The sequence below is a fragment of the Bradyrhizobium sp. GW821-FHT13H05 genome (assembly GCF_058804065.1).
In genome coordinates this window covers 227,969-282,595 of sequence record NZ_JBXAPO010000005.1, presented here as the reverse complement: position 1 = coordinate 282,595, position 54,627 = coordinate 227,969, and the positions used below count along the sequence as shown (strand labels likewise).

General features: G+C 64.3%; 54 protein-coding genes and 1 tRNA gene (1 of these 55 running past the window's edge). 27 read left to right on the top strand and 28 right to left on the bottom strand.

The annotated features are described in order from the left end of the window. Positions 1–785: 785 nt before the first annotated feature. On the bottom strand, positions 786–1,052 hold the full coding sequence (rpsT, locus tag AC1RR3_RS18045; protein ID WP_008136028.1) for a 30S ribosomal protein S20: 267 nt from the start codon (positions 1,050–1,052) through the stop codon (positions 786–788). 380 nt (positions 1,053–1,432) lie between these two features. Between rpsT and AC1RR3_RS18040 the strand changes: the two genes are divergently transcribed. From AC1RR3_RS18040 to AC1RR3_RS18030, 3 genes are all read left to right on the top strand, one after another. Then, positions 1,433–1,750 (top strand): hypothetical protein, encoded by a 318-nt coding sequence (locus tag AC1RR3_RS18040; RefSeq protein ID WP_492824459.1) that lies wholly within the window; start codon positions 1,433–1,435, stop codon positions 1,748–1,750. 153 nt (positions 1,751–1,903) lie between these two features. After that, a complete protein-coding gene (gene msrA / locus AC1RR3_RS18035; RefSeq protein ID WP_492824458.1) occupies positions 1,904–2,560 on the top strand; it encodes a peptide-methionine (S)-S-oxide reductase MsrA in 657 nt (218 codons plus the stop codon). A gap of 258 nt (positions 2,561–2,818) precedes the next feature. Continuing rightward, entirely contained in the window at positions 2,819–3,568 is a 750-nt protein-coding gene (locus AC1RR3_RS18030) for a polysaccharide biosynthesis/export family protein (protein WP_492824457.1), read from the top strand. Position 3,569: 1 nt separating this feature from the next. Here AC1RR3_RS18030 and AC1RR3_RS18025 read toward each other — a convergent pair whose 3' ends face one another. From AC1RR3_RS18025 to AC1RR3_RS18010, 4 genes are all read right to left on the bottom strand, one after another. Beyond that, on the bottom strand, positions 3,570–4,049 hold the full coding sequence (locus AC1RR3_RS18025; protein ID WP_492824456.1) for a hypothetical protein: 480 nt from the start codon (positions 4,047–4,049) through the stop codon (positions 3,570–3,572). 84 nt (positions 4,050–4,133) lie between these two features. Beyond that, complete coding sequence (locus AC1RR3_RS18020) at positions 4,134–4,805, bottom strand: dienelactone hydrolase family protein (protein ID WP_492824455.1); 672 nt, start codon at positions 4,803–4,805, stop codon at positions 4,134–4,136. A gap of 203 nt (positions 4,806–5,008) precedes the next feature. Then, entirely contained in the window at positions 5,009–5,350 is a 342-nt protein-coding gene (locus tag AC1RR3_RS18015; protein WP_492824454.1) for a hypothetical protein, read from the bottom strand. Between the two features lie 24 nt (positions 5,351–5,374). Further along, the gene (locus tag AC1RR3_RS18010) at positions 5,375–6,139 is read right to left on the bottom strand and encodes an alpha/beta fold hydrolase (RefSeq protein ID WP_492824453.1); all 765 of its coding nucleotides are present in this window, start codon (positions 6,137–6,139) and stop codon (positions 5,375–5,377) included. A gap of 312 nt (positions 6,140–6,451) precedes the next feature. Between AC1RR3_RS18010 and AC1RR3_RS18005 the strand changes: the two genes are divergently transcribed. The 3 genes from AC1RR3_RS18005 (at position 6,452) to AC1RR3_RS17995 (ending at position 10,736) form a co-directional block, all read left to right on the top strand. Beyond that, a complete protein-coding gene (locus AC1RR3_RS18005) occupies positions 6,452–6,943 on the top strand; it encodes a (2Fe-2S)-binding protein (protein ID WP_492824452.1) in 492 nt (163 codons plus the stop codon). Next, positions 6,940–9,231 carry a xanthine dehydrogenase family protein molybdopterin-binding subunit gene (locus tag AC1RR3_RS18000; RefSeq protein ID WP_492824451.1) on the top strand — a complete coding sequence of 764 codons (2,292 nt, stop codon included), beginning with the start codon at positions 6,940–6,942 and terminating at the stop codon, positions 9,229–9,231. The genes AC1RR3_RS18005 and AC1RR3_RS18000 overlap by 4 nt, the downstream gene beginning before the upstream one ends. 410 nt (positions 9,232–9,641) lie before the next feature. Beyond that, complete coding sequence (locus AC1RR3_RS17995) at positions 9,642–10,736, top strand: HD-GYP domain-containing protein (protein ID WP_492824450.1); 1,095 nt, start codon at positions 9,642–9,644, stop codon at positions 10,734–10,736. Between the two features lie 53 nt (positions 10,737–10,789). Here the strand turns inward: AC1RR3_RS17995 and AC1RR3_RS17990 are convergent, their stop codons facing one another. Together AC1RR3_RS17990 and AC1RR3_RS17985 are read right to left on the bottom strand one after the other, a co-directional pair. Further along, entirely contained in the window at positions 10,790–12,370 is a 1,581-nt protein-coding gene (locus AC1RR3_RS17990) for an ATP-dependent acyl-CoA ligase (protein WP_492824449.1), read from the bottom strand. Positions 12,371–12,590: 220 nt separating this feature from the next. Further along, complete coding sequence (locus tag AC1RR3_RS17985; protein WP_492824448.1) at positions 12,591–13,010, bottom strand: VOC family protein; 420 nt, start codon at positions 13,008–13,010, stop codon at positions 12,591–12,593. Between the two features lie 125 nt (positions 13,011–13,135). On the opposite strand from AC1RR3_RS17985, the gene AC1RR3_RS17980 reads away from it, so the two are divergent. The 5 genes from AC1RR3_RS17980 (at position 13,136) to AC1RR3_RS17960 (ending at position 16,218) form a co-directional block, all read left to right on the top strand. Beyond that, positions 13,136–14,110 (top strand): Bug family tripartite tricarboxylate transporter substrate binding protein, encoded by a 975-nt coding sequence (locus tag AC1RR3_RS17980; protein ID WP_492824447.1) that lies wholly within the window; start codon positions 13,136–13,138, stop codon positions 14,108–14,110. A gap of 150 nt (positions 14,111–14,260) precedes the next feature. Next, positions 14,261–14,539, top strand: coding sequence for a DUF3551 domain-containing protein (locus AC1RR3_RS17975; RefSeq protein ID WP_492824446.1), 279 nt, complete (start codon positions 14,261–14,263; stop codon positions 14,537–14,539). Positions 14,540–14,655: 116 nt separating this feature from the next. Continuing rightward, positions 14,656–15,120 (top strand): ArsR/SmtB family transcription factor, encoded by a 465-nt coding sequence (locus AC1RR3_RS17970; protein WP_492824445.1) that lies wholly within the window; start codon positions 14,656–14,658, stop codon positions 15,118–15,120. Beyond that, positions 15,120–15,464, top strand: coding sequence for an SRPBCC family protein (locus AC1RR3_RS17965; RefSeq protein WP_492824444.1), 345 nt, complete (start codon positions 15,120–15,122; stop codon positions 15,462–15,464). Before AC1RR3_RS17970 ends, AC1RR3_RS17965 begins: the two co-directional genes overlap by 1 nt. Positions 15,465–15,480: 16 nt before the next feature. Beyond that, positions 15,481–16,218, top strand: coding sequence for a DUF899 domain-containing protein (locus AC1RR3_RS17960; RefSeq protein ID WP_492824443.1), 738 nt, complete (start codon positions 15,481–15,483; stop codon positions 16,216–16,218). Between the two features lie 160 nt (positions 16,219–16,378). On the opposite strand, the gene AC1RR3_RS17955 is transcribed toward AC1RR3_RS17960, so the two are convergent. Then, the gene (locus AC1RR3_RS17955; RefSeq protein ID WP_492824442.1) at positions 16,379–17,623 is read right to left on the bottom strand and encodes a S1C family serine protease; all 1,245 of its coding nucleotides are present in this window, start codon (positions 17,621–17,623) and stop codon (positions 16,379–16,381) included. A 201-nt stretch (positions 17,624–17,824) separates the two neighbouring features. On the opposite strand from AC1RR3_RS17955, the gene AC1RR3_RS17950 reads away from it, so the two are divergent. From AC1RR3_RS17950 to AC1RR3_RS17930, 5 genes are all read left to right on the top strand, one after another. After that, complete coding sequence (locus AC1RR3_RS17950) at positions 17,825–18,442, top strand: hypothetical protein (RefSeq protein ID WP_492824441.1); 618 nt, start codon at positions 17,825–17,827, stop codon at positions 18,440–18,442. Beyond that, positions 18,429–18,803 carry a transcriptional regulator gene (locus AC1RR3_RS17945; protein ID WP_492824440.1) on the top strand — a complete coding sequence of 125 codons (375 nt, stop codon included), beginning with the start codon at positions 18,429–18,431 and terminating at the stop codon, positions 18,801–18,803. Before AC1RR3_RS17950 ends, AC1RR3_RS17945 begins: the two co-directional genes overlap by 14 nt. A gap of 29 nt (positions 18,804–18,832) precedes the next feature. After that, positions 18,833–19,573 (top strand): di-trans,poly-cis-decaprenylcistransferase, encoded by a 741-nt coding sequence (locus tag AC1RR3_RS17940; protein WP_492824439.1) that lies wholly within the window; start codon positions 18,833–18,835, stop codon positions 19,571–19,573. Positions 19,574–19,694: 121 nt separating this feature from the next. Further along, entirely contained in the window at positions 19,695–20,231 is a 537-nt protein-coding gene (locus tag AC1RR3_RS17935) for a GNAT family N-acetyltransferase (RefSeq protein ID WP_492824438.1), read from the top strand. 82 nt (positions 20,232–20,313) lie between these two features. Continuing rightward, a complete protein-coding gene (locus tag AC1RR3_RS17930; protein ID WP_492824437.1) occupies positions 20,314–20,799 on the top strand; it encodes a Crp/Fnr family transcriptional regulator in 486 nt (161 codons plus the stop codon). Here the strand turns inward: AC1RR3_RS17930 and AC1RR3_RS17925 are convergent. Then, a complete protein-coding gene (locus AC1RR3_RS17925) occupies positions 20,738–21,565 on the bottom strand; it encodes a metallophosphoesterase family protein (RefSeq protein WP_492824436.1) in 828 nt (275 codons plus the stop codon). The genes AC1RR3_RS17930 and AC1RR3_RS17925 overlap by 62 nt on opposite strands. A 210-nt stretch (positions 21,566–21,775) precedes the next feature. Here AC1RR3_RS17925 and AC1RR3_RS17920 point away from each other — a divergent pair, with 210 nt between their 5' ends. The 3 genes from AC1RR3_RS17920 to AC1RR3_RS17910 all read left to right on the top strand — a co-directional run bounded on the left by AC1RR3_RS17920 (position 21,776) and on the right by AC1RR3_RS17910 (position 23,276). Then, on the top strand, positions 21,776–22,465 hold the full coding sequence (locus tag AC1RR3_RS17920) for a DNA-3-methyladenine glycosylase I (protein ID WP_492824737.1): 690 nt from the start codon (positions 21,776–21,778) through the stop codon (positions 22,463–22,465). A gap of 25 nt (positions 22,466–22,490) precedes the next feature. Then, positions 22,491–22,784 carry a DUF1330 domain-containing protein gene (locus AC1RR3_RS17915; protein WP_492824435.1) on the top strand — a complete coding sequence of 98 codons (294 nt, stop codon included), beginning with the start codon at positions 22,491–22,493 and terminating at the stop codon, positions 22,782–22,784. Between the two features lie 198 nt (positions 22,785–22,982). After that, positions 22,983–23,276, top strand: a complete 294-nt coding sequence (locus tag AC1RR3_RS17910; protein WP_492824434.1) for a hypothetical protein — start codon at positions 22,983–22,985, stop codon at positions 23,274–23,276. A gap of 65 nt (positions 23,277–23,341) precedes the next feature. Here AC1RR3_RS17910 and dinB read toward each other — a convergent pair whose 3' ends face one another. Next, the gene (gene dinB, locus AC1RR3_RS17905) at positions 23,342–24,442 is read right to left on the bottom strand and encodes a DNA polymerase IV (RefSeq protein ID WP_492824433.1); all 1,101 of its coding nucleotides are present in this window, start codon (positions 24,440–24,442) and stop codon (positions 23,342–23,344) included. A 43-nt stretch (positions 24,443–24,485) separates the two neighbouring features. Here dinB and AC1RR3_RS17900 point away from each other — a divergent pair, with 43 nt between their 5' ends. Continuing rightward, the gene (locus AC1RR3_RS17900) at positions 24,486–24,929 is read left to right on the top strand and encodes a TspO/MBR family protein (protein WP_492824432.1); all 444 of its coding nucleotides are present in this window, start codon (positions 24,486–24,488) and stop codon (positions 24,927–24,929) included. A gap of 94 nt (positions 24,930–25,023) precedes the next feature. Continuing rightward, complete coding sequence (locus tag AC1RR3_RS17895) at positions 25,024–25,233, top strand: hypothetical protein (protein WP_492824431.1); 210 nt, start codon at positions 25,024–25,026, stop codon at positions 25,231–25,233. An 87-nt stretch (positions 25,234–25,320) separates the two neighbouring features. On the opposite strand, the gene AC1RR3_RS17890 is transcribed toward AC1RR3_RS17895, so the two are convergent. The 11 genes from AC1RR3_RS17890 to AC1RR3_RS17840 form a co-directional block, all read right to left on the bottom strand. Further along, a complete protein-coding gene (locus tag AC1RR3_RS17890; protein WP_492824430.1) occupies positions 25,321–27,207 on the bottom strand; it encodes a M48 family metallopeptidase in 1,887 nt (628 codons plus the stop codon). 11 nt (positions 27,208–27,218) lie between these two features. Continuing rightward, positions 27,219–27,295 (bottom strand) — tRNA-Arg (locus AC1RR3_RS17885). Positions 27,296–27,353: 58 nt separating this feature from the next. Beyond that, a complete protein-coding gene (locus tag AC1RR3_RS17880) occupies positions 27,354–28,409 on the bottom strand; it encodes a sensor domain-containing diguanylate cyclase (RefSeq protein WP_492824429.1) in 1,056 nt (351 codons plus the stop codon). Position 28,410: 1 nt separating this feature from the next. Continuing rightward, positions 28,411–31,488 carry a bifunctional diguanylate cyclase/phosphodiesterase gene (locus AC1RR3_RS17875; RefSeq protein WP_492824428.1) on the bottom strand — a complete coding sequence of 1,026 codons (3,078 nt, stop codon included), beginning with the start codon at positions 31,486–31,488 and terminating at the stop codon, positions 28,411–28,413. A gap of 207 nt (positions 31,489–31,695) precedes the next feature. Then, entirely contained in the window at positions 31,696–32,781 is a 1,086-nt protein-coding gene (locus AC1RR3_RS17870) for a branched-chain amino acid ABC transporter permease (protein ID WP_492824427.1), read from the bottom strand. After that, positions 32,778–33,788, bottom strand: coding sequence for a branched-chain amino acid ABC transporter permease (locus AC1RR3_RS17865; protein ID WP_492824426.1), 1,011 nt, complete (start codon positions 33,786–33,788; stop codon positions 32,778–32,780). The genes AC1RR3_RS17870 and AC1RR3_RS17865 overlap by 4 nt, the downstream gene beginning before the upstream one ends. Beyond that, complete coding sequence (locus AC1RR3_RS17860) at positions 33,785–34,507, bottom strand: branched-chain amino acid ABC transporter ATP-binding protein (protein WP_492824425.1); 723 nt, start codon at positions 34,505–34,507, stop codon at positions 33,785–33,787. The genes AC1RR3_RS17865 and AC1RR3_RS17860 overlap by 4 nt, the downstream gene beginning before the upstream one ends. Continuing rightward, a complete protein-coding gene (locus AC1RR3_RS17855; protein ID WP_492824424.1) occupies positions 34,504–35,280 on the bottom strand; it encodes an ABC transporter ATP-binding protein in 777 nt (258 codons plus the stop codon). Before AC1RR3_RS17855 ends, AC1RR3_RS17860 begins: the two co-directional genes overlap by 4 nt. Before the next feature lie 162 nt (positions 35,281–35,442). Further along, positions 35,443–36,627: a substrate-binding domain-containing protein gene (locus AC1RR3_RS17850; RefSeq protein ID WP_492824423.1), complete on the bottom strand. Its 1,185-nt coding sequence runs from the start codon at positions 36,625–36,627 to the stop codon at positions 35,443–35,445. Positions 36,628–36,872: 245 nt separating this feature from the next. Beyond that, the gene (locus AC1RR3_RS17845; RefSeq protein ID WP_492824422.1) at positions 36,873–38,609 is read right to left on the bottom strand and encodes a putative bifunctional diguanylate cyclase/phosphodiesterase; all 1,737 of its coding nucleotides are present in this window, start codon (positions 38,607–38,609) and stop codon (positions 36,873–36,875) included. Positions 38,610–38,817: 208 nt separating this feature from the next. Further along, positions 38,818–39,783, bottom strand: coding sequence for a sensor histidine kinase (locus AC1RR3_RS17840; protein ID WP_492824736.1), 966 nt, complete (start codon positions 39,781–39,783; stop codon positions 38,818–38,820). 179 nt (positions 39,784–39,962) lie between these two features. On the opposite strand from AC1RR3_RS17840, the gene AC1RR3_RS17835 reads away from it, so the two are divergent. Continuing rightward, positions 39,963–40,802, top strand: coding sequence for an SDR family NAD(P)-dependent oxidoreductase (locus AC1RR3_RS17835; protein WP_492824421.1), 840 nt, complete (start codon positions 39,963–39,965; stop codon positions 40,800–40,802). 156 nt (positions 40,803–40,958) lie between these two features. Here the strand turns inward: AC1RR3_RS17835 and AC1RR3_RS17830 are convergent, their stop codons facing one another. The 3 genes from AC1RR3_RS17830 to sthA form a co-directional block, all read right to left on the bottom strand. Next, positions 40,959–42,335 (bottom strand): cytochrome P450, encoded by a 1,377-nt coding sequence (locus AC1RR3_RS17830; protein ID WP_492824420.1) that lies wholly within the window; start codon positions 42,333–42,335, stop codon positions 40,959–40,961. A gap of 138 nt (positions 42,336–42,473) precedes the next feature. Further along, positions 42,474–43,709: an LLM class flavin-dependent oxidoreductase gene (locus AC1RR3_RS17825; RefSeq protein WP_492824419.1), complete on the bottom strand. Its 1,236-nt coding sequence runs from the start codon at positions 43,707–43,709 to the stop codon at positions 42,474–42,476. Between the two features lie 242 nt (positions 43,710–43,951). Then, complete coding sequence (sthA, locus tag AC1RR3_RS17820; protein WP_492824418.1) at positions 43,952–45,343, bottom strand: Si-specific NAD(P)(+) transhydrogenase; 1,392 nt, start codon at positions 45,341–45,343, stop codon at positions 43,952–43,954. A 160-nt stretch (positions 45,344–45,503) separates the two neighbouring features. Here sthA and AC1RR3_RS17815 point away from each other — a divergent pair, with 160 nt between their 5' ends. Then, the gene (locus tag AC1RR3_RS17815) at positions 45,504–46,916 is read left to right on the top strand and encodes an MFS transporter (RefSeq protein ID WP_492824417.1); all 1,413 of its coding nucleotides are present in this window, start codon (positions 45,504–45,506) and stop codon (positions 46,914–46,916) included. Between the two features lie 140 nt (positions 46,917–47,056). Beyond that, positions 47,057–48,226 (top strand): extracellular catalytic domain type 1 short-chain-length polyhydroxyalkanoate depolymerase, encoded by a 1,170-nt coding sequence (locus AC1RR3_RS17810; protein WP_492824416.1) that lies wholly within the window; start codon positions 47,057–47,059, stop codon positions 48,224–48,226. 3 nt (positions 48,227–48,229) lie between these two features. Here AC1RR3_RS17810 and AC1RR3_RS17805 read toward each other — a convergent pair whose 3' ends face one another. Further along, a complete protein-coding gene (locus tag AC1RR3_RS17805) occupies positions 48,230–48,532 on the bottom strand; it encodes a hypothetical protein (protein WP_492824415.1) in 303 nt (100 codons plus the stop codon). Positions 48,533–48,670: 138 nt separating this feature from the next. On the opposite strand from AC1RR3_RS17805, the gene AC1RR3_RS17800 reads away from it, so the two are divergent. Continuing rightward, positions 48,671–49,045: a winged helix-turn-helix transcriptional regulator gene (locus tag AC1RR3_RS17800; RefSeq protein ID WP_492824414.1), complete on the top strand. Its 375-nt coding sequence runs from the start codon at positions 48,671–48,673 to the stop codon at positions 49,043–49,045. Here the strand turns inward: AC1RR3_RS17800 and AC1RR3_RS17795 are convergent, their stop codons facing one another. Next, a complete protein-coding gene (locus AC1RR3_RS17795; RefSeq protein WP_492824413.1) occupies positions 49,046–49,714 on the bottom strand; it encodes an MBL fold metallo-hydrolase in 669 nt (222 codons plus the stop codon). A gap of 172 nt (positions 49,715–49,886) precedes the next feature. Here AC1RR3_RS17795 and AC1RR3_RS17790 point away from each other — a divergent pair, with 172 nt between their 5' ends. Further along, complete coding sequence (locus tag AC1RR3_RS17790) at positions 49,887–51,488, top strand: alpha-amylase family glycosyl hydrolase (RefSeq protein WP_492824412.1); 1,602 nt, start codon at positions 49,887–49,889, stop codon at positions 51,486–51,488. Between the two features lie 163 nt (positions 51,489–51,651). Here AC1RR3_RS17790 and AC1RR3_RS17785 read toward each other — a convergent pair whose 3' ends face one another. Then, positions 51,652–53,349 (bottom strand): alpha-amylase family protein, encoded by a 1,698-nt coding sequence (locus AC1RR3_RS17785; protein WP_492824411.1) that lies wholly within the window; start codon positions 53,347–53,349, stop codon positions 51,652–51,654. Between the two features lie 163 nt (positions 53,350–53,512). On the opposite strand from AC1RR3_RS17785, the gene AC1RR3_RS17780 reads away from it, so the two are divergent. Next, positions 53,513–54,001: an MmcB family DNA repair protein gene (locus AC1RR3_RS17780; RefSeq protein ID WP_492824410.1), complete on the top strand. Its 489-nt coding sequence runs from the start codon at positions 53,513–53,515 to the stop codon at positions 53,999–54,001. A 162-nt stretch (positions 54,002–54,163) separates the two neighbouring features. On the opposite strand, the gene AC1RR3_RS17775 is transcribed toward AC1RR3_RS17780, so the two are convergent. Continuing rightward, on the bottom strand, positions 54,164–54,627 hold the 3' portion of the coding sequence (locus tag AC1RR3_RS17775) for an ActR/PrrA/RegA family redox response regulator transcription factor (RefSeq protein WP_164934823.1). The gene runs 91 nt beyond the window's last position; 464 of the gene's 555 nt are visible here — the last part of the coding sequence; its start codon lies off the right edge, out of view — the gene reads right to left on this strand; the stop codon is at positions 54,164–54,166.

The window sequence follows — 54,627 nt, the reverse complement described above, 5'->3', positions numbered from 1 at the left end:
TCAGACAAAAAGCTACCGTTCCCACATTGCTGTGGGTTTTGAACCGACAATCGCTTGTTGAAGCGTCGCCAACGTGCACACCGCCGCCGATTTGCACGCTCGCCCCGTTTCTAAAACCGCGCTGGTCTCAAGATCGTGGGCGCTGCGGACGACCTAAGGAATACACCAAGCGGAAAGACTCGCAACGAAATTGATTCAGAGTTGAGGCGTTTAAAAACTTGACCAGCGTTAACGCCGCGCGCGAGTTGTTCACAGGCTTGCGACCAAGTTTTTGGATTCGTGCACAGATTCGAAAATGCGGCGCGTCGTGTGACAATTCTCCGCCGCTGCCAAAAATTTTTTACAAAAGCGTCACGCGCGCGACGCGCGATCGAATTTTCCAAATGCTTGTCGATGCTATGTCGATAAGTTGTTCGCGAGACATCGTTTTTTGAGTCTCGTTTCACAGGGTAACTCCACCTCGCGAGCGTTCCGGTGAAACTACGGTGTGCAGAACTCGCGCGCGCACAAATTCAACTTGCGCCCGCGCCGCAGGGGTTTTTCGCAGCGCAGTGAAAGTTTCCGCTGTTGCAAAATCGCGCGCAAGTAAAACTACGGAACGCATCATAGTGCGGACGACGCAAATCTTCCAATCGAAGATTGCGAGCTGCATGACCGCTTGCGTGAATATGACAGGCAACAAAAAGCCCGGCGCGAGGCCGGGCTGATTGACGAGCGCGATGTCGATCGGATCGACCGTTCAGATGATCTCAACCAAATCGCTTGGCGAACTCTGCGCCGCGGACTTACTTGGCGAGCTTGGCGATCTGCGCGGTGAGCCGCGAGACTTTGCGGCTGGCGTTGTTTTTGTGAATGATGTTGCGCTGGGCGGCGCGCATCAAGGCGGGCTCGGCGTTCGCCAGCGCCTGGACGGCGGCGGCGCGGTCGCCGGTCTTGATGGCTTCCTCGACGTTGCGCACGGCGCCGCGCATCTGGGTGCGGCGCGACTTGTTGACGGCGGTGCGGCGGGCGATCTTGCGCGTCGCTTTCTTGGCGGAAGTGGTATTGGCCATGGTCTCAATATCCTTTGCGGGTACCGGTCGCGTCTGGGTCGGGTAGCGCCGGCTTGCTTGACCGCGGAATCGACGCTCGGATTTAGGGTGTTCGGTTGCTAGGCTGTTCCCGGAACATGAGGCCTCGAAGGGCCCAAAAGCCCAAAGGAGCCTGCAACTGCTCAAAGAACAGCGGCGGCAGGATTGCGCCCACCGCCAGTTGGCGCCCTTATAGAGAGGGTCTGTGGCACCGTCAACGCTTTCCGGGCTGGAAAACCGGCCCCAGGCGGGCTGGATCGGTGCCGTAACGCCCTGAAGAGGTTGAATTTCTGCCGCCTTGCGGCTATTGGCTGGCGGCGTTTTCTGACGTCGTCCGATCGGACGAGCGTATAAGGTGGGGCATGATCCGCGGCTTTTTTCGACTGATTGGGCTGTTGCTGCTCGCCGGCGGGTTCATCTTCATGGTCTATGACGGTGCCCGCTGGGTGGCCGACCAGACCCTGAAGTTCACCCGGTTCGGCCAGTTCTGGAACGACATCAATCAGACCAGCCAGACGGCATTCCGAACCTGGGTCGAGGCCAAGGCGCCCTGGCTCTGGACCTCGGTGATCCGCCTGGTGCTGGACCAGCCGGTTTTTGCCGTGCTCGGCCTTCTCGGCATCCTGCTGATGATCCTGTTCCGCCCGCGCCGGCCGCTGATCGGCTATTCCCGGGATTGATCTTCAGTTCCCGCCGGGACCGAGCTTTCGCGCATGCGGCGCCGTAACAAGGCTGCCCCTTCGCGCGTAAAGACCTATATTCCCACCTGATCGCGAGCACGCCGCCTGAGCACTTGGCCCAGGCGACGCACAGCTCGTTGCGGAGATCCGATCATGCTGTTCATGCGCAAGACCACCGCATTGCCGAGCGCAGCTGAAGCGCTGCCCGGCCGTGCGCAAGCCATCCCGACCGCGACCATCCATTTCGTCAACGGCAGCAAGCTGCAAAAGCCTTATCCCGCCGGCCTCGAGCAGGCCGTGTTCGGGCTCGGCTGCTTCTGGGGCGCCGAGCGAAAGTTCTGGGAGCTCGGCGACGGCATTTACACCACCGCGGTCGGCTACGCCGGCGGCCACACGCCGAACCCGACCTATGAAGAGACCTGCTCGGGACGCACGGGCCACACCGAAGTGGTGCTGGTCGTGTTCGATCCGAAGAAGATCTCTTACGAGAAGCTCCTGAAGACGTTCTGGGAGAGCCACAACCCGACGCAGGGCATGCGTCAGGGCAACGACGTCGGCACGCAGTACCGAAGCGCGATCTACACGACCTCGGATGCGCAGAAGAATGCGGCTGATGAGTCGAAGGCGCTCTATCAGAAGGCGCTCGCGGCCAAAGGCCTCGGTGCCATCACCACCGAGATTGCGCCTGCCGGCGAATTCTATTTTGCCGAGGACTACCATCAGCAATATCTGGCGAAGAACCCCGCCGGCTATTGCGGCCTCGGCGGCACCGGCGTGTCTTGTCCCATCGGCGTGGGTGTGAGTGCGTAAGCCAACCACGAAGGTGGTGCACCTCTCCCGCTTGCGGGAGAGGTCGGCGCGCTCGAAGAGCGCGGCGGGTGAGGGTTCTTTCCTCTGGGGGATTGTCCCGTCGTGGAGATACCCTCTCCCCAACCCTCTCCCGCAGGCGGGAGAGGGGGCGCACCGCGCTCGTAAAGCGCGGCGTCGTTCCACAGCCGCCCCCCTCAACGCTTTATTAACCATAACCAGTGCATCACTGAAGCTGTCTCGTTTCGAGGGATAGGTCCGGTGCCAGTTGCACGCGCGTTTCGATCGTCGATCTCGGCAGTGGTCCTGGCAGCGTCCGCCGCGCTGAGCCTTGGCGGCTGCATGCAGACCGCCGGCCCCGTCGCCTATGTGCAGCCGCGCCCCGATCTCGACGGCATGGCCTATGGCCAGCCCTATAGCGCTCCGCAACCGGTCGTCGTTGCCAACAGCGGCGGCGGCGCCATCGCCGCGCTCAGCAATTCCTTTGCCTCTTCACCTGCGCCCATGCCGGTCGGTTATGCCGCGCCGATGGCGGCGCCCATGCGCTACGACGCCTCCTATCATCTCGACGCCGGCGACAAGCTGCGCGTCGTGGTCTATGGCCAGGAAGGTCTCACCAACAGCTACGCCATCGACGCCGGCGGCTCCATCACCATGCCGCTGATCGGCGCAGTTCCCGCGCGCGGCCGCACCACCGCGGGCCTTGCCGGCGAAATCGCCGCGCGCCTGCGCAACGGCTATATCCGCGAGCCCTCGGTCGCCGTCGAGATCGACACCTACCGCCCGTTCTTCATTCTCGGCGAAGTCTCAGCGCCGGGCCAATATCCTTACGTGCCGAACATGACCGTCGAAAGCGCGGTCGCGATCGCCGGCGGCTTCTCGCCCCGCGCCAAGCGCGACGTGGTCACCATCACGCACACCGAGAACGGCGGCTCGATGCGCGCCATCGTACCGCTCGGCACGCCGCTTGCGCCTGGTGACACCGTGTTCGTCGGCGAGCGCTGGTTCTAGCTCACCTTCTGAAATCCAGCCGTCCGTTCGGAAAACATCCATCGATGCGCGCCGCATCGACCACGCAACCGACCCATGGCCGCATGATCGCCGGGTTGGTCAGGTTGATGTATTTCCCGAGCAGGCGCGCGCCCTCGCACGCGGCATCGATCAGTCCGTGCCGGCGGCCATGGTCCCAGTCGAAACGCAGATAGATCCGGTTCCCCACGACGCGAACTTCCGCGCGCCCCTGCTTCCATGTCTCCGGCGTATCACCCGCAATGGTCGGATCGGCGCCGCCATTCCAGCGGCTCGCCCAGATGCCCTCGAGCGGATCGGCGCGCGCAGGGAGGTCCGCCCAATGCTCCGCATTGACGTCGGCGGCATCGCCGGCAAGTGCGGCGGTTGCGGCATAGTCCTTGACGTCGTGATCGTTCGGCTCGGGGACGTCCATCGTGCCGAAGGGATTGCGAATGTCGATGTTCGTATTGGCCTGCTGCATGGCGTTCTCCCGGCGTGAATTGGCTTGGACAGCCAGCTCTATCGCCGTGCGTCGGGAGGCAGCCACCCGATTCCCGCTCTCGCGTTACGTCAAATGCTTCGCGAAAAATTCCAGACTGCGCGGCCAGGCGATCTCCGAGCTCGCCTTGTCGTAGCTCGGCCGCTCGTCGCAATGAAAGCCGTGCTGCGCGCCGGGATAGATGAAGACCTCGACATCCGGCCGCTTTGCCTTGACGGTCCCGACGTCGGTCAGGGGAATGCCGGCGTCCTTCTCGCCGAAATGCAGTTGCGTCGGCACCTTCGGCGTCTCGTCGGCAAAGCGCACGACGGCGCCGCCGTAATAGCCGATCGCGGCCTTCAGGCCGGTCAATCGCGTCGCCGCGACGAAGGCGATGCTGCCGCCCAGACAAAAGCCGATGATGCCGACCGGACCGATCGTCTTCACGGCATCGATCGCGGCCTGCGTGTCGCGTAACATCGCATCCCAATCCGGACTGGCGACGAACTTGCGCGCCTCGGCGATCTCGTCGGGGGTGTAGCCCGACTGGAAGTTGGGAGAGGTACGGTCGAAGATCGACGGCGCGATCGCGACATAGCCTTCCCCGGCCAGCCGATCGCAGACCGAGCGGATGTGATGATTGACCCCGAAAATTTCCTGGATCACCACCACCGCGCCCTTCGGGCTGCCGGCGGGATCAGCGCGATAGGCGCCGAGCTGGAAATTGTCGGAGGCGGTCAATTTGAGGTCTTGTCCCACGCGGGTTGTCCTTTTTGGCTATTGGTCGTTCACTCGTTCCACAAACTCGTCATGCCCGGGCTTGTCCCGGGCATCCACGTCTTTGCTTCCGCCTTAGAAGAACGTGGATGGCCGGGACAAGCCCGGCCATGACGCTGTCGCAACTTCAGCGGACAACGGCGTTGCCGCCATATGCGATTGGCCTGCGTGATGCGCGGCCGCGCTCACTCCCACATCCAGTTCTCGCCAAAATCCTCCTTCCATCCCGCCAGCCGTCCGTGGCGGAATTGCAGGAACAGGCGGTGGCGGTAGGGGATCAGTCCGCTGCCGCCGAGGTTGCGAAGCGCGAGGTAGATCTCGTTGCCGGGTCGTCCCCGCACATATTGCAGAGGCTGCCCCAGCGCGCGCGCCGTTTGCTCGGCGTCCATGCCGAAGGCGAGCGGACTATTGTTCGACAATGTCGTGACGAAGGGCTGGCGCGGCGGCATGGTGCCGAACGGCTCGGCCTGCGCTGAGGCAGACATCGATAGCAACACGGCGCCCGCAGCCAACATCGCTCGCTTCATTGCCGGAAAATCCCTCTGGCCAGCTTATCCCGGCAAGTTCTTCAGGAAAGGCAGCACCGCGTCAACAAAAGCCTGGGGCTGGTCGATGTTGACGGCGTGTCCGGCCGCGGGGATCACGATTTTTTGTGCGCCGGGGATCTTTGCGGCCATGTAGTCGGACGCGGCGAGGAACGGGGTGTCGTCGGCGCCGACCACGATCAGGCTGGGCACCTTGATGTCGGGGAGCAGCTCGATCACGCGCGCGTCGCGCTGGGTCATCATGCCGCGTGCCGCAAGCGCCAGCCCCTTGGCGTTGCGATGGCTGGCGGTGGCGCGCTCGCGCGTTGCGGATTTCAGCATCGCCAATCCCTCCCGGTCGAGCTTGTCGGCGGTGCCGAGCGCGCGTGCGTTCCAGGCTTCGCGCGCATCGTCCTTCTTGAAGCCGGGGCCGGTGTCGATGATCAAAGGTGCGCGGGCGCGATGCGGATACGCGCGATAGAAAGCGAGCGACATGTAGCCGCCGAGCGAGAGGCCGCCGATGATGGCCCGTTCGGCGCCGACAGCATCGAGGATCGCCGCGATGTCGCCGACGGTCAGCGCTTCGCTGTAGGCCGTGGGATCATCGGGATAGTCGGACTGGCCGTGGCCGCGCATGTCCCACAGGATCAGCTTGTGGTCCTTTGCGAGCGCATCGACCTGCCCGTGCCACATCGCCGAGGTCGATGAGTAGCCGTGGGTCAGCAGCAATGGCGGACCGTTGCCGTGAACTTCGTAATAGATCCCGACGCCGTTCCGATTGATCTTCGGCATTCCGCCCACCCTTGTTGTTTGTCTTGTTTCCTCGCGCATCCTAGCCCGCCAAGTTACTTGGAGGAAACCGTCGTGCCGCGATGACATGCATGTCTGACACGCTCTTTGTTTGCGTCCAGTCGCTGCATCAGTTCCGTTCTCGCAACGCACAACATCCAGACGCCGAGTGGTTTCGACCGATTCCAAATTGCATTTGCCTCCGCGGCTGAACGCGATCATTCTTGGCGCCAAGGCCGGCGCCAGCTCGGTGGGCGTCCGCCAACACAAGTTGCCGCCGTAAGCGGCTTCATGCACCGGCAGGGGAAGACGCCTATGCCAACTCTCACCATCAACGGGCGGAGTCTGTCCGTGGATGCGGCGAACGACACGCCGCTCCTCTGGGCGATCCGCGAGCAATTGCAGATGACCGGTACCAAGTTCGGCTGCGGTGCCGGGCTGTGTGGTGCCTGCACCGTGCACGTCAACGGCGAAGCCGTGCGCTCGTGCCAGACCATGGTCGGCGATGTCGCCGGCAAGAAGATCACCACCATCGAAGGCCTCTCCGCCAAGGGCGATCATCCCTTGCAGAAGGCATGGATCGCCGAGCAGGTTCCGCAATGCGGCTACTGCCAGTCCGGACAGATCATGCAGGCGGCGTCGTTGCTCGCGAAGAATTCCAACCCGACCAAGGACGAGGTCGTCGCGCATATGGACGGCAATCTCTGCCGCTGCATGACCTATTCGCGGATCCAGAAGGCGATCATGCGCGCCGCATCCGAGATGCGCACCGCATCCGCCTCCGGCAATGAGCGGAGGCCCACATGAATAAGCACATCAAGAACGTGAGCCCCGAGGCGACCGATCTCAGCCGCCGTTCCTTCCTCGTCGGCACCGCTGCCGCCGGCCTCGTGCTCGGCTATGCCGGCGTGCCCGGCATCGGTGAAGCGCTTGCTGCGCCTTCCAACTTCGAGCCGAGCGTGTGGTATGCGATTTCGCCTGACGGTCTCGTTACCGTGACCTGCGGCAAGGCCGATATGGGCCAGCACATCGCCTCCACCATGGCGCAGATCGTCTGCGAAGAGCTCGGCGCCAAATGGAGCGACATGCGGGTCAACCTTGCCTCCAACGACCCGAGGTTCAACGATCCCGTGCTGGGCGCGCAGATCACCGGCGGAAGCTGGTCGACCATGATGAACTTCGAGGCGATGAGCCGCGCGGGTGCTGCCGGCCGGATCGCGCTGACGGAGGCCGCCGCCGCAGCCATGGGCCTGCCGCCCTATTTCAAGGACCAGCTCGTCGTGCGCGACTCCATGGTCTCGCATCCGAAATCGAAGAAGCAGATGTCGTTTGCCGACATCGTCAAGAGCGGCAAGGCGACCAGGACCTTCACGCCTGATGAGCTCAAGGCGATCAAGCTGAAGACGCCGGATCAATACACCATGATCGGCGTGTCGGTGCCGCAGCTCGACATCCCCTCCAAGACCAACGGCACGGCCAAGTACGGCATCGACGTGATGCTGCCCGGCATGGCCTACGGCAAGGTGGTGACCCCGCCGGTGCGCTTCGGCGCGACGGTGAAATCGGTCGACGACAGCGAAGCCAAAAAGGTACCGGGCTTCATCAAGGCCGTGATCCTCGACGACAAGACCGGAACCACCTCGGGCTGGGTCGTCGCGGTGGCCGGCACCTATGCCAATGCACGCAAGGCGGCGGACGCGCTGAAGATCGCCTATGACGGCGGTCCGAACGCAAAACTGTCGAGCCAGTCGCTGCTCGATGAAGCCAAGCGGCTTCAGAAGCTGGAGGATTCCGGCCAGTTCTTTGTCAAGGACGGCGATCCCGCAGCCGCCTTCGGCTCGGCGGCCAAGGTGGTCGAAGCCGAGTACACCACCAGCATCAACATCCACGCACCGCTCGAGCCGATGAACGCCACCGCGGAGTTCAAGGGCGAGATCCTGCACATCTATTCCGGCAACCAGTTCGCGACGCGCTCCGGCGCGATTGCGGCGGGGGCGGCCGGGATCGATCCGAAGTTCGTGGTCATGCACCAGCATTGGCTCGGCGGCGGCTTCGGCCGGCGGCTCGATGCCGACATGATGGTCCCCGCCGTGCAGGCGGCGAAGGCGGTCGGCAAGCCGGTGAAGGTGATCTACTCGCGCGAGAACGACATGACGATGGATTTCTCGCGTCCGCTCACCTACCAGAAAGTGAAGGCCGGCGTTGACGGCGACGGCAAGCTCACAGCGCTCAGCCACGACGTGGTCTCGGCCTGGCCGACCGCGCGCTGGGGAATCCCCGATTTCCTCACGCCCTCGGTCGACAAGAAGGGTCCGCTTGATTCCTTCACGGTGAACGGTGCCGACTTCTTCTACACCGTGCCCAACCATCATGTGCGCGCGATCAAGAACGAGCTCGCGCACAATGCCACGCCGTCCGGGCAGCTTCGCTCGGTGGCGCCCGGCTGGACCTTCTGGGCGGTCGAAAGCATGATCGACGAGATCGCGGCTGCGACCGGCAAGGACCCTGCGCTGTTCCGCATCGCGCTGCTCGACGGCAAGGGCAAGAACGACGGCGGCGCGCAGCGCTTGCGCAACACGCTGCTCGCCGCGATGGGCTTGTCTGGCTACGGCACCAAGCAACTCCCCAAGGGAGAAGGCATGGGCGTGGCCTGCGTTTCCTCGCAGGAGCGCGCAACCGCGAGCTGGACGGCCTGTGTCGCCCATGTCGCGGTGGCCGCATCGGGCGAGGTGACCGTGAAGAAGCTCACGGTCGCAACCGATGTTGGCACGCAGGTGCATCCCGACAACATCCGCGCCCAGGTCGAGGGCGCGGCGCTGTGGGGCCTGTCGCTGGCGATGTACGAGAAGGCGACGCTGAGGGACGGTGGCATCGAGCAGACCAATTTCGACAGCTACACGCCCTTGCGCATGAGCCAGATGCCCGAGGTCGCAGTCGCCGTGATCGCCAACGGCGAGAAGGCCACCGGCGTCGGCGAGCCCGCGGTGACGGTGGTCGCCCCGGCCATCGGCAACGCCATCTTCAACGCCTCAGGCGCCCGCGTCCGGGCCCTGCCGATCACGGCCGAGGCCGTGAAGGGTGCGATGAAGGCATAGGCCGGCTGCAAGCTGCTTGAGACAATCCGCCGGAGGTGAGCCTCCGGCGGATTTGTTTTGGAGGGCACTTCCACAAGCTCGCTGTCATTCCCCGTGAAGGCGGGGAATCCAGTACGCCGCGGCTTCTCGGTGAATCGCAGACGTCTCGGCGTACTGGGTCGCCCGGTCAAGCCGGGCGACGACAGCTGAGGGCTGGGCGGGAGGGAACCCAAAAAATCCCGTTTATTTTCAACGCTATCTCTACTGTGCATGGGGTTGTTTCACGCATCTACAGTTCCCGCCAAGGAACCCGAAATCCCTAAAATTGCACCCAATCCGTCAGGGTTCGGTTGAGCACGCCTCTTAAGGGCCAGAGAACCTGATCCGGCTTAGGCTGACGCCAAATCCAGTCCCGTGCTTTTGGGGAAGCCATGAACGCGCCAGCCAAATCCGCCGCCAAACGCCGGCTTCTGCTCGCCTCCGACCGGAGCGATGCGAGCACCGAGCTTGCCAGCATCCTGAAGGCGGTCGGCGAGGTCTCGACGGTAACGACGCAGGAGATTCCCGAGCAGCCCTCGCGCGATCTCTCCGGTCTCGTCGTCGACATCAATCTGCGCTCGCCCGAGAGCGTACAGCGCGTGCGCAACAAGCTGCGCGGCGATGCCTACCATTCGATGCCGCGGCTGTTCGTGCTTGCCGATGCCCTGCATCACGGCACCATGCAGGCCTGGGCGCTGGGCGCCACCGACACGATCTCGCGCCCGCTCCAGCCCGACGCCATCCTGCAGCGCATCCGCGCCGCGTTTCCCGACACCGCCACCTATGACGCGACCGATCGCGGCAAGACGCTCAACCGCGGCGTCGAGGCGGCGCATGCGGTGCTGGCAAAGATGTTCGAGAAGCTGCCGCTCGGCGTGCCCCTGACCTTCGACGACGTCATCGCCGCCGAGAGCAAGATCCTGAAGGCGATCAAGCACTCCTCGCTGCGCGAATGGCTCACCACGGTCGGCTGCCACCATGTCGGCAGCTATCGCCACTGTCTGTTCGTCACCGGTTTTGCGGTTGCCTTCGCGCAGCACCTCGGCATGCGCGAGGACGACCAGCGCCGCCTGACCCGCGCCGCACTGCTGCACGACGTCGGCAAGGCCTTCGTTCCCTCCGTGCTGCTCGACAAGCCCGGCAAGCTCAACGACGAGGAGATGGCCGAAGTCCGCCAGCATCCGCGCCGCGGCTATGATGCGCTCGCAGCCCAGGGCGGCTTCCCGCCGGAGATGCTCGACGTCGTGCTGCATCACCACGAATTCCTCGACGGCTCCGGCTATCCCAATGGCCTGTCGTCGAACCAGATCAGCGACATCGTGCGTCTGACGACCATCGTCGACATCTACGCCGCCCTGGTGGAGAAGCGCGCCTATCGCATGCCCTTCACCCATTCACGCGCCTTCACGATGATGGAAGGCATGGGCGGCAAGCTGGATCAGCAGCTGCTGCAGGCGTTCCGCCCGGTGGCGCTAGGATCATTCTAGGCGAGATGCCGTAGGGTGGTGGGTTACGCCTTCGGCTAACCCACCCTGCGAACTCACCCCACCATCTTCCTGAGCTCCGCCTTCGCCACCTTCTCCAGCGTCGAGCGCGGCATGTCGTCGACGAGCCTGATCTCGCGCGGCACCTTGAAGTCGGCAAGGCCCTTGCGGCAGGCGGCCATCACGCTGTCATGCAGGTCGGGCGCAGCGCCCGCGACCCCGCCATGCGGGATGATGAAGACGACAGGCACTTCGTCCAGCATCGGATGCTTCTTGGCCACAACCGCCGCCTCGCGCACGCCGGGCACGAGCGCAATCACCTGCTCGATCTCGGAGGCCGCGACGTTCTCGCCGCCGACTTTCAGCATGTCCTTGGCGCGGTCGCCGAACCTGATGAAGCCGTTTTCCAGACGCTCGACGCGGTCGCCGGTGAGGAAGAAGCCGTGCTCGTCAAAACTCTCGCGCGTGGCTTTCTCGTTGTGCAGATATTCGGCGAACAGCGACAGGCCGGGGATGCCCTTGATCGCGAGATTGCCGGTGTCGCCGATTTCGGTCGGCCGCCCGTCATCGTCGGTGATGCGGATGACATATTCCGGCGCGGCGCGGCCGATCGACATCGGGATGTTGGGCTGGTCGACCTCGCCGACGATGCCATGGGTGATGGTCTCGGTCATGCCCCACCAGCCGATCATCTTGACGCCGAACGCAGCGAAGGCGGGCGGCTCGTTGATCGCGGTGCCCCACAGGCGGAATTTGTGATCCTTCGGAATCTCCTGTTCGAGCAGCGCCTTCATGCAGAACGGGATGGTCGAGGTCCAGGTCGAGCCGTGCTCGCGCGCCACGCCCCAGAACCGGCTCGCGGAGAAGCGCGGCTGGATCACGCAGGTCGCCCCGACCCACAGCGCTGCCAGCATCGAGTAGGCGAGGGCATTGGTGTGGAACAGCGGCAGATAGGTCTGGTGCACATCGCTTGCATGAAGGTCCTCATGCGCGGCATTGATTTTGGCGCCCCACAGCGCGTTGGCATGGGTCCACAGCACCGCCTTCGGCCGCGATGTCGTGCCCGACGTGTACTGCACGCTGCACGGCGCCAGCGGATCGGTCGCGCGTTTGGGACGATCGGCGCTGTCGGCGAACAGCGATTCAAAACTGTCGCCGCGCGCCACGGCTTGCGCAGGTGCCGCACCGGCATCATGCGACGTCACCGCCATCCAGCGGATGTTGCGGCAGTTCTGCGCGACGATCTCCGCATAGGCCGGCTGCGTGATCGCAGCGACCGCGCCGCAATGATCGGCGAAATATTCGATCTCGGCAGGCGCCGAGCGGGTGTTGGTGGTAACAGCGATGGCGCCCAGCTCGACGCAGGCAAACCAGGCCAGCAGTGCCTCGATGCAATTGTCGAGATGAATGAGCACATATTCGCCCGGCTTCACGCCGCGTTTGACCAGCCCCGCCGCCAGCGCGCCGACCCGCGCGTGAAATGCGCCATAGCTCCAGCGCCGCGCCGGCGCGTCGAACGGCGCCCAGATCAGGAACGGATGATCACGGCGCACCTCGGCGCGCATCTTCAACAGCCATGGCACGTCGAGCCCGTCGAATGGGCCCACGATTCCGGCTGCACTCTGTTGAATAGACATGAATCCTCCCCGTGCAGCCTGCATCTTGCGTGCGGCGGCCTTTTGATGATTGCGTCTTCCTGCCATCGGATGACGCGGGGAGCAAATCGGGGAGGGCGGTCTCTCCGCCGTCATTGTGAGGAGCCCTTGCGACGAAGCAATCCAGCGTCCCTCCGCGGAAGCGATTCTGGATTGCTTCGCTTCGCTCGCAATGACGGTGTCCGGGACGGGCAGCAGGGCCCTACCGGCCACCGTCCTCGTATGACGAGATCTCGATCAAGCTCCCATCCGGGTCCCGGCAATAGACCGAGCGCAGCGTGCCGCGGGCGCCCTGCTTGGGAACCGGGCCTTCCTCGATCGCGACGCCATGTGCCTTCAAATGCGCCACCACCTCGTCGGGCGCAGCCGAGGTCAGGAAGCACAGATCCTCGCTGCCGGCGGTCGCCTGGTTCGCGGTGAACCACTCCACCTTGTCGGCATCGCGCGGCCGGACGTTGATCTTCTGGTTACCGAACTGAAGGGAAGTCCGCGGCGCTTTGCCGCCACCGGGGTCGAACACCTTGACTTCCATGCCGAGAATCTTGCGGTACCACTCGGCGGTCACAGCGACATCGGCGACGTTGATCACGAGATGATCGAGAGCTTCGACCTTGACCGGCATGCCTTATCCTTTCGTCGTGATGCGCGCCGCGCACTATCCGCCTGCGACAAGCTTTGTTACAACCGCAACGACGCCACTTTCAAGATATCTGGCCTTCAAGAACAACACCTGGGAGAACCCTTGAGATGATCACTCGCCGTAACGCGCTGGGCCTGCTTGCCGCCACGCCTCTTGCAGCCAGCCCGCTGTCGAAAGCCTTTGCCGCCGACTATCCGTCCCGTCCCGTGAAGTTCGTGGTCGGCTATCCGCCGGGCGGCGCCACCGACATTCTGGCCCGGTTGATCGGCCAGCGGCTGTCGGAAAAGTTCGGCCAGCAATTCGTGATCGAGAACAAGCCGGGCGCCGGCAACAATATCGGCACCGAATCCGTCATCAACGCCGAGCCCGACGGCTACACCGTGCTGCTGGTCAATCCGGCCAACTACATCAACGCCACGCTGTACGCCAACCTCAAGTTCAACTTCGTCCGCGACATTGCGCCGATCGCCTCGTTCCAGCGCGTGCCGAACGTGATGACCGTCAACAAGGACGTGCCGGCCAAGACCGTTCCTGAATTCATCGAATACGTGAAGGCCAATCCCGGCAAGGTGAACATGGCTTCCTCCGGCAACGGCACCTCGGTGCATCTGTCCGGCGAGATGTTCATGGCGATGACCGGCTGCAAGATGCAGCATGTGCCCTATCGCGGCGCTGCGCCCGCGATCACCGACATGCTCGGCGGCCAGGTGCAGGTGATCTTCGACAACATGCCCTCGATCATCCAGCACATCCGCTCCGGCTCGCTGCGCGCGCTCGGCGTCACCACCGCGCAGCGCTCGCCGCAACTGCCCGACGTGCCTGCGATCGGCGAGACCGTGAAGGACTACGAGGCGAGCGCGCTGTTCGGCATGGGCGCGCCGAAGAACATGCCCAAGGACCTGATCGCCAAGCTCAACACCGAGATCAACGCGCTCATGAAGGAGCCCGACATGACCAAGCGCCTGGTCGAGCTCGGCGGCGATCCGCTGGTGCAGACGCCGGAAGCGTTCGGCCAGGAGATCGAGGCCGAGACCGCCAAGTGGAAGAAGGTGGTCGAGTTCGCCGGCCTGAAAGTCGAGTAGCGATGTTGTGATGACCGGGGATGGAGCCCTGCCATCAGGCAGGGCTTTTTTCTTTCGTGCGTCGGCTCGTTGATCTGGAATAAAACGCCGCGGCGAAACCTGATGATAGATGGCGCCGTATCTCGCGCCACCAAGAGAGGAGTTGGGATCATGCGCAAGACGCAATTGGCGTTGCTGACGCTGGGCGCGACGGTCCTTGCCGGCGTCGTCACCGTCATGCCTGCCGCGGCGCGCGACTATCCCTGGTGTGCGCAGGGCGGGGAATACGATTATCCCGGCGAATGCGCCTACAGCACCTATGAGCAATGCCAAGCCAGCGTGTCCGGCCGTCTGCTGTATTGCGGACCCAATCCGCTGACGGCCTATGGCCAGGCGCCGCAGCGTCAGCCGCAGCCGCGCCGACGCACCCGGCCCGTCGCGCCCTACTAGCCGCGCCACCTTCACAGCACTGACGATCGGGCCTGGGTCGCGATCACGTCGTCGTGCAGGCCCGCGCAGGCGGGTTCCTGCTTGACGCGCCGTCGTTCGCATCTATACTAAACCATATGGTTAAGTATCAGGATGAGGCGCTCGACCGAACCTTTGCGGCGCTGTCCGATCCAACGCGGCGTGCATTGTTGGCTCGCCTCGGCGAGCAGGACAGCCTGTCCGTGAGCGAACTTGCGGCGCCGTTTCCGGTCTCGCTGCCGGCGATCATGAAGCATCTCGACGTGCTCAGCGATGCAGGCCTGATCGTGCGGGAGAAGACCGGGCGCACGGTCTCCTGCCGGCTCACCGCGCAGCCGATGGAACAGGCGATGAACTGGCTCAATCGCTACGCGCAGTTCTGGTCCGAGACATTCGATCGCCTCGCCGCCTTTGTGGAGGAAGAGACATGGCCAACGCAGCCGTCAACACCGATCCCCGCAGTGCCGAGCAGCCAACAGAACGGCCAAGCCTCACGCTCACGCGCCGGCTCCGCGCGCGGCCGGAAAAAGTCTACGCCGCCTGGACGCAAGCCGCGCAGCTGATGCAGTGGTTCGGGCCGCCGAACATGAAACCGGCGACGCTGAACGCCGAGCTCGACGTCCGCACCGGCGGCCGCTACCGCATCAGCTTCACCCGTGACGACGGCGAATATTTCGAGGCCGGCGGCACCTATCGTGAGGTCGTGCCGAACGAACGCCTGGTCTTCACCTGGGCGTGGCACTCGACGCCGGAACGCGAATCGCTGGTGACCGTCACGCTGAAACCTGACAGCGCCGGCACGCTGATGGTTTTCCACCACGCCCAGTTTGTCGACGAGGCTGCCCGCGACAACCACCAGCGTGGCTGGACCTCGTTCCTCGACAAACTCGATGCCTTCGTCGCCTGACCTCATGGAGGACGCCATGCCGCAACATCAGATCGTCTCGCGCGAGCAGTGGATCGCGGCCCGCAAGGCCCATCTGGCGCATGAGAAGGAGCTTTCCCAGGCCCGCGAACGCCTCGCCGAGGAACGCCGCGCCTTGCCCTGGGTGAAGGTTGACAAGACCTATGTGTTCGAGGGACCGGACGGCAAGGTGACGCTCGGCGATCTCTTCAAGGGCCGTCCGCAGCTCGTCGTCCAGCATGTGATGTTCGCGCCCGATTGGGACGCCGCTTGCAAGAGCTGCTCGTTCTGGGCCGACGGTCTTGACCGCATGGTGCCGCACCTCGCCGCGCGCGATACAACGACGGTCGCGATCTCGCTGGCATCTAGTGCAAAGCTGGAGGCGTTCAAGAAGCGGATGGGGTGGACGTTTGATTGGGTCTCCTCGGGCGGCAATGACTTCAACCACGACTACGAAGTGTCGTTCACCCGCGAAGAGATCGACAAGGGCGTGCCGAAGTACAATTTCGGCACCACGCCGTTCTATGGTCCGGAGCTGCCCGGCATCAGCGTGTTCCTCCGCAATGAGGCCGGCGAGATCTTTCACACCTATTCCTGCTTCGCCCGCGGCCTCGACATGATGAACGCGGCCTATCAGTATCTCGACCTCACGCCGCTCGGCCGTCACGAGGATGGCCTGCCCTATCCGATGGACTGGGTCCGCCTGCGCGACCAGTACGAGCCGCCGGCGTCGAAGGGGGCGTGCTGCCACGGGTAAGGGGCACGTTCGGCCTGCACCAGCGGTGCCATCGCCCGGCTTGACCGGGCGATCCAGTATTCCGAGACGATAGCGCTTGAATCGAGAAGCCCCGGCGTACTGGATTCCCCGCTCTCGCGGGGAATGACAGCAGTGATTGGCGATTTCCCTGTCCTCCGCCTTACCGCTTCGCGTCAACCTGCTCGGTGGCGTTGCACGAGATCAGCATCGTATAGGGTCGTGCGTTGCCGGCGATGTCGGTGGTCTTGAGTTCGCCCTTGGGCTCGGCGGTCTGGTAGGGCACCACGGAATTGTCGAGGAAATCGCGGAGCGCGCCGGTCTTGATGGCGAAGTTGATGTTCTCGGGAATGTTGCCGGTCGCGGCGGCGATGCGCAGTACGGGAATCTTCGCGGTGACAACGCCCACGATTTGCCCGGTGGTGTCGAACAGTGGCCCGCCGCTATTGCCGGGCTGCACCGGCGCGCTGATTTGCAGGAAACGCGAATCGTTGCGCATGCCGCTGAGCGAGCTGACGATGCCGGTGGTCACGGTGAAATCGGAGGTCAGAAGGCCGTGGTAGGGAAAGCCGATTGCGATGATGGAATCGCCGGACCGGATCGAGCGGTCGCGGATCCGGGCAAACTCCTTGAATGTCGTCGTCGACGGCGCTTGCAACAGAGCCAGGTCGTTGTTCGCATCGCTCGACACGACGCGTAGCACCATCGAGGCCTCGCCGGTGAGGTTGCCCTTGATGTCGCCGACGCAGCCGTCGATCACATGGTTGTTGGTGACAACGTGGCCATTGGCGCTGACCACGAAGCCGGTGCCGCTCTTGGCCCGGGCAGCCTTGCTGCCGGCCGGTGGCGCCTGCTTGTCCGGCGCAGGCTGGGGCTTTGCGGCGGTCTTGGTGAAGTCGCCGGCCTTGTCGAGCCCGTCGGCTTTCACCTTGGTCACGCAACTGGCCAATGCGGCGATCACGGGGCCGGTCGAGGTCAGGTCGAAATTCAGAACGGCGCGGCCGGCTGTTGCCACCATCAGGCTCGCCTTCTGAAACGTGCGCACGACGTTCAGCGGCATGATGGCCGTGAGCATGTTGGACTGATACGCCGTGGCGTACAGCCTGGCCTGCTCCTGCCCGTCAAAGGTCACGTCGATCGCGGCGCTCTCGCCCTTGTTGAAATGGTAGCTGGGACTCGCAAAGGCCAGCGACCACGTGCCGGCGGCATTTTGGCTCACGACGAGGATGACACCGTTTGCGTAGGGCGTCGTGGCCGCGCAGTGCGAGAAGGCGCCCGTCTCGTCATTGCTGAAGGCGCCACCGATCCAGTTTCCGACATTGACGCTGCCGAACGGCCCCTTCGCGTGCGCGACGCCGGCGACGCTCACCTGCAACAGAGACGCAACGACAAATGACTTGAGCCACATACCTACCCCCCGGAGCCCCTTTGGAAACATCTTAACTGCCGGGGCAGGGGGCGCGCAACCCGCAGTTGTCTGTTCGAGCCTGGGGCTCCCTGAGGCGACTTTCGCCCTTGCCATTACTTTGCGATGCGATATACTTTGCAATACAAAGTAAGGGGCGGACGGTCCCTGATCCAAGGGCGGAGCGAGGTTTTGGCGTTGCCGATGCGCGATCTCGACAAGGCACTGGCCGATATCGTGGCGATCCGCAGCCAGATTGCGGCCGGCACGGCGTTTCGCGGTTACGGCCCGGCCACGATGGCCGCGACCGGCGCCATCGCGCTTCTCACCGCGATCCTGCAATTCTGGCTGCTCGGCGATGCGACCGGCGAGCCGCTCGGTTTCTTCTTCGGCTGGCTCGCCGCCGCCGTACTGTCCGGCCTGATGATCGGCATCGAGATGCGTGCGCGCTCACGCCGCCATCATTCGGGTCTGGCCGATGCCATGATCCACCAGGCGGTCGAGCAGTTTCTGCCAGCCGGCGTTGCCGGCGTGCTGCTTGCGGTGGTGATGTGGAAGTTCGCGAGCGAGACGCTGTGGCTGTTGCCGGGCCTCTGGCAGATCCTGGTGTCGCTCGGCATTTTCGCCTCCGTCCGCTCGCTGCCGCGCACCGTGGCACTGGCCGGCGCCTGGTATTTCGTTTCCGGCTTCGCGGTCGTCGTGCTTTCGAGCCAAACCCACACGCTATCGCCATGGACCATGGGGCTGCCTTTCGTGATCGGGCAGTCGGTGATGGCTGGCATTCTTTATTTCGCGTCCGGAGACAATGATGTCGAAGACTGACAGCGCGCCTTTTTCCTATGAAGGGCTCGACCGCGTCATCCACGAGAAGGCGAGGCTCGGGCTTCTGACCTCGCTGATGGCGCATCCGAAGGGTCTGGCCTTCGCCGATCTCAAGCAGCTTTGCGGCCTCACTGACGGCAATCTCAGCCGGCATCTCGCCGTACTCCAGGAAGCCGGGCTGGTCGAGGTGACCAAGGGCTATGAGGGCAATCGCCCGCACACCACTTGCCGCCTGACCAAGGCCGGCCGCCGCCGCTTCCTCGACTATCTCGCCGTGCTCGAGCGGCTGGTGCGCGACGCCGCCAAGGCCGCCGGCCGCGAAGCGCCACTGCTCGGCCGTCTCGGTATCGCCTCGACCTGATCCGCCCCCTTTTGACCGGAGACTTTGCAATGCAAAGCGACATCACCTCTCGCAACGAGAAGCTTCATGTCGGCATCATCATGGACGGCAACGGACGATGGGCGACGCGGCGCGGCCTGTCGCGCGTGCGCGGCCATGAGGCCGGCGTCGAGACAATCCGCCGCATCGTCGAGGTCGCGCCCAGGCAGGGCATCGGCACGCTGACGCTCTATGCGTTCTCCACCGACAATTGGCGCCGGCCGAAGACCGAGGTCGGCGCGCTGATGACCTTGCTGCGCTTCTATCTCGCCAACGAGGTGCAGAGCCTCGTCAAGAACGGCGTGCGCCTCACCGTGATCGGTCGCCGCGACCGGCTGCCCGACGGCATCGCGACTGCGATCGCGCGCGCGGAGGAGGCGACTGCGCACGGCAATACGCTCCACCTGCGCATTGCCGTTGATTACTCCGCGCGCGACGCCATCCTCAACGCAGCGGCGAAAGCGGCCGCGTTGACCAGCCTCACCCGCGAAGCCTTCTCGCAGCTCGTCACCGGCGAAGCCGGTCTGCGCGACGTCGATCTCATCATCCGCACCTCCGGCGAGAAGCGGCTGTCGGACTTCCTGCTGTGGGAAGGCGCCTATGCCGAGCTGCACTTCACCGAGCGGATGTGGCCCGAATTCGATGCGAGCGATCTCGCCGAAGCGCTCGCCGCCTTCCACGGCCGCGAGCGCCGCTTCGGCGGCCTTCAGGCCATCATGCCCGAGGAGGTGCCGTCGCTCTCGCGTGTGTGACGTACGGCACAGGACAACGGGCTGTTCGTTTTCGGCCGCATGATTGGCAGCGATGTCCAAGCCGGCGGCGTGCGGTCTCGGTTAGGTGTGCGGTCCACGCAACCTGCCGAGAGCATCACGCATGTCACAGTCGTTTCCGGGAGCCGTCGTCGAGCCGGTTGAGCTGGCCGAAGCGAAGGGCATGGTCTGCATCAGGACCGCCGGTGCATCCGATGTGGCGAACCTGTCGGTCTATTTCACCGGCCTGTCCACGACGTCGCGCAACAAGCGCTTCATGGGCGCGCGGACCGACCTCACTGTGGTCGCGGCCGAATGCGTGGCGAAGGCCGGCCGTCCCGATCATTTCACCTTGCTCGCCGAGGTCAGGCAGGACGGGCAGCACACCATCATCGGCGAAGCGCACTACGCCTATGATGCGGCGGCACGGCATGGCGAGTTTGCCATCTCGGTCGCCGATGCGTTCCAGCGCCTCGGCCTCGGCTTGCAGATGATGACGGCGATGGAGACGCGTGCGACCGGTCTTGGCCACGAGATGATCGCCGCCGAGACCGCGCGGACAAATGCCGAGATGCGCGGTCTGGCGAAGAAGGCAGGTTTTTGCGACACCGGCCTCGGAGACTGGCAGTCGGTTCACCTCGCCAAGCGCCTGGCGCGATAGCCGTCCGCGCGTTGCCGCCTGGCACGGATCGTGCTCTAGTATCGCATCGGTGGGTAACCCCAGCGATGGGAGCTTTCGCAAGATGCGCGCAGTCCTGGATTATTGCACCGGCGGAACCGAGCGGCAGTTTGCGGCCGGTACGCTCGTCGTCAGTGAGGGCGGCACCACCGGCCGTCTCTATGTGCTGATGCAGGGCAAGCTCGAGGTGCTCAAGGGCGAGATGGTGGTCGCGACCGTCACCGAGCCCGGCGCCGTGCTCGGCGAGATGTCCGTGCTGCTGGGCCAGCCACACACCGCGACGGTGCGGGCTTGCTCGGACGCTGTCGTCTACGAGTTCGAGGATGCCGCATCGTTGCTGAAGCAGGAGCCGGAGGTGGCGCTGCTGATCGCAAAACTGCTGGCGCAGCGGCTCAACGTCGCCAATACCTATCTTGCCGATCTCAAGCGGCAATATGCCGGCCACGGCACCCACCTCGCGATGGTCAGCGAAGTGCTCCAGAGCATGATCAACCTGCCGCCGCTCGAGGTCTCGCCAGGCTCGGATCGGCAATCCGACCCAAGGATGTGAGCCAGTCCGGCGGCTCCGCGATATAGGCCGCCGGCCGCTTCAGCGGTGCGTCGAGGTCGATCCACTGCGCCTCGCCGGCCGCCAGCCAGAACGCCTTGTTCGCATCGAGATCCAGCACGATATGCGTCGGCGGCCGGCCCGGCTGCAGGCCGGCGTTGAACACCCAGGTCTGGCCCAGCCGGTCGAACCACGAGCCGTCCTTGATGAAGGGTGACTGGTGCACATGGCCCGAGATCACCATCGACGGCTGATATTGCATGATCCACTGCACCAGCTCGACATCGCCAAAGAAGCGCTTGCCGCCCCAGCTCGTCGGCGAATTCGCCGGCGGCGCATGATGCGCCCAGATCCAGCGCTGTGGCCGGATGGCAGAAGCATTGCGCAACTGCTCGACGATGCGCTGCTTGACCAGCGGCCCGTCCCACCACGGGCACGCCGTGAACAGCGTGTCGCCGAGGGTGAGATTGTCGCCGTCGCAAGTGATCCCAAGCTCCCGCACCTCCGAGATCCAGCGCGAGATCTTTTCGCCCTCCGCGTTACGCTCGTCGAGGTCGTGATTGCCGGAGCAGAGGATCACGCGGGTCTTTGCCGCAAGCAGTGCGAGATACTTCTTCACCACCACGATCTGCGCGCGAAAATCCACCATCGAGCCGATGTCGAGCGCATCGCCGGCGAAGATCACGAGGTCGAAATGCGGCGCCGCGCTGACCAGCCAGTCGAGCTGCGGCAGCGAGTAGTGCAGGTCGGCCACGACCAGGCAGCGCATTGAAAATCCGTCGGCGAGAGATTGAAAATGTCAGGGGATTCCAAAACGGCATAAAGCAAGAAGCAGACCAGCATGGCCGCCCCTCGCCGTCAATCCAATGAGCGGCAGCATGCTGCGGCGCGTTGCAGCATGCAAGGAGCCTGACGTCGCGGGGCTGGACCGGACCATCGAATTCTGATGTCGTGGCGTACCTTCAACGCGCGTGTCCGCATGACCTCCTTCAAGACCATTCGTGCCCGTGCCGAGAAACGCAAGGGCGGCCCCAAGGCGCTCGAAAAGCTGATGCCCGACAAGCCGGACCTGAAGGGGCTTGCAAAGCTCGGCGACGACCGCATCCTCGCCGAGATGACGAAGCGGGTGTTTTGCGCCGGCTTTGCCTGGAGCGTGATCGAGTCGAAATGGGACGGCTTTGAAGATGCCTTCCTGCATTTCAAGCCGGCCAAGCTTACCTTCCAACCGGAAGACTATTGGGAAGGCCTGCTGCGGGACGCGCGCATCGTGCGTAACGGCGCCAAGATCATGTCGGTGCGCGACAACGCCGCCTTCGTCCAGGAGATCGCGAAAGAGCACGGCAGCTTCGGCAAGTTTCTTGCGAAATGGCCGCCGTCCAACGAGATCGGCCTGCTCGACCTTCTCACCAAGCGCGGCAGCCGCTTGGGCGGCAACACCGGCCAGATGCTGCTGCGCTTCGTCGGCTGGGACGGTTTTGTCACCTCCAGGGACGTGGTCGCGGCCTTACGCGAGGCCGGCCTCGACATCGCCGAAGAGGTGAAGTCCAAGGGCGATCTCGCAAAAGTGCAGGCGCAGTTCAACGCCTGGGCTGACGAGACCGGTCTGTCCTACACATATCTGTCGCGCATCTGCGCGCTCTCGGTCGGTGAGAACCGCAGCGAGCATTAGGTCACCGGAAATCAGGAGAAGCAAAATGGCAAAAGCCTATTGGGTTGCGACCTACCGCGCGATCAAGAATCCCGACGCCATGGCGGCTTACGCCAAACTGTCGCGTCCGGCCATCGAGGCCGCCGGTGGCCGCGTGCTCGCGCGCGGGATGCCGGTTGCGGCGTTCGAGCACGGCCTGATGGAACGCGTCGTTCTCATCGAGTTCGACAGCGTCGCGAGCGCCAAGGCGGCGTATGAAAGTCCGGCCTACAAGGCCGCTCACGATTTGCTCGGTGACGGCGCGGACCGCGACATCCGGATCGTCGAAGCTGCCGAATAGCGTCGCCGGCTGACGAATCGTGAACATCGTGTGACGATCTCGTGCCGCTCATGCGGCGGATGAAACTCGCGATCACGAAATTTATTTCACGGGAACGTTTGTGCGCAGCACCCGTTCGGAGCTTGAGCCAGGCGAACAAGGCGCAGGGAATGCGTGCCTTGGCTCAGCAATGAAACCGGATATGAAACGGAGCAGCGCATGAAGCTAACATCCGAGCAAGTGAAGCAGACCATCACGCAACTCGGCGCCCAGGTGCTGCCCGACGAACATCCCGCCATGCCCCAGCTCAACAGCATGTTCGGCGAGCACACCTTCTTCGTCGACGAGACCGGCCTTAAGGTGCTCGAGCCAACCGCGTCATTGGCTGCGGACCGCCAGACCGGCGAGGTCGTCAGCCTCGCCGACTGGAGCGATGCCGAACTGACGCGCCTGATGGCCCACGAGCCCGAGCCGACCGGTGTGATCGTGGTGTTCGAGCATATGAGGCATTGAGCGGCCCGGACAATCGGCATGGTCATCGGAGGTGGGATTGAAAAATCCCGCCTCCGTGGGTCGTTTCAAATTCCAAACGTCAGTTGCGGCGGCGCGTCGTCACCGTCCTGAAGCGACGACAGCGACACCCCCAATAGTCTGATGCGCTTGGGCAGCGGCATCTCCACTTCGAGCAGGCCACGGGCTAGTCGCTCCAGCTCGCCCCGGTCTGCGACCGGTGCCGGGATCGACCTGCTGCGCGTGATGATCTCGAAGTCGGCAAACTTGACCTTCAGGGTGACGGTGCGGCCGCGGCTGCCTGATGTCTCGCAATGGCGCCAGACCTTGTCCACGAGCGGCCTGAGCTCGGCGGCCAGCGCGTCGAATGCGTCGAGGTCGGTCGAGAACGTGGCCTCCGCCCCGATCGACTTGCGGATCCGGTTGGCCCGGACCGGGCGTTCGTCGACACCGCGCGAGATCCAGTAGTAATAGGCGCCCGATTTGCCGAAATTCGCGTTCATGAATTCCAGCGTCTGGTTGCGGATGTCGAGGCCGGTGAACAGGCCGAGCGCGTTCATCTTCGCAGCCGTCGCCGGGCCGATGCCGTGGAATTTGCCGACGGGGAGCGTCTCGACGAAGGCGGGCCCCATCTCCGGCGAGATCACGTACTGACCGTTCGGCTTGCGGTGATCGGAGGCGAGCTTTGCCAGAAACTTGTTGTAGGAGATGCCCGCTGAAGCGTTGAGGCCGGTCTCGGCCTTGATTGTCTCGCGGATCCGCAGCGCGACGTCCCGCGCCAGCGGGATGCCTTGCAAATTTTCCGTCACGTCCAGATAGGCCTCGTCGAGCGACAGCGGCTCGATCACAGGGGTGTGCTCGGCAAAGATCTCGCGGATCTGCCGGGAGATCGCCTTGTAGACCTCGAAGCGCGGCCTGACGAAGATCAGGTCGGGACATTGCCGCTTCGCGGTCACCGATGGCATCGCGGAGCGAACGCCGAACTTGCGCGCCTCGTAGCTCGCGGCCGCGACGACGCCGCGCTCCGCGGAGCCGCCGACCGCGACCGGCTTGCCGCGCAGCTCCGGGTTGTCGCGCTGTTCCACGGACGCATAGAAGGCATCCATGTCGATATGGATGATCTTGCGCACCGGCGAGGCGTCGCCAGTCACCGTGTCGGATTCGCTCATGGAAAGATGATACAATTGCGCAAGGCGAAGCGCGAGGTGATGGATGTTTCAGCTGTTGGTCTTCGTAGCAGGAGTGGTCGGCCTCGGCTGGCTGATCGGTGCGACCAATCTCCCCGGCACGTGGTATGCGGGCCTCGCCAAGCCGGGCTTCGTGCCACCGAACTGGGCGTTCCCGGTGGCCTGGACCGTCCTCTACGTCATGATCGCCATTGCTGGCTGGCGGACGTTTCGCCGTGAGCCCATGGGCAAAGCGATGCAGGCCTGGGCCGCGCAACTCGCTCTGAATTTCGCGTGGTCGCCGGTGATGTTCACGATGCACTGGATCGGAGCGGCGCTTGTCATCCTGATCTTCCTGTTCATCGCGATCGCGACCTACATCCGTCTCGAGGCATCACGAGACAGGCTGGCCGCCGCATTGTTCGTGCCCTACGCAGCCTGGGTCGCCTTCGCCGGCGTGCTCAATGCGGCCATCTGGCGTTTGAATTGAGGCGTCCAGTTTAGAGTCCATCAAACGGCAATCTCAAGCTTGTGAGTGGCGAGCCTAGGCACGCGTTCCTATATTTCCGTGCAGAGGACAGAACATGCAGTACAGCTCCGAACTCATTCAGACCATGCGCCAGGCCCTCGAGACCGTGATGGCGAGCGTGCCGGCCCATCAGTCGGTGTTCGGTCTGAAAGCAGCCGTAGCCGAATGCATCCTGAAGGCTGCCGCGCATGGGCATACGTCGTATGACGGGCTGGTGACGGTCGCGTCGGACCAGATCAGGTCGATTGTCGCGATGCTGACGTGAGAGCGGGCTGGATGTCTGGAGGAGCCCTTCCGGTTCGAAGCCTCACTCAACAGCGGTTCAAAATGGTGGCGCCGATGAGAGGACTGATCATCGGACGTGGACGCAGCTCCTCGGCAACTGTTCAAGTGCATCGTGCAAGGCCGATGGCAGCGGCTCCGTCGAGTAGAACGAAATCACCACAGCCAGCGCGTTGGGCTCGATAAGGCCGCTCAGCACCTGCTGGTGGCGGGCCTTGATGGCGTCTACGTCGTAAGGTCGCTGCATGGCATCGAAGGGATCGATGATGAGGATGAGCGCATCCGCCCGTAGGGTCGCGCTCGGAGGCTTTCCGGCCATGGTCAGCGGCGCGTTGCTTTCCGCGAGCCATGCCTTGGCTACGGCCGGGTCGGCGGCGAGGGCTGCGCGCAACACCTCGATGAACGGCGCCGGGCGTGTTGTCGGAGAAGGCCCGACCGAGACAAGGCCGCTGCACACCAGCTCGTAAGCGCGCATTTCCGACTCGCCAGCGCTTTCCAGGAGCCGGGCCCAGCGACGTGCGGCGGCGAGATCGCCAGTGCGTTCGAGGTAGCGTATGAGGCGCGCGTAGGCCGGCATGCACCAACTTGCATCCTCCTTGGCGATCAGGCGCATGGCTTCGACGGCGCTGCCATCACCCTCGGCCAGTCGCGCCGCGGCGTATGCGAAGGCGACGTTGCGGTCTTCGGTGGCTTCAGCGTGCAGCATGGCCAGTTCGGCAAGCCCGCGTTTCGGCTCGAACCTGCGTAAAACTCGCGCGCGCTCAAACCGCCGCGCGGTCGGCCAGCCTGTAATTGCTTCAGGATCGGCTGCGAGCAGCGGCGCCTCGATCAGCTTGTAGCGCGTGTAGGCCGCCGCCCACTCGACGGTCTTTGCCTTGCGCCAGCGGTCGTTATATTCCGCAGCGACAGTCGGCCAGAAGCCGCCGAGCAGGACCGAACCGGCCGGGCTCTCGCGTGGGGCGATGCTTGGTTGCAGGCCGAGCGCCGTCGCCCGCGCGGCCAGTGTCGGATGTGTGTCGAGCCAATCGGCGGAGCGCGAACCCTCGTTGACCCCGGACGCGGTGACGAGGTCAAGCGATCTGCCCTCAAAGGCGTCGATCACGCGCTCCAGATAGTCGTCCGGCGGGGTCGGCTCGGTGTGCTGCCATTCCCCTTCGATGCGAGGCAACTCGTTGTTGCTCCATTCACCGAAGGCGTCGAGCCGCGCCAGCGCGCTCACCAGATGCTCACGGCCGACTGCACCGGCCGCATCGGTGTCTGCCTCGTACTCGCAGCGGCGCGACCAGACCATCGCTCGGCGGTTGAGGGCGGGAGCAAAAATCTCCGCGAAGCTGGCGCCGGCACGATCCAGTATGCTGCTTTCGCCGTCAATCTGCTCGGCGTGCGAGAGCCAGCCCAGGTGGGCTTGATAGAGCCAGTGACCGAGCCATCCGTGCCGGCGTGAGAAGTGCCCGAATTCGTGGGCGATGACGGCACGTACTTCGTCTTTGCCGAGTAGCGCCAGGAGCGGCACGCCGAGCGTCAGCACGCGGCGATTGCCGATGATGCCGAAGAGTCCGCGCGCCTCGCGCGCTCCCGCATTGGCCTCATCGTCCAGTCGCACCTCCATCCGCGGCCCGACATCGAGCTTCGTCCTCAGGTCGTCAAGTACGGCATGTAGATTGGGGGCGTCCTTTCGCTCGATCCCCTCGCCACTGTCGTGATGGCCAGGTCGCGTCAGCCAGATCAACAGGACGACAGCGAATGCAGCGAGGATGTCGATGAAGGTGTTGTTGGCCAATAGCGCGCCAAGCACGATGGGTGCGGCGAGGGGAAACACGCGAACGCATGTCAAAGCCGCATCGCCGGCAAGCACGAGCAGCGTCAGCTGAAGGCGATAGAGCCGCGGGCGACCTGCCGCCACCGCTTCGAGGCGGCGGATCTCATCGGGAGAGGGCGGTGGGAATGAGATCCGCATCGGCACCGGACTGGCGCACCCGACACGATTCGAACGTGTGACCTTTGCCTTCGGAGGGCAACGCTCTATCCAGCTGAGCTACGGGTGCAACGAGGGTTCATTTAGCCGATTGGCGGGGGGCGGGCAACCGCTTCCGCTGTCTCCGGTCAGGCTGATTTGCGGGCCATGCGGCCAGGAACCGGGGTGCTATCCCGGCCGAGGCCCGCGAATTCGGCCAGCATCCGTTCGGCGCAGACGACGCGGTTGCGGCCGAGCCGTTTGGCCGCATAGAGCGCCTCGTCGGCGGCGCCCAGCAGGTGGTCGGGGCCGCCATCGGCTTCACCCGGAATGTGGCTGGCGACGCCGACGCTGAGGGTGACGTGGTCGCCGGCGCCAATGGCGCCATGGGCGATCCGCAGGGCCATGACCGCGCAGCGGATCTCGTCGGCGATGGCGCAGGCGGCGTCGCGATCCAGGTCCGGCAGGATCAGCGCGAACTCCTCGCCGCCATAGCGGCTGGCCAGGTCGAGCGGGCGCACGGCATGGCGGCTGACGACATCGGCGACTTCGCGCAGGCACTCGTCGCCGGTCTGGTGGCCATGGCGGTCGTTGAACAGCTTGAAATGATCGACGTCGACGAACAGCAGCGCCATCGGCTTCTGCGTCCGCTGGGCGCGGGCCCATTCGCTCATCAGCATCTGGTCGAAGGAGCGGCGGTTCGAAAGTCCGGTCAGCCCGTCCTTGGTGGCGAGCTCCTTCAGCGCCATCTCGGCGCGCTTCTGGTCGGTGAGGTCGCGCAGCGTCTCCACCACGGCGATCAGATGGCCGGCCTCGTCATGGATCGGGCCGGCGTCGATGGCGAGATAAAGCTGGCTGCCGAGCTTCGGCATCACACACCAGTTCTCCGCGGAAAAGCCGAGCCCGTTATGGCCGCGCGCGGCATATTCCGAATAATATTCCGGCAGCTGCTCCGGGCGGTCGAGCGCGACCAGGTCCGCAAGGCACGGGCGCCTGGTCTCGTAGAAGGCCTGCCAGTGTCTTGTCGTGCCGATCACCTCGGAGGCGGCGACGCCGGTCAGGCGCTCGCAGGCCCTGTTCCAGATCACGACGCGGCGCTTCGGGTCGATCACGAAAGTCGGCACCACCAAATGCTGCATCAGCCGCACGGCATAGGAATCCGCAACGTCGACAGTCTTGGCGGGAGTGTTGCTCGGCTTCGCCATCTCAGGCCACCGCCGCCACAGGCGCGGCGTCTCCCGGACTGAACAGCTTGCGGACTTCGGCCGCCGGCTTCGGCTTGCTGAACAGATAGCCCTGCATCTCGGTGCAGCCGAGCGCGCGCAGCATCTCGCGCTGGGCCTCGGTCTCGACGCCTTCGGCGACCGTGGTCATGTGGCTCGCGGTGGCGATGTTCACCACGGCCTGCACGATCACGGGTGCGCCACTCGCTTCCGTCATGTCGGCGACGAAGCAGCGGTCGATCTTGATCTTGTCGAACGGGAAGCGCTTCAGATAGCTCAGCGAGGAATAGCCGGTGCCGAAATCGTCGAGCGCGATGCGCACGCCGATCGAGCGGAGCTGGTGCAGGATCGAAAGCGCCGCCTCGTCGTCGCGGATCAGCACGGCCTCGGTGATTTCGAGCTCGAGCCGGCGCGGATCAAGCCCGGACGCGGCGAGCGCGCCCGCAATCCGCAGCGCCAGCGTGTCGCATTTGAGCTGCACCGGCGAGACGTTGACGGCGATCCGCACATGCGCCGGCCAGGTTGCGGCCTCGTTGCAGGCGGTGCGCAGCACCCAGTCGCCGAGCTCGTTGATCAGGCCGGTATCCTCGGCGACCGGAATGAACTCCGCCGGTGACACCCAGCCGCGTTCGGGATGATGCCAGCGCAGCAGCGCCTCGCAGCCCGACACGGCGTCGGTGCGCAAATCAACCAGCGGCTGATAGTGGATTTCGAAGCCGCCGTTCATCAGGGCCTGGCGCAAATCCTGCTCCAGGGACAGGCGCGCCTTGGCGCTCGCATCCATTTCCGGCTCGAAGAAGCGGTGGGTGCGGCGTCCCGAAGCCTTGGCGCCGTACATCGCAAGGTCGGCGTTCTTGATGAGCTGGTCGAGATCGGTGCCGTCCTGGGGCGCCAGCGCGATGCCGATGCTCGCGTCGGTGGAGAGCTGATGGCCGAGACAATGATAGGGCTGCCGGATCGCCTCGTAGATCCGCGTCACGAAGGACAGCACGTCGGCGGAGGACTGGATGCCGGTCTGGATCACCGCGAATTCGTCGCCGCCGAGCCGCGCGATCAGGTCGCTCTTCTTGAGGCAGCCGCGCAAGCGGGTCGCGATCGCCTTCAGCAGCTCGTCGCCGACGTGATGGCCGAGCGAATCGTTGATGCCCTTGAACTCGTCGACGTCGATATAGAGCAGCGCGAACTGGCAGCCATCCGCGACCTTTTCCAGCTCGCGCTCGATCTGCTCCCGGAACAGCGTGCGGTTCGGCAAATCGGTCAGCGCATCGTAGTGCGCCATATGCGCGATCTTCTCATGGGCGCGCCGCCGCTCGGTGACATCCTCGATGACGCTGATGAGATAGCGCGGCTCGCCGGACTTGTCGCGAATGCCGATCCGGGTCGAGGTGATGTAGCGCGATCCCTTGGTCTGGCTCTGCCAGGCGTGCTCGTCCTTGAACAATCCCCCGGGCGCCTGCATCGCCTTGCTGTCGTCGTCGACGACGATCCTGGCGATGGGATCCGGATACATGTCGAACGGCGTTTTGCCGATGATGACGTCACTGGACTGGCCGAACTGCTCCTCGGCGGTCCGGTTGATCAGCAGATATTGCCGCGTCCGGGCATCCTTCACCGTGATCTGCGAGGGGATGTGATCGATGATCTCGCGCAGGAACATGTAGTTGCGGTCGCGTTCCTGCTCCAGATTGCGCCGCTCGGTGATTTCCTCGATCGTGGCGACCCATCCGCCCTGCGCCAGGGGGGTGTTGATGACCTGGAAGGAGCGGCCGTTGGGCAGCTCATGCATCCTGGTGGAGACCTTGCCTTCGGCGACGACCCGCATCACATCGGCGCAGAAGGCCTCGACGTCGCCGTTGAATGCGCCGCGTTCCTTGCGGTGATGCATGGCCTCGTGGATATGACAGCCGGGCTTGATGACGTCGGAGGACAGGCCGAACATGTCGGCGTAGCGGCGGTTGCAGGTGACGATGTATCCGGCGGCATCGTACAGGATCAGCCCTTGCGACATGTTGTTCAAGGCGGTGTCGAGCCGCTGCCGTTCCGATTCGATCCGCGCCTGGGCCTCGCGGTTCTGCCGGTCGATCTGGCGAATGATCAGATAGAGGATCAACGCGATCACGGCGGCCGAAAGCATCGCTGTGGTGACCATGAAGCCGGTCTGCTGCCGCCAGTCCGCAAGCGCGGCGCTCATGGTGTTGGTTGCGACGATGACCAGAGGGAAATGGCTCAGCGATGCGGCCGAGCCGAGGCGGTCCTCGGCGTCGATCGGACCTTTGACGCGCAGCGTGTGCCGGCCGCCTTCGGCCAGCATCTTGCGCATCAGCGGCGCATCCTTGAAATTCCTGTCGATCAGCTCCTCGATGTGCGGGTAGCGCGCCAGCATCTTGCCTTCGCGGTCGAACAGCGAGATCGCCGTGCCCTCGGCAAGCGCCACGGACGCGAAATAGTTCTGGTAGCTGTCCGGGTCGATGCGCCGGACCATCGCGCCGACGAAGGTACCGTCCGGCAGGCTCAGCCGCCGCGCCACGATCGTGGTCCATTTGCCGATCAGATAGGAGCGCACGGATTCCAGCGCGACCGGCTCGGCCATCGGATTCGATTTGAAGTTCTGGAAATAGGCGCGCGCGGCGATGTTGATCTTGGGCAGCGGCTGAGACCGCGACCAGTTGATGATCTCGCCATCGGCATCGTAGATCACGATGTCGCCGAGATAGGATACGGCGCTGATCTTGCCCCGCAGCATCTCATTGGCCGCCGGCCCCGACATCCGCTCGCGGAACATCGCGGGCGAGCTGATCCCCGGCAGGTTCATCTGCCCGATCAGGTCGGCGGCGACGACGTCGGAATCCTGGAATTGCTGATCGAAATGCCGCGCGATCAGCTGCACGGTGTTTTCCAGCTCGCGTTCGCGGTTGGCCAGCGTCCGCTCGCGAAACTCGCCGATGGCCATGGCGGTCACGGTGAAGATGCCCGCGACCAGCAACACGCCGCTCAGGGTCAGCCACAGCACGGGGCCGCGCCGCATCGCTGCCTCCCAGCCGCTTCGAGCGGCTAGGGACATTCCGGCTGCGATCCCTGTAACGAGCTGGCGCATTCCCCCTCCCTGCAGGGACAGGAATACACCGCACAAATGGCGCAAACCTTAGGAAAACCAGTTACCTAAGCATTAATCCGGTTGCGCAGCCGAGCCTGCCTGGATCCATGCGTGAATCACGTCGCGATTGCATGGCGGGCGCAGCAAACGCTGCACTGCATCGTTAATCCCTGCTTAATGCGGGGCGCCGGCACCCTTGTCGCCGCCGCCATTGCGGAGACGTCCGACCACGCCGGTCGGAAAGAAATAGACGCTGGCGATGAATAGCAGTCCGAGCCAGAGCAGCCAGCGGTCGGGGTGCAACAGTCCTGGCAGCAGCGGCAGGCCGGCCTCTGACGCGGCCTTGGAGGCGACGCCCATCAGCGACTGCAGATAGTTCTGGGCGAGAATGAAGATCGTGGCGCCGATGATCGCGCCGTAGATCGTGCCCATGCCGCCGATCACCACCATCAGCAGAATGTCCAGCATGATCGAGAAACTGAGCGAGGTATCGGGTCCGGCATAGCGCAGCCACAGCGCATTCAAGATGCCGGCGCCGGCGGCGACCAGCGCCGCAAGGCAGTTGGCGTAGGTCAAATGGAAGACGGTGCGGAAGCCGAGCGCGTCGGCACGAAAGCGGTTCTCGCGGATGGCCTGGAGCACGCGCCCGAACGGCGAGTTCACCACGCGCAGCAGCGCGAGGATCATCAGGGCCGAGATCGCGAAGACCAGGTAGAAGGTCAGGATGCGGCCGTTGATCTCGAGGCCGAACAGGTTCTTGGAGATCAGCACCGTGCCGGGACGCAGCAGCTCGGGCAGCTGAAAGCTGCGCCCGTCCTCGCCGCCGGTCAGCCAGGATAGTTGCGAGGCCAGCACCTGGAACGCGGAGGCGACCGCGAGCGTGATCATGGCAAAGAAGATCGCGGCAACCCGCAGCGAGAACAGGCCGATCGCGAGCGCCAGCAGCGCCGCGAGCGGCAGGCCGACGACGATGCCGGTTGCGACCGCGGCCCAGTTCGGTCCCATGCCGTACAGTGCGATCGCAATCGCGTAGCTGCCGATGCCGTAGAACATGGTGTGCGCGAACGACACCGAGCCGGTATAGCCGAGCAGCAGGTCGTAGGACGCGACCAGCGCGGCGAACACGCAGATCTTGGCTGCGACGTTCAGCGCCTTGGCGCCCGGGAACAGGAATGGCGTCGCCGCCAACGCCAGGATGATGACGACGAGGAGGAGCGTGAGGACGCGGCTGCGTGGCGGATCGCCTGACAAGATCATCATCGGGTGGTCACTGCATAGAGGCCGCGTGGGCGCCACATCAGAATGGCGACCATCAGCAGGATGTTGGAGACGAGGGCGAGTTTCGGCACCAGGAAGCCGCCGTAGTTGGCGACCATCGCCACCAAAATCGCGCCGATGAAGCAGCCGCCGATCGAGCCGAGGCCGCCGATGATGACGACGACAAAGATCAGGACGGTGAGCTCGTCGCTCATGGAGGCATGGACCTGCTCGCGATAAAGCGCCCACATCACGCCGCCGAGGCCGGCGAGCGCCGAGCCCGTCATGAACACGCCGAGGAACAGGCGGCGGATGCGATAGCCGAGCGCCTCCACCATCTCGCGGTTCTCGACGCCGGCGCGGATCAAGAGGCCGAGCTTGGTGCGGTTGAGCACGAGCTGGATCGCGATGAAGACGGCCAGGCCAATCAGTGTTGCCAGCACGCGGTATTTGGCGATGGCGACGTCGCCGAGAATGAAGGAGCCGCGCAGCGAGGTCGGCAGCGGCATCGGGATGATCTGCGGTCCCCACAGCGCATAGAGCGTCTGTTCTGCAACAATGAGACCGCCCGTCGTCATCAGGATCTGCTTCAGGTGCTGACCGTAGACCGGCAGGATCAGCACGCGCTCGACGACGAGGCCAAGCGCGCCTGATACCGCCATCGACAGCAGCGCCGCCGGCGCGAGCACCGCGAGGTTGATCCAGAGCGAATCCGCCTGCACCGAGGCTACGAACGGCGCAAACACCAGGGTCGCGACATAGGCGCCGACCGCGATGAAGGCGCCGTGGCCGAAATTGAGCACGTCCATCAGGCCGAACACCAGCGTCAGGCCGGAGGCCATGATGAAGATCATCATGCCCATGGCGAGGCTTGCGGCGGTCAAGGTCAGCCAGGTGCTGGGCGAGCCGATCAGCGGGATCATGAGAAGCGCGAGCGCGATCGGGAGCAGGATCGGCGCGATGTCTCGCTTCGGCTTCGGCAGCGGATCGGTTGCGGCGAGTTCAGTCACTGATGCGCCTCCAGGCTCAAGCCGAGCAGCCGCTCCTGCAGCGGCACGTCGGCAGCGAGCGCCGCCATCTCGCCGCGATGGACGATGGTGCCGTTGTCCATCACCAGCACGTTGTCGCCGAGCTCGCGAGCGGCGAAGAAATTCTGCTCGACCAGGAGGATCGTCGCGCCCTTGCGCTTGATCTCCTTCAGGCACTCGATCAGCGCCACGATGATCGCAGGCGCCAGCCCCTTGGTCGGCTCGTCGATCAGCAAGAGCTTGCGCGGCTCGATGATGGCGCGTGCGATCGAGAGCATCTGCTTTTGCCCTCCCGAGAGGCTACCTGCGCGCGACAGCCAGAACCGGCGCAGTGCCGGGAAAAATCCAAAAATCCATTCCAGTTGCGTGTCGTCGAGCGGCCCGTCGCGCGCCGCCAGCACGAGGTTCTCCTTCACCGTCAGGTCGGAGAACACCGCCATGCTTTCCGGCACGTAACCGACGCCGAGCCGGGCGATGTCGGGCGTGGCGCGGCTCTCGATGCGCATCCCGGCAAGGCTGATCTCGCCGCTTGAGGCCTGCCACAGGCCCATGATGGTGCGCAGCGTCGTGGTCTTGCCGGCACCGTTGCGGCCGAGCAGCATCGTCGTCTGTCCCTGCGGGACGGCGAGATCGATGCCCTGGAGGATGTGGTAGCGGCCGATATGGGTGTGCACGCCGGAGAGTTTCAAAAGGTCGGTCATGCTGCGCTCTCTGCAGTGCTCTTGGGGGCAACGCCAAGATAGGCTTCCTGCACGATCGGCGAGGCAATCACTTCGGCCGGCAGGCCATCGGCAACGAGCTGGCCGTTATGCAGCACGATGATGCGGTCGGCGAGCGAGCGCACCACGTCCATCTTGTGCTCGACCAGCAGAATGATCTTGCTCTTGTCCTGCTTGAGCTGCGCGATCAGGTTCAGCACCACAGGCACCTCGTCGATGCTCATGCCGGCAGTGGGCTCGTCGAACATGAACACTTTTGGTTCGAGCGCGATCATCAGCGCGACCTCGAGCTTGCGCTGGTCGCCATGCGACAGCGCGGTGGCGGTGACGCCGCGGCGATTGCCGAGCGCGACCTGGTCGAGAATGGCGTCGGCGCGCGCGATCAGATCGCGGCGCACCATCCAGGGCCGCAGCATGTCGTAATGAGTGCCGTTCGCCGCCTGCACCGCGAGGCGGACGTTCTCTTCCACGGTCAGGTTCGGAAAGAGATTGGTGAGCTGGAACGCACGTCCGAGACCCGCACGGGTCCGCAGTGGCGCAGAATGCTGGGTGATGTCGGTGCCGTCGAACAGGATGCTGCCGCTCGAGGCGCGGAGCTGGCCCGAGATCAAATTGAAATAGGTGGTCTTGCCGGCGCCGTTCGGCCCGACGATGGCGGTGAGCTCGCCGGGGCGAAAGGTGCAGGAGACGTTGTTGACCGCGACATGGCCGCCGAAGCGGATGGTGAGGTCGCGGGTTTCGAGAGAGAGCGTCATTGAGGGTCTGATGAGTTTGGGATGTATCCGCGATCACGGAGCGCCCCCTCCCCCGCTTGCGGGGGAGGGCGGGGGAGAGGATGTCTCAGCAATCGAGAACCCCCAAGAGGAAAAACCCTCTCCCGGCCTCTCCCGCAAGCGGGAGAGGTGAAGTCAGAAAGCTCAGCGCTTGTTCTTGACCGGAACGTCCATGTCCTCGATCTTCAGCTCGCGCACCGGCTCGAGCACGGCCCAGGCGATATTCGGATCGACCTTGACCTTGAAGTGATACATGCTCTGCAGCGCCTGATGGTCCTCTTTCCGGAACACCATCTTGCCCTTCGGCGTGTCGAACTCCAGCCCTTCCATCGCCGTGATCAGCTTCTCGGTGTCGGTCGACTTCGCCTTGGTGACGGCGGCGACGACGGACATCGCAGCGGCAAAGCCGCCCGCGGTGAAGAAGTCCGGCGGTGCGTTGAAGCGCTTCTGGTGCTCGGCGACGAACCAGTCGTTCACCGGGTTCTTCGGGATGTCATAGTAGTAATAGGTCGCGCCTTCCATGCCCGGCAGGCCCTTATAGGCGGCGAGCGCCGGCAGGATGTTGCCGCCGGTCGAGAGCTCGATGCCGTAGCGCTTCGGGTCCATGTCCTGAAGCTTGGCCAGCGGATTGCCGGCGCCGGCCCAGATCACCCAGATCACCTTGCGCCCGGGCTTATCCTTCAGCGCATCGAACAGGCGCTGGCCGACCGCGGTGAAGTCGGTGGTCGAGGTCGGGGCGTATTCTTCGGCGGCGAGCGTCGCGCCGGTCTTGGCGAGCGCCTCCTTGAAGGCGGCAACGCCGTCGCGGCCGAAGGCGTAGTCCTGTGCCAAGGTTGCGACGGTGACGCCCTGCTTGCCGATCGCCACCGCATTCGAGATCGCGTCCTGCGACGAATTGCGCGCCGTGCGGAAGATGTATCGATTCCACTTCTCGCCGGTAATCTGGTCCGCGACCGCCGGCTCGACGATCAGGATCTTCTTGTTCTCCTCGGCGACGGGGAGAATGGCGAGCGCTGCGGCCGATGAGGTCGTGCCGATCGCGATGTCGGCCTTGTCGTCCTGATAGGCTTCCGCCAGCGCGGCCTTGGACAGGTCCGGCTTGCCCTGGTCGTCCTTGGTGATGACGACGATCTTGCGGCCGTCGAGCGTCATCGTGCCCTTGGTGGCGTATTCAAACCCCATTTGCAGGCCGGTCTCGGTCTGCTTGGCATAGGCCTCGAGCGGACCGGTCTTGCCGTAGATCAGCGCGACCTTGAGATCGTCTGCATGCGCGGAGGTCACCGCGGCCAAGCCGAGGATGGTTGTTGTTATGATGAGTGAACGACGCACGATGGTCCCTCCCTGTTGAAATGCCTTGATTGACTGTCTTGGCCATAGCGATTTGCACAGCCTGACGAACATTGCAATTCCACCTTCCGGCGGGTCTTGCAGGGTGCGCACATGACAATCGATTGACGCGAGCGTAGCGGATTGCGACTGCCGCAGAAATCGGCAGGCTGGGCGCGTCGGCCCGCGCCGAAGTCGTCCCGGGATCGGGGTGCTCGGGTCACATAAGGTCAGGCGAAGGGAAGAGTCTACCGCCGATACCCGCTCGCCCGCGAATAGCCCTGGCGGTTCTGCTGCGTCGGCCGGTTGGCGACGCTGCCACGGGACTCGCTGGAGGCGGGCGTGGCGAGCTTCAGCTCCTCCAGGAAGATCGGCCGCGAGAAATAATAGCCCTGCGCGTAGCGGATCTTGGTCGCGGCCTGCAGATAAGCCAGCTCCTCATAGGTCTCGATGCCCTCGGCGATCACGGTCATGCCGAGCGCCTCGCTCAGGGATTCGATTGCGCGCAGAATGCCCTGGCTGCGCGGGCGTTTATGGATGTCGGTGATGAAGGAGCGATCGATCTTGATCTCGTCGGCGGTGATGTCGGCGAGCGCCGAGAGCGATGAATAGCCGGTGCCGAAATCGTCGATCGAGATGCCGACGCCGAGCTTGCGGAACATCGGCAGGATTTCCGACTGGAAATGGCTCTTGGCGACGAAGGCGTCTTCCGTGACCTCGATCATGAAGCGCTGCGGAAAGCCGGTGTCGTCAAGCGCCTGCGCAAAGCTGCGCATGAACTCGGGCTTGCCGGCCTGCTTGGCGGCGACATTGATGCTGATGGAGGCTTCCGCGCCGAACGTTTCGTTGATCAGGTCGATCGACTTCACGATCTCGGCGAGCACGAGATGAGTGAGCTCGTCGATCAGTCCGAGCTCGCTGGCGAGATTGATGAACGAGCCCGGCGCCTGGATGACGCCCTCGTCGTCGCGCAGCCGCACCAGGGCCTCGATGCCCTTCACGGCCTGTGTGCGGATGTCGACCTTGGATTGGAAGGCGCAGCAGAAGCGCTTTTCGAGGATCGCGAGCCGCAGCGACTGCTCGATCTTGGTCCGCGCCTGCGCCTCGCGCTCCATGCTGGCGTCGAAGAAGGCGGCCAGTCCCTTGCCGTCGTTCTTGATGCGGTACATCGCGATGTCGGCGTTCTGCCGCAGCGTCTCGAAGCTGCGGCCGTGATCGGGATAGAGGCTGATGCCGACCGAGGTCGAGGCAAAGACCTCCGAATTGTCGATGAAGAACGGTGCAGTCAGCCGCTCCAGCGTCGCTTGGATGAATTCGGCGACTTCCTCCTGGCTCTGGATCGGGGAGAGCAGCAGCAGGAATTCGTCGCCGGAGATGCGCGACAGCATGTCGGAATCGCGCAGATCGCGTCCGAGCCGCTTCGACAGCTCGACCAGCAGCGCGTCGCCGACGGCGTGGCCGTAATAGTCGTTGATGTGCTTGAAATTGTCGACGTCGAGGAAGGCGAGCGCGAAACGCTCGCCGGCGCGATCGCGCGCCAGCAGGGTGTTGGCGCGATGCTCGATCACGCGACGCGAGGGCAGGCTGGTCAGCTCGTCGAAATAGGCCGAGCGGAACAGCTGGTCCTCGAAATTCTTCTGCTCGGTGATGTCGGAGGAGGCCGAGATCAGCAGCTCGCGTCCGGCGAGGCTGATCGGGCGATGGGTGGTCAGCAGCACCTGGCGTGCGGCTCCGTCGTGAAGCGCTTCCTCGGTGACGACAGGCTGTCCCGCGCTCAGTGCCTGACGACAGGCTTCCCGGCGCGACGCCAGATCGGGCGAGGGCCGGCTGCCGTCCATGCCGAGCTGCGCGGCGGCGGCATCATTAACCAGAAGAAGCTCGCCTTGCGCGTCCTGCACGGTCAGGCCGGCCGGCAGCATTCTAACGATTTCCTTGAGAAATCCGAGTTCGGCTTCACTCGCGCCGGAATATCTGTTGTCGTTCATAGAAGTCATGAATCTTGTTGTTTCAGCGCGCCTTTGCAATGGGCGCGATCTTGCGCGGTTCCCTCTTAAGTTTGGTTAAGGGGTCCGGAGAAATACGGGTGTGTTTTGCGGCGATGCGTCGCGCGCCGCCGATCGTCATTAACAGGGCGTCAATGCCACTTGCGAGACCGCGAGCGGAGCGCGCGCTTCGCTTTCGCTTGTGTGGAATCTACCCGTTCTTGGGGATACGGCATTGCATGATGCAATGCAGGCCGGTCGCCAGATACGAGACCTCGGTCTTGCCGTCGAAGGCAGACAGCGCCGATTTCAGCAGCTTGGTGCCGAAGCCAGGTGCTGACACGTTGCCGATGCTCGGGCCCTCGGTCTCGTCCCAGGTGACGGTCAGGCGGTCGCCGCTGACGGTCCATGACACCTGCAACAATCCGCGCGGCGCGGAGAACGCACCATATTTGCCGGCGTTGGTGGCGAGCTCGTGAAACATCAACGACAGCGTCACCGCGAGCTTCGGCGGCAGGAACAGCCGGTCGCCGTTGAGGGTGAAGCGGACATGGCCGTAAGGCCCGAGCTCCGAAATGAGCAGATCGCGGATATCGCAGCCCGCCTTGTCGATCCGCGAGATCAAATCGTCGGTCGTCGCCAGCGAGCGCAGCCGCGGATCGATCCGGGCCCAGATCTGCGGCTGGTCGTGCAGCACCTGGTGAATCACGGCATGCACCGTCGACAGCTTGTTCTTCAGCCGGTGCTGGAGCTCGTCGACCAGCAGCTTGCGATAATCCTCTTCCTCGATCAGGCGTTTGGAGATCCGCCGTTGTTCGATCAGAAGTGTCCGATAATGCTCGACGCCCCAGATCGTGAGTGCACAGACCGCCCAGTACAGCGCCAGCAGGGCAAAGCGTGCGTGATCGGCAAGGGCGTCGCTGAAATTCAGGACCACACCGAGCACGCCGCCGACGATCGCCGTTACGATGCCGATCCGGAAGCCTCCGAATGCGGCGGCAAAGAACACGGCCGGAAAGTAGGGCGTGAAGTAGACGTCGGGGCGGACATGGGCGAGACCCCAGCGCGCCAGCGTCGCAACCAGCAGGCAGGCGACCGCAAAGACAATGCTTAAGGCCGGCGACGGCGGTGCCACGCCCTGCCAGCCCTTGCGGAATTCCTCGATCAGCTTCTCCATGCGCGGCCCGGTCGCGATGTGCATTCGTTGTGAATGTTACGCATGTCAGCAGCGCAAGCAACGCTTGCCTTGTCGGGAGCCGGCAGGAATAGTGACTGTCGCGGCTCCGACCGTCGCGGCGCAATCATCGATCGGTGTCCGCTATTTGGCATCAAATCATTCAAAAACAGGGACATCCCATGGGCAGGCTGGACGGCAAGGTGGCGGTGATCACGGGCGCGACGAGCGGCATCGGATTGCGAACCGCGGAAGTCTTCGTTGCCGAAGGTGCCAAAATTGTGATCGCGGGCCGGCGTATACCGGAAGGCGAGGCGCTGGCATCGCGGCTCGGGGTCAATTGCGTCTTCCGCCAGACCGACGTGACGGTCGAGGCGCAGATGCAGGCGCTGATCGCGCTAGCGGTGGACAAGTTCGGCCGCATCGACTGCCTGTTCAACAACGCCGGCGGTCCGGCGCAGACCGGCGGCATTGAGGGCCTCGAGGTCGAGCGCTTCGACGCGGCGATGGCGACCCTGGTGCGCAGCGTCATGCTCGGCATGAAGCACGCCGCGCCCATCATGAAGAGGCAGGGGGCGGGCAGCATCATCAACAATGGCAGCATCGCCGGCCGTCTCGCCGGCTACTCCTCGTCCATGGTCTACGGTGCGGCCAAGGCGGCGGTGATCCATCTCACCAAATGCGTGGCGATGGAGCTCGGCGAATCCAACGTCCGCGTCAACTCGATCTCACCCGGCGCGATCGCAACCGGCATCTTCGGCAAGGCGCTGGGGCTCTCGACCGATGCGGCCGAGAAAACGCCGGCGGTGATGCGTGAGGTCTACAAGGCCGCGCAGCCGATCCCGCGCGCCGGCATCCCCGACGATATTGCCCATGCGGCGGTTTTCCTGGCGAGCGACGAATCCAGCTTCATCAACGGCCACGACCTCGTCATCGACGGCGCCATGACCGGCGGTCGCAACTGGAGCCAGCAGCAGCAGGGCTATGTGGCCCTGCGCAAGGCGTTCGATCAGGGGGCGTAGAAGACAGGTTCCGTGCCCCGGACGCGGTGCGGCGCGAAGTGCCGCACCGCAGAGCCGGGGCCCATCTCTCCGAACTGAAAGTGTCTCAAGATTCTGGGTCCCGGCTCTGCGCAGCAACGCTACGCGTTGCAGCGCGTCCGGGACACGACAGCGGTGCTAAACCGCCTTCACCCGCACCTTCAGCCCGTCCCGCGGCTTCGGGATCGGCCACATCTGCCAGTTCGGCTTGTACCCGGGCTCCAGCGACACCTCGATATTCTGCAGGAAGTGCCGCGCGAAGCACTTGGCCTGCATGTAGGCGAAGTGCAGGCCGAGGCACATATGCGCGCCGCCGCCGAACGGCACAAAGGCGAAGCGGTGGCGGTTGCGTTGGGCTTCCTCGGTAAAGCGTAGCGGATCAAAGCGATCGGGCTCCGGCCAGATGTCCTGCATGTGATGGGTGTAGAGCGGATTGATGCCGATCGCCGTGCCAGCGGGAATCGCAAAGCCCTTGAAGCTGAAGTCGCGCATCGCGCGGCGCGGCATCGAAGGCACCGGCGGCTTGATGCGCAATGCCTCCTTGAACGCCATCTCCGACAGCGGCATCTTTTCGAGATCATCGAAGCTGCTGGGGGCATCAGGGGCAAGCCCGAGCGCAAGAACCTCGGCGCGCAGCCTGTCCTGCCAATCCGGATTGGCGGCGAGCTCGCCGACGAAGGAGGTCAGCGACGACGTCAGCGTGTCGTGTGCCGCCATCATCAGGAAGCTCATGTGGTCGATGATGTCCTGCTCGGATAGCAGCGCGCCGTCCTCATGGGTGGCGCGGCAGAGATGCGAGAACAGATCGTCGCCGCCGTGATTGCCACGTCGCAGCGGAATCTGCTGGCGGAAATAGGCGACGATGCGTTTGCGTCCCTTCACGCCGGCCGCCATCTGGGTGCCGGGCAGGGGGCGGCGGATCGGGGCGACGGCGGCCGCGACCATGTCGACGAAGGCGCGGTTGATGTCGTCGACCTCTGGTCCGATATCGGCGCCGAGGAAGGACGCCGCGGCAAGATCGAGCGTGAGCTGCTTCATCGCCGGATAAAGCTGCATCTCGCCGGGCCTGGCCTTCCATTGCGCGACGCGCGCGGCGATGCCACGGTCGAGATCGCCGAGATAGGACTTCATCGGCCCGGACTTGAACGCGACCGACAGCGCCTTGCGGTGCAGGCGGTGCTCGTCGAAATCGAGCAGCATCAATCCGCGCGGAAACAGTAGTCCAAGCACCTTGTTCCAGCCGTGTGTCGAGGAGAACAGCTTTTGCTGGTCGAACAGCACGAGCTCGTTGGCCTCGGGGCCGAGCAGCACGACATTGGTCTCGCCGAAAACATGGGTGCGGTAGACTGGGCCGTATTTGGCGCCGTTCGCCTCGATATGGCCCTTGGGGTCGGCGAGCACCTGAAAGGTCTTGCCGATGATCGGCCAGCCCTCGTCGCCGGGGATATGCGTCAACTCGTTACGCCCCGGCGCGGTGAAGTCGAGCGCAGGGGAGGCGACATTCTGCATCGACATGACGATTGCTCCGGTTGGCTGACCGAACAGCGCGCGACCGTGGCATTATTGCGGCCTGCGCCATCTGACCGAGTCAGCATAGCACAGGCCGTTAGCGCGTCTTCCCGGTAGTGGTTACAGGCGTAGCCTCAAAGACGCCTATCGCTTCGCCGCTTCCTTCTGCAAATCCGGCGCATTGACGGCGGGAATGGCGACACGGCCGGGGCCGGTGACCTTCAGCGCCTCGGCAGCCTTCTCGTTCTCCATGATCTTTGCCATCACGGCCTGGCCCGCACGCTCGAAGATCGCGCGGTTCTCGATCACGAATTTTTGCGACTTGCGCAGGCCGTCGGTATAGCCGTTGATTTCAGGCACCACATAGCGCGCCACCATGTCCCAGCTCCGGCGCGTGGCTTCCGGATTGGCCCAGTCGTGCACGAAGCCGATGACGGCGCCGACGCCGCCGGACACCTGCATAACGTTCTTGATGGTTTTGACGAGATCGTCGGGCGTGCCGATGGTGGACGCTGCGCCCTCGACGAAGGCGGTCTTGTCCACGGCCTCGTCGGGCGAGGAGAATGCGGTCAGGCCCGGCCGCTGCAGCGTGCCGACATTATACTCGTTGTGCCAGCGCATCAGCCCGGCGCCGGCTTCCTTGCGGGCCTGCTCGCGGGTCTCGGCGATGTGGAAGGTCAGGAGCACGCGCCAGTCGGCGCGGTTGACCGTGGTGCCGTGCTTCTTGGCGGCATCCTCGGCGAACTGCCATTGCTGTTGCAGTGACATCAAGCCCTGCGTCGTCATCGAGCCCAGCGAGATGATGCCGATGCCGTATTTGCCGGCGAGCGTCATGCCGGAGGGCGAGATCTGCGAAGCCACCACGAACGGCATTTCCTCCTGCAAGGGCAGGATCTGGAGCGCGGCGTCGTTCATGGTGAACCAGTCGCTCTTCGCCGTGACGCGCTCACCGTTGAAGAGCCGGCGGATCACGCCGATCGCCTCGTCCTGGCGGTCACGCTGCGTCATCGGATCGATGCCGAGCGTGTGCGCGTCCGAGGCAAGCGCGCCGGGACCGGAGCCGAAGATGGCACGGCCGCCGGTCATGTGGTCGAGCTGCACCATGCGCTGCGCGACGTTGTAGGGATGGTGATAGGGCAGCGACACCACGCCGGTGCCGAGCCTGATCCGCTTGGTGCGCTCGCCGGCTGCGGCCAGGAACATCTCGGGCGAGGCGATCATCTCCCAGCCGGAGGAATGATGCTCGCCGCACCAGAACTCGTCATAGCCGAGCGCGTCGAGTTGCTCGACGAGGTCGAGGTCGCGCCGGAACTGGAGCATCGGATGCTCCCCGATCGGATGATGCGGGGCAAGAAAGGCTCCGAACTTCAGGCGCGCCATGGCGTTCTCTCCGGCTGTTTTTTGTTTGTTGGGTGCGGAAAGCTACGTGCTGGGACAGGCGAACGCAATCGCGCGATGTCCCGCGCCGCGGAATGCAGGCATGCGTGATTTGATTTGAAGCGGCAGGCCGTTCCGCAGGCTCGTCATGCCCGGGCTTGTCCCGGGCATCCACGACCTTGCTGTGCGGGCCTAAGAACGTGGATGGCCGGGACAAGCCCGGCCATGACGATGAGGAGCCATCCTCACCTTGTCATCCTGTTCCACGCATCGAGGCCGGCGATCTTGTAGGCCTCCGCCAGCGTCGGATAGTTGAAGGTGTTCTGGATGAAATAGTCGATCGTGCCTTTGAGATTGAGCACGGCCTGGCCGATATGGATCAGCTCGGTGGCGCCTTCGCCGAGGATGTGCACGCCGAGCAGGCGGCGCGTCTTGGTCGAGAAGATCATCTTCATCATGCCGCTGTTCAGCCCCATGATATGGCCGCGCGAGGTCTCGCGGAAGCGGGCGATGCCGACTTCGTAGGGAATGCCGCGGGTGCGCACCTCTTCCTCGGTGAGGCCTGCGGTCGAAATCTCCGGAACCGAATAGATGCCGTAGGGAAAGAATTCCGGCGGTGCCATCGGCTCCATGCCGAGCGCGTGGCAGGCGGCGACGCGGCCCTGCTCCATCGAGGTCGAGGCAAGGCTCGGAAAGCCGATCACGTCGCCGGCTGCGTAGATGTGCGGCACGCTGGTCTGGAGCGTCACGGGATCGACCGAGATGCGGCCGCGATGGTCGACGACGATGCCGGCGGCCTCCAGGTTGAGCCGGTCGGTGGCGCCGACGCGCCCCGCCGCGAACAGCAGCATTTCCGTGGTGACGTGCCGCCCGTCCGACAGATGCGTGACGATACTGCCCGTTGCCGTTTTCTCGATCGAGTTGACCTTGGCCCCCAACCGCAGCGCGACGTTGCGGTCGCGCAATTCGTGCATGAACTCGTCGATCAATTCCTTGTCGATGAAGTCGAGGAAGGTCGGCCGCGGCTCGATCAGGGTGACGGGCACGTCGAGCGCGCTGAAGATGGTGGCATATTCGACGCCGATCACGCCGGCGCCGATCACGGCCAGGCTGCGCGGCAGTTTTGGCAGCTCGATGATCTCGTCGCTGTCGAGCACGCTCTGCCCGTCGAACGGCACATAGTCGGGGCGGAACGGGCGCGTGCCGCAGGCGATCAGGATGAAGGCGGCCGACACCACCTTGGTCTCGCCGATGGCGCTGGTGATCTCGACCTCGTGTGGCGAGACCAGGCGCGCCTCGCCATTGGCGGTGCGCACCAGATTGCGGCTGAACTGATGCTCGAGCACCTCGACCTCGTGGTCGAGCGTCTTCTGCAGCCGGGTCATTAGATCGCTGGCCGCGATGTCCTGCTTCACCCGGTAGGAGCGGCCGTAAAAGCCGCGCTCGCGCCAGCCGGACAGGTTCAGCACGGTCTCGCGCAGCGTCTTCGAGGGGATGGTGCCGGTATGGACGGAGACGCCGCCGACCCGCCGGCCCTTCTCCACCACCAGCACGGCCTTGCCGAGCTTGGCACATTGCACCGCGGCCCGGCGCCCGGACGGGCCCGAGCCGATCACCACCATGTCGTAGTCGTACATCCGGAAGACTTCCGAGCCCGCAGAAACCAGCGGGAATTGCCATGCAGCAATCGGGCCAAAGCGGCAAGGGGAAAACAAGTCCTACCTCCGAGGTAATCGCGCGGATGACGCCGATCTGCGAGTTTTGCGCGCAAATAAATCGCGGAAGGTTCGCGCGCAAATGCATCAAACCGTCACAAAACAAGTCGATTCGGCGCGCCGCTGGTGGGTGCTGGCGATCGTCGTCGCCGCCCAGTTCATGTTCGGCGTCGATGCCTTCGTCGTGAACGTCGCCATCCCCACCATCGCGGTCGATCTGCGCGCAACGCCGGCGCAGATCGAGTCCGTCATTGCGATCTATTTGATTGCCTATGCCACGCTGGTCGTCACCGGCGGCCGGCTCGGCGACATCCACGGCACGAAGAACGTGTTTCTGGCCGGCGTGCTCGGTTTCACGGCGACCTCGCTGTGGTGCGGCCTCGCGCAATCGGGCGTGGAGCTGATCATCGCGCGGCTGGCGCAGGGGGCCACCGCGGCGCTGATGGTGCCGCAGGTGCTGGCAACCGTGCATCTGCTCTTCACCGACGAGTCGCGCAGCCGCGCCTTCGCCGTCTATGGCATCGTGCTCGGGCTTGCGGGCGCCGCCGGCTTCCTGCTCGGCGGCCTCCTCGTCACGCTCGATCTCGCCGGCACCGGCTGGCGCGCGGTGTTCTTCGTCAACGTGCCCAGCGGTCTCGTCATCGCCGCGGCCGCCTGGCGTATCATGCCGTCGGTGCCGCGCCGGGCCGGGACAAGGCTGGACATCAAGGGCGGCATGGTGCTGTTCGCGGGGCTGTTGTGCCTGATCGGCCCGCTGCTGTTCGGCGACGATGTCGGCTGGGCGCCGTGGCTCTGGGCCGTGATGGCGATCGGCGGCGCGATCCTCACCGCATTCCTCAAGCTCGAACATGCGGTCGCGCGCACCGGCGGCATGCCGCTGATCGATCTCGCGCTGCTGGCGGACGCGGCGTTCCTGCGCGGCCTCGGCGCGGCGTTCTTTTTCTTCGTCGCCAATCTCTCCTTCTATCTGGTCATGACGCTGTTCATGCAGCGGGGTCTGAAGATCGCGCCGCTATCCGCCGGCATGGCCTTCATTCCACTCGCGCTCGCCTTTGTCGTCGCTTCGCGCCACAGCGGCGTACGGGCGCGGCATCGGGGCACCAAGGTGCTGATCGAAGGCTGCGCGCTCCAGATCGCGGGCCTTGCCGCGCTCGCGCTTGTTGCACTCAATGTCGATACGCCAACGCCGATCGCGCTTGCGCTCACCATGATCATTTTCGGCTACGGTCAGGGCCTGGTGATGGCGCCGCTGTCCGGCGCCGTGCTCTCGACGGTAAAACCCGTCGCGGCAGGCTCGGCCTCCGGCATGTACGGCACGACGGCGCAGATCGGAAATGCGGCCGGAGTGGCCGCAATCGGCGCGGTGTTCTTCGCGGTGGAAACGTTGCAATCAGCGCGCGCAGGATTCCTCGTCTCGCTTGCGCTGTTTGTGACGTTAATCATGATCTGCGCCGCATTTCTGTCGTGGATGCGTCGCGCATCTGCACGAAGTTGAGGCAGTGCGGTTAATACATGCGGATTTCTGCGGGATTTACGGTGATTTCGTAGAGATTGACAGCGCACGGTCTTTTTATTTTGCAGCGCAGCAACTATTTGGTTTGGGTTGACGTTGAACGTCGCCTGCCAGGAGTTGCCGTGTCGCTCGTCAGAAATGTCGATTTCTTGAGACGTCTGCCAAAGGTGGACGGTCTGCGCCTGCCTGACTTTGGCCGGGGCGCCGATGCGTCCAGCCCGTTGGACGAAGTCACAGGCTTTGGTGACAATCCCGGCAATCTTCGCATGTTCACGTTCGTGCCGGAGCAGCTCCAGAAGCCGCGCGCGCTCGTCGTCGTGCTGCACGGCTGCGGCCAGACCGCTGCAAGCTATGATCTCGGCGCGGGCTGGTCGACGCTCGCGCGGCATTACGGCTTTGCGCTGGTGATGCCCGAGCAGCAGCGCGTCAACAACGGCAACACCTGCTTCAACTGGTTCAACCCGGAAGATACCGCGCGCGACAGCGGCGAGGCGCGCTCGATCCGCGAGATGATCGCGCACATGGTGGCGACGCACCGCATCGATTCCAGGCGCATCTTCATCACCGGCCTGTCCGCCGGCGGCGGCATGACGTCGGTGATGCTGGCGACCTATCCGGAAGTGTTTTCGGCCGGCGCGGTGATCGCAGGCCTGCCCTACGGCATCGCGTCGAATTTGCGCGAGGCGCTCGACGGCATGTTTCATTCGCCGCAGCGGCCGGAGCGTGAGCTCGGTGATTTCGTGCGGCGGGCTTCCGACCATCGCGGGCCCTGGCCCAGAGTGTCGGTGTGGCACGGCAGCGCCGACCGCACCGTCAATCCCGGCAACGCCAACGAGATCGTCAAGCAATGGCTCGACCTGCATGATCTGCCTGCCGTGCCGATGGCGGAGACCAATGTCGACGGCTATCCGCGCCAGGCCTGGTGGAACAAGGACGGCGAGACACTGGTCGAGTCCTATGCCATCACCGACATGGCGCACGGCACGCCGCTCGGCATCGCCGATAATGATCAGCGCTATGGCGTCGAAGGCGCGTTCCTGATCGAGGCCGGCATCTCCTCGTCCTATCACATCGCAAAATTCTTCGGCCTGACCGGCTGGATTCCGGACGCGGCCAGGAAAAAGGCGGAGGCAAAGCCGACGCCGGCACGCTCGCCCGCGCCACATCTGGCACGCTCGATCCGCGCCGCCGTTGCTGACGAGCCGGCCGAGCCGAAGCGCGAGGAGGCTCGCGGCTTCGATCTCGGCCAGATCATCACCCGCGCGCTGACCGCCGCGGGATTGATGAAGTAAGCGCTACGACGTCGCGTCGATCATCTCGATCGGCGTCACCGTGACCTCGCCGCCGGCGACCTTGCGTGTCATGTCCTGATAGTGCTTGAAGAAGTCGCGCGATTGCAGCGCCTTTTGCGCGGCATCGTCGGTGACGCTGGCGAGGTGGAAGTATTGGCCGTCGTCGCGGTTCTTCAGGCAGCGATAGCTGAGCCGACCCTTCAACTCCGGATCGTTGTCGATCGCCTTGATGAAGCGACCGATCTCGCGGTGCCATTCCTCCGTCGTCCCGTTCCTGAATTCGTATCTGATCATGAAGTGCTTCATGTGACGCTCCCTGTTCGTCATGTGCGCATCATCTGCGCCTTAGGAGCGATCCCGCAAGTATGGACATAATTGATAGTATGGACTTTTTCGCCGCCGCTCCTATCCTCGGCGGAAAGGCTAACGCATGGAGGCGACGACATGGCGAAGGCAAGAGCGGCCCCGGTTCGCACCTGTCCGGTCGCGGCCTTTCAGAAGATGATCAGCGGCAAGTACAAGCTGCGCATCGTCTGGGATCTCAAGGACGGCCCGCGCCGCTATGGCGAAATCCGCAGCGGCCTGTTGCGCGGCACGGAAGGCAGCGCCGAGATCACCCCGCGCGTGCTCAGCCGTGAATTGAAGGCGCTGACGACGAGCGGCCTGATCGACCGCAAGGATTTTGGCGAGGTGCCGCCGAAGGTCGAGTATCGCCTGACCCGCAAGGGCAAGAGCTTTGTGCCCGTCGTCGCCGCGATCCGTGAATGGGGCGAACGCAATCTGGGCGAGACGGCGGCGCTCGCAGACGCCGCCGAGTAGTCACATCTCGCCGGTGATGAACGGATTGGTCATCCGCTCCTGGCCGATGCTCGAGCCGGCGCCATGGCCGCAGATGAAGCCGACATCGTCGCCGAGCGGCAGCAGCTTGGTCAGAATCGATTCGATCAGCGTCGCGTGACTGCCGCCGGGCAGATCGGTGCGCCCCACGGAACCGGCGAACAAGACGTCGCCGACATGGGCAAACCGCAAATCCTTGTTGAAGAACACCACGCTGCCGGGCGAGTGGCCGGGGCAGTGCAGGATGTCGAACGACAGGCCGCCGATCGACACGGTGTCGCCCTCCTCCAGCCAGCGGTCCGGCGCGAAATTGCGCACGCCGGTCATGCCGAAGCGCGCGCCGCTCTCCACCACGTTGTCGAGCAGGAACTTGTCGGCGGCATGCGGTCCCTCGATCGGCACCTTCAGCGCATCGCGCAGTTCGGCCGCGCCGCCGACATGGTCGATATGGCCGTGGGTCAGCCAGATCTTCTCGACGGTGACGCCGGTCTGCTTGATCGCCTCCAGAATCTTCGGCACGTCGCCGCCGGGATCGATCACCACGGCCTTCTTGGACGGCTCGTCCCAGATGATGGTGCAGTTCTGCTCGAACAGCGTCACGGGGACGATGATCGCGCCAGCCTTGGATTGAGTGTCATTTTGCTCGGTCATGGACCGCACAATGCCGATTTTTGGCCTATGGCCAAGCAAAAGATTCGTGCCGGGCCTGAGGAACGGCCGCCCCGGCCGTCACACGGCCGTCCCAATTGGCCTGCTGGTTTGAACCCGGGCGTTCGTTCCGCGTTCTCTCGCGCGGGACTCAGATTGAGGTGGGTTTTCCGGTATGGCTCAAAGCGACGAAAACTGGTGGCGCGACGGCATTTTCTATCAGATCTATCCGCGCTCCTATCAGGACTCCGACGGCAACGGTGTCGGCGATCTCGCCGGCATCCTCCATCGCCTGCCCTATGTGAAATCGCTCGGCGTCGACGCGATCTGGCTGTCGCCGATCTTCCCCTCGCCGATGGCCGATTTCGGCTACGACATCTCCGACTATATCGGCATCGATCCGCTGTTCGGCACGACGGATGATTTCGATGCGCTGCTTTCCGCCGTGCACGCGGCCGGCCTCAAGCTGATCCTCGATCTCGTGCCCAACCACACCTCCGATCAGCATGCCTGGTTCGTCGAGAGCCGGTCCTCGCGCGACAATCCCAAACGCGACTGGTACATCTGGCGCGATCCGAAGCCCGATGGCAGCGCGCCGAACAACTGGCTGTCCGAATTCGGCGGCAGCGCGTGGGCTTTCGACGAGACTACGGGGCAATATTACTACCACGCCTTCCTTGCGCAGCAGCCGGACCTCAACTGGCGCAACCCCGACGTCCGCGCCGCGGTCTACGATGTGATGCGGTTCTGGCTGGAGAAGGGCGTCGACGGCTTTCGGGTCGACGTGATCTGGCACCTGATCAAGGACGCCGAATTCCGCGACAACCCGCCCAATCCGCATTATGTCGAGGGGCGGCCGCCGCACGAAAAGATCATGACGCGATACTCCACCGATCAGCCGGAGGTGCATGAGGTCATCGCCGAGATGCGGCGCGTCACCGATGCCTATCACGCTCGCGTGCTGATCGGCGAGATCTACCTGCCGCTGCATCGTCTCATGGCCTATTACGGCAACGATCTCACCGGTGCGCAGATGCCGTTCAACTTCGCGCTGCTCTCGACCTTCTGGAGTGCGCGCTCGATCGAGCATATCATCGAGGATTACGAGAAGGCGTTGCCGAAGGGCGCCTGGCCGAACTGGGTGCTCGGCAACCACGATCGCCCGCGCGTCGCGAGCCGCGTCGGGCCTGAGCAGGCGCGCGTCGCCGCCATGCTGCTGCTGACCTTGCGCGGCACACCCACGCTCTATTATGGCGACGAGATCGGCATGCATCAGCTCGCGATCGCACCCGAGGACGAACAGGATCCCGTCGGCAAGCGCATGCCCGGCCTCGGTCTCGGACGCGACGGCTGCCGCACGCCGATGCAATGGGACTCTTCCACCTTCGGTGGCTTCTCGGACGTCAAGCCATGGCTGCCGCTGCCGGAGGATCATGTCCACGAGAACGTCGTCAATCTCGAAGCCGACACGCGCTCGATCCTCAATCTGTACAAGCGCCTGATCGCCCTGCGGAAGGCAACTCCGGCCTTGGTCGCCGGCGATTACCATCCGATCGCCGCGCAGGGCGATCTGCTGATCTATCGCCGCGAGGCGCAAGGGAGGGCGGTGATCGTGGCGCTCAATCTCGGGCCGGAGCCGGTTGCCGTGACGACGAGTGCGATACGGTTCGGCAGCGAGATCCTGCTCTCGACGTTTCTGGATCGGGAAGGCGAACGACTGGAAGGCGTGCTGGACTTGCGTGGCAATGAGGGCGTGATCGTCACGCCGCCAGCCTAAGTGTCGCGGACGAGCAGAGCGAAGAGATGGCCGACGCTCTCTCCCCGTCATTGCGAGCGGAGCGAAGCAATCCAGAATCTTTCCGCAGTGGCAGTCTGGATTGCTTCGCTCCGCTCGCAATGACGATCGTTGAAGCAGGGGAGCAAACGATGATACACCGACATCACCCGGGGTGCTTGTTGCCCGCCTTATTCCCGTCGATATCACTCCGTTTCAGCAGATAATCCAATCCGCCGACGCGATACCAGCGATAACCATACGGCTCCAGCACGATGCGGTGTTGCCCGCGCTTGTCGGCGTGGCTGTGGTCCTCCGCGAGCAGATTGATCAGGTGCTCGCCGGCATCGCCGGGCAGTCCCACCGAGAACGCGGTCTCGCGCGGCGTCTCATCCAGATTGTGCACGAACAGCACCGAATTGTTGCGCCAGTCGTAGCGCATGATGAAGATTGCGGGATCGCGCGTCGCAATGATGGCGAAATCGCCCCAGCCGATCTCCGGCACTTCCTTGCGCATGCGGACGATGCGCTCGGTCCAGTTCAGCATGGAATTCGGGTCGCGCCGCTGTTTTGCGACATTGACGTGCTCGAAGCCATAAGGCCCCTCGTCGATCACAGGGCATGCCGGCTTGTCGCTCTTGGTGAAGCCGGCATGCGGCTCGGTCGACCATTGCATCGGTGTGCGCGCGCAATTGCGTTCGGGCAGCGAGAGGTCGTCGCCCATCGCGATCTCGTCGCCATAGCGAATGACCGGCGTTCCCGGCAGCGTGCACATCAGGCTGTAGGCGAGCTCGAGCCGCCTGCGGTCGCCGCCGACCATCGGGGCGAAGCGGCGGCGGATGCCGCGGTCGTACAGCTGCATGTCCTTGTCGGGGCCGAAGCGCTTGAACACGATGTCGCGCTGCGCCTTCGTCAGCCGTCCGAGATCGAGCTCGTCGTGATTGCGCAGGAACAGGCCCCATTGCGCCGCGGCCGGCCGCGGCTTGGTCGCCTTCAGCGCCTTCGCGAGGGGACGCGAGTCGCCGGAGGCCAACGCGTAGAACAGATGCTGGTTGACGTGGAAGTTGAACATCATGTGCATGCGGTCGCCGTCGCGGCCGAAATATTCCATGTCGGTTTCCGGCAGCACATTGGCTTCGGCGAGGATGATGGCGTCGCCCTGCCGCCATTGCAGGAATTCGCGGAACGCGCGCAGCATGTCGTATTGCTCGACCGGCTTCTTCACCTTGGCCCCCTTGGTGGCGATCACGAAGGGCACGGCGTCCATGCGGAAGCCGGAGACGCCGAGCTGAATCCAGAAGCCCATGATCTTCAAAATCTCGGCCTGCACATGCGGGTTCGAGGTGTTGAGATCGGGCTGGAAATCGTAGAAGCGGTGGAAGTAATACGCGCCGGCTTCCTTGTCGCGCGTCCAGGTCGATTTCTGCACGCCGGGAAATACCATGCCCTTGTTGGCGCCTGCCGGCTTCTTGTCGGACCACACATACCAGTCGCGATAGGGCGAATTCCTGTCGCGCCGCGCCTCCTTGAACCAGTGATGCTGGTCCGAGGTGTGGTTGACGACGAGGTCGATGATGATGCGGATGCCGCGCTGCTTGCAGCCATGGGTGAACTCGACGAAATCGCCGAGCGTGCCATAGCGGGCGTCGACACTGTAATAATCGGCGATGTCGTAGCCGTCGTCGCGGCCCGGCGAGGTCTGGAACGGCATCAGCCAGATCGTGGTGATGCCGAGCCCGTGTAGATAGTCGAGCCGGCGGAGCAGGCCCTTGAAATCGCCGATGCCGTCGCCGTTGGCATCCATATAGGTGCCGACGGAGAGGCAATAGATCACGCCGTTCTTGTACCAGAGATCGTCGATCATGCCGGGCCGCCTCGGTGGTTCCGCCGAGGGTAGCGGCGGCTGCGTGATAAGTGCGTGGGGGAGGTGAGGTTCCCGCTCTCGCTGCACACGCGCTGTCGTCCCGGGCTCGCGCCAAGGCGCGCCCCGGAATGACGGGCCGAATGGAATCGGCTAATCTCCCGCCATGGACAACATCGCCCGTATCGCCCTCGTGCCGCCGCCGGATCGTCGCCAGTCGGAAACGGCGCTCGCCATCGCGCGCGGCACCGCGCGGCTGCTGCGCTCGCTTGGCTTCACCTGCATCAGCGAATTGCCGCTGCCGTCGGGCCGGCGTGCCGATCTGGTGGCGCTCAACGAGCGCGGCGAGATCTGGATCATCGAGATCAAGTCGTCGGTCGAGGATCTGCGCGCGGACCAGAAATGGCACGAATACCGCGCCCATTGCGACCGGCTGTTCTTCGCCTTCACGCAGGATTTGCCGTGCGAGATCTTTCCGCAGGATACCGGCCTGATCATCGCCGATGCCTACGGCGCGCACATGCATTGCGAGGCGCCGGAGCACAAGCTGCCCGCGCCGACGCGCAAGCAGATGACGGTGCGCTTTGGGATGGCGGCGGCGCTGCGGATCAACCGCCTGGTCGATCCGCAGGGGCATGCGGAGTTTTGGGAGTAGATAGTCTCGTGTCCCGGACGCGCTGCAGCGTGTAACGCTGCTGCGCAGAGCCGGGACCCAGAAGACAGGCGCGGCTTCTCGCTCTCTAAAAAGAATGGGCCCCGGCTCAGCAGCGCATCACGTCGTGCTGCGCAGCGTCCGGGGCACGAGAGCGACGGAAAATTACCTCGGCGCGCGCTTGGCCAGAATCCGCTGCAAGGTCCGGCGGTGCATGTTCAGCCGGCGCGCGGTTTCCGAGACGTTGCGGTTGCACATCTCGTAGATGCGCTGGATGTGTTCCCAGCGGACGCGGTCGGCGGACATCGGGTTGGTCGGCAGCTCGGATTTCTCCGCGCTGGTCGAGAGCAGCGCGGCGACGACGTCGTCGGCATCCGCGGGCTTCGAGAGATAATCGATCGCACCCATCTTCACCGCGGTGACGGCGGTGGCGATGTTGCCATAGCCGGTCAGCACGATCGCGCGTGCATCCGGGCGCTTCTTCTTCAGCGCCGAGACCACGTCGAGGCCGTTGCCGTCACCGAGCCTGAGATCGACCACTGCGAACGCCGGCGCCGACTTGCCGATCTGCGCCAGGCCGTCCGAGACGGTGTCGCACGACGTCACCGCAAAGCCGCGGGTCTCCATCG

Excerpts from the sequence above, each read along its gene's own strand:
- AC1RR3_RS17805 (WP_492824415.1), bottom strand. The coding sequence starts at position 48,532 with ATGAAGCACTTCATGATCAGATACGAATTCAGGAACGGGACGACGGAG.
- rpsT (WP_008136028.1), bottom strand. The coding sequence starts at position 1,052 with ATGGCCAATACCACTTCCGCCAAGAAAGCGACGCGCAAGATCGCCCGC.
- AC1RR3_RS17985 (WP_492824448.1), bottom strand. The coding sequence starts at position 13,010 with ATGCCGGTCAAGGTCGAAGCTCTCGATCATCTCGTGATCAACGTCGCC.
- AC1RR3_RS17860 (WP_492824425.1), bottom strand. The coding sequence starts at position 34,507 with ATGACCGACCTTTTGAAACTCTCCGGCGTGCACACCCATATCGGCCGC.
- AC1RR3_RS17815 (WP_492824417.1), top strand. The coding sequence starts at position 45,504 with ATGCATCAAACCGTCACAAAACAAGTCGATTCGGCGCGCCGCTGGTGG.
- AC1RR3_RS17795 (WP_492824413.1), bottom strand. The coding sequence starts at position 49,714 with ATGACCGAGCAAAATGACACTCAATCCAAGGCTGGCGCGATCATCGTC.
- AC1RR3_RS17955 (WP_492824442.1), bottom strand. The coding sequence starts at position 17,623 with ATGTGGCTCAAGTCATTTGTCGTTGCGTCTCTGTTGCAGGTGAGCGTC.
- AC1RR3_RS17840 (WP_492824736.1), bottom strand. The coding sequence starts at position 39,783 with ATGGAGAAGCTGATCGAGGAATTCCGCAAGGGCTGGCAGGGCGTGGCA.
- AC1RR3_RS17965 (WP_492824444.1), top strand. The coding sequence starts at position 15,120 with ATGCAGTGGTTCGGGCCGCCGAACATGAAACCGGCGACGCTGAACGCC.
- AC1RR3_RS17900 (WP_492824432.1), top strand. The coding sequence starts at position 24,486 with ATGTTTCAGCTGTTGGTCTTCGTAGCAGGAGTGGTCGGCCTCGGCTGG.
- AC1RR3_RS17835 (WP_492824421.1), top strand. The coding sequence starts at position 39,963 with ATGGGCAGGCTGGACGGCAAGGTGGCGGTGATCACGGGCGCGACGAGC.
- AC1RR3_RS17800 (WP_492824414.1), top strand. The coding sequence starts at position 48,671 with ATGGCGAAGGCAAGAGCGGCCCCGGTTCGCACCTGTCCGGTCGCGGCC.
- AC1RR3_RS17930 (WP_492824437.1), top strand. The coding sequence starts at position 20,314 with ATGCGCGCAGTCCTGGATTATTGCACCGGCGGAACCGAGCGGCAGTTT.
- AC1RR3_RS17920 (WP_492824737.1), top strand. The coding sequence starts at position 21,776 with ATGACCTCCTTCAAGACCATTCGTGCCCGTGCCGAGAAACGCAAGGGC.
- AC1RR3_RS17940 (WP_492824439.1), top strand. The coding sequence starts at position 18,833 with ATGCAAAGCGACATCACCTCTCGCAACGAGAAGCTTCATGTCGGCATC.
- AC1RR3_RS17950 (WP_492824441.1), top strand. The coding sequence starts at position 17,825 with ATGCGCGATCTCGACAAGGCACTGGCCGATATCGTGGCGATCCGCAGC.
- AC1RR3_RS18010 (WP_492824453.1), bottom strand. The coding sequence starts at position 6,139 with ATGCCGAAGATCAATCGGAACGGCGTCGGGATCTATTACGAAGTTCAC.
- AC1RR3_RS17935 (WP_492824438.1), top strand. The coding sequence starts at position 19,695 with ATGTCACAGTCGTTTCCGGGAGCCGTCGTCGAGCCGGTTGAGCTGGCC.
- AC1RR3_RS18000 (WP_492824451.1), top strand. The coding sequence starts at position 6,940 with ATGAATAAGCACATCAAGAACGTGAGCCCCGAGGCGACCGATCTCAGC.
- AC1RR3_RS17970 (WP_492824445.1), top strand. The coding sequence starts at position 14,656 with ATGGTTAAGTATCAGGATGAGGCGCTCGACCGAACCTTTGCGGCGCTG.
- AC1RR3_RS17830 (WP_492824420.1), bottom strand. The coding sequence starts at position 42,335 with ATGTCGATGCAGAATGTCGCCTCCCCTGCGCTCGACTTCACCGCGCCG.
- AC1RR3_RS17945 (WP_492824440.1), top strand. The coding sequence starts at position 18,429 with ATGTCGAAGACTGACAGCGCGCCTTTTTCCTATGAAGGGCTCGACCGC.
- AC1RR3_RS17880 (WP_492824429.1), bottom strand. The coding sequence starts at position 28,409 with ATGGCGAAGCCGAGCAACACTCCCGCCAAGACTGTCGACGTTGCGGAT.
- AC1RR3_RS17975 (WP_492824446.1), top strand. The coding sequence starts at position 14,261 with ATGCGCAAGACGCAATTGGCGTTGCTGACGCTGGGCGCGACGGTCCTT.
- AC1RR3_RS17990 (WP_492824449.1), bottom strand. The coding sequence starts at position 12,370 with ATGTCTATTCAACAGAGTGCAGCCGGAATCGTGGGCCCATTCGACGGG.
- AC1RR3_RS17825 (WP_492824419.1), bottom strand. The coding sequence starts at position 43,709 with ATGGCGCGCCTGAAGTTCGGAGCCTTTCTTGCCCCGCATCATCCGATC.
- AC1RR3_RS17870 (WP_492824427.1), bottom strand. The coding sequence starts at position 32,781 with ATGATGATCTTGTCAGGCGATCCGCCACGCAGCCGCGTCCTCACGCTC.
- AC1RR3_RS17855 (WP_492824424.1), bottom strand. The coding sequence starts at position 35,280 with ATGACGCTCTCTCTCGAAACCCGCGACCTCACCATCCGCTTCGGCGGC.
- msrA (WP_492824458.1), top strand. The coding sequence starts at position 1,904 with ATGCTGTTCATGCGCAAGACCACCGCATTGCCGAGCGCAGCTGAAGCG.
- AC1RR3_RS17790 (WP_492824412.1), top strand. The coding sequence starts at position 49,887 with ATGGCTCAAAGCGACGAAAACTGGTGGCGCGACGGCATTTTCTATCAG.
- AC1RR3_RS17780 (WP_492824410.1), top strand. The coding sequence starts at position 53,513 with ATGGACAACATCGCCCGTATCGCCCTCGTGCCGCCGCCGGATCGTCGC.
- AC1RR3_RS18040 (WP_492824459.1), top strand. The coding sequence starts at position 1,433 with ATGATCCGCGGCTTTTTTCGACTGATTGGGCTGTTGCTGCTCGCCGGC.
- AC1RR3_RS17875 (WP_492824428.1), bottom strand. The coding sequence starts at position 31,488 with ATGTCCCTAGCCGCTCGAAGCGGCTGGGAGGCAGCGATGCGGCGCGGC.
- AC1RR3_RS17785 (WP_492824411.1), bottom strand. The coding sequence starts at position 53,349 with ATGATCGACGATCTCTGGTACAAGAACGGCGTGATCTATTGCCTCTCC.
- AC1RR3_RS17910 (WP_492824434.1), top strand. The coding sequence starts at position 22,983 with ATGAAGCTAACATCCGAGCAAGTGAAGCAGACCATCACGCAACTCGGC.
- AC1RR3_RS17960 (WP_492824443.1), top strand. The coding sequence starts at position 15,481 with ATGCCGCAACATCAGATCGTCTCGCGCGAGCAGTGGATCGCGGCCCGC.
- AC1RR3_RS17895 (WP_492824431.1), top strand. The coding sequence starts at position 25,024 with ATGCAGTACAGCTCCGAACTCATTCAGACCATGCGCCAGGCCCTCGAG.
- dinB (WP_492824433.1), bottom strand. The coding sequence starts at position 24,442 with ATGAGCGAATCCGACACGGTGACTGGCGACGCCTCGCCGGTGCGCAAG.
- AC1RR3_RS17845 (WP_492824422.1), bottom strand. The coding sequence starts at position 38,609 with ATGAACGACAACAGATATTCCGGCGCGAGTGAAGCCGAACTCGGATTT.
- AC1RR3_RS18005 (WP_492824452.1), top strand. The coding sequence starts at position 6,452 with ATGCCAACTCTCACCATCAACGGGCGGAGTCTGTCCGTGGATGCGGCG.
- AC1RR3_RS18015 (WP_492824454.1), bottom strand. The coding sequence starts at position 5,350 with ATGAAGCGAGCGATGTTGGCTGCGGGCGCCGTGTTGCTATCGATGTCT.
- AC1RR3_RS17925 (WP_492824436.1), bottom strand. The coding sequence starts at position 21,565 with ATGCGCTGCCTGGTCGTGGCCGACCTGCACTACTCGCTGCCGCAGCTC.
- sthA (WP_492824418.1), bottom strand. The coding sequence starts at position 45,343 with ATGTACGACTACGACATGGTGGTGATCGGCTCGGGCCCGTCCGGGCGC.
- AC1RR3_RS18025 (WP_492824456.1), bottom strand. The coding sequence starts at position 4,049 with ATGCAGCAGGCCAATACGAACATCGACATTCGCAATCCCTTCGGCACG.
- AC1RR3_RS17915 (WP_492824435.1), top strand. The coding sequence starts at position 22,491 with ATGGCAAAAGCCTATTGGGTTGCGACCTACCGCGCGATCAAGAATCCC.
- AC1RR3_RS17995 (WP_492824450.1), top strand. The coding sequence starts at position 9,642 with ATGAACGCGCCAGCCAAATCCGCCGCCAAACGCCGGCTTCTGCTCGCC.
- AC1RR3_RS17980 (WP_492824447.1), top strand. The coding sequence starts at position 13,136 with ATGATCACTCGCCGTAACGCGCTGGGCCTGCTTGCCGCCACGCCTCTT.
- AC1RR3_RS17890 (WP_492824430.1), bottom strand. The coding sequence starts at position 27,207 with ATGCGGATCTCATTCCCACCGCCCTCTCCCGATGAGATCCGCCGCCTC.